At 32.8% G+C, this 57671-nt stretch carries 50 protein-coding genes and 1 other RNA gene (1 of these 51 running past the window's edge); 23 read left to right on the top strand and 28 right to left on the bottom strand.

Going from position 1 to position 57671, the window contains the following annotated elements; all coding sequences use genetic code 11:
- Window positions 1-57: 57 nt before the first annotated feature.
- The 3 genes from PMI10_RS22290 to PMI10_RS04965 all read left to right on the top strand — a co-directional run bounded on the left by PMI10_RS22290 (window position 58) and on the right by PMI10_RS04965 (window position 4357).
- Window positions 58-1401 carry a gliding motility-associated C-terminal domain-containing protein gene (locus tag PMI10_RS22290; protein WP_238539445.1) on the top strand — a complete coding sequence of 448 codons (1344 nt, stop codon included), beginning with the start codon at window positions 58-60 and terminating at the stop codon, window positions 1399-1401.
- Window positions 1402-1499: 98 nt separating this feature from the next.
- Window positions 1500-2417: a PorP/SprF family type IX secretion system membrane protein gene (locus PMI10_RS04960; RefSeq protein ID WP_007805215.1), complete on the top strand. Its 918-nt coding sequence runs from the start codon at window positions 1500-1502 to the stop codon at window positions 2415-2417.
- Window positions 2418-2428: 11 nt separating this feature from the next.
- Window positions 2429-4357 (top strand): OmpA family protein, encoded by a 1929-nt coding sequence (locus PMI10_RS04965; RefSeq protein WP_007805217.1) that lies wholly within the window; start codon window positions 2429-2431, stop codon window positions 4355-4357.
- 113 nt (window positions 4358-4470) lie between these two features.
- Here the strand turns inward: PMI10_RS04965 and PMI10_RS04970 are convergent, their stop codons facing one another.
- From PMI10_RS04970 to pyrR, 6 genes are all read right to left on the bottom strand, one after another.
- Window positions 4471-4974: a CAP domain-containing protein gene (locus tag PMI10_RS04970; protein ID WP_007805219.1), complete on the bottom strand. Its 504-nt coding sequence runs from the start codon at window positions 4972-4974 to the stop codon at window positions 4471-4473.
- Between the two features lie 158 nt (window positions 4975-5132).
- Window positions 5133-5777 (bottom strand): pyridoxamine 5'-phosphate oxidase, encoded by a 645-nt coding sequence (gene pdxH, locus PMI10_RS04975; protein ID WP_007805222.1) that lies wholly within the window; start codon window positions 5775-5777, stop codon window positions 5133-5135.
- Between the two features lie 71 nt (window positions 5778-5848).
- Window positions 5849-6754 carry a ribonuclease Z gene (locus PMI10_RS04980; RefSeq protein WP_007805224.1) on the bottom strand — a complete coding sequence of 302 codons (906 nt, stop codon included), beginning with the start codon at window positions 6752-6754 and terminating at the stop codon, window positions 5849-5851.
- A gap of 94 nt (window positions 6755-6848) precedes the next feature.
- Entirely contained in the window at window positions 6849-7181 is a 333-nt protein-coding gene (locus PMI10_RS04985) for a hypothetical protein (protein WP_007805226.1), read from the bottom strand.
- 306 nt (window positions 7182-7487) lie between these two features.
- The gene (locus PMI10_RS04990; RefSeq protein WP_007805228.1) at window positions 7488-8414 is read right to left on the bottom strand and encodes an aspartate carbamoyltransferase catalytic subunit; all 927 of its coding nucleotides are present in this window, start codon (window positions 8412-8414) and stop codon (window positions 7488-7490) included.
- 66 nt (window positions 8415-8480) lie between these two features.
- A complete protein-coding gene (gene pyrR, locus PMI10_RS04995; RefSeq protein ID WP_007805230.1) occupies window positions 8481-9020 on the bottom strand; it encodes a bifunctional pyr operon transcriptional regulator/uracil phosphoribosyltransferase PyrR in 540 nt (179 codons plus the stop codon).
- Window positions 9021-9274: 254 nt separating this feature from the next.
- On the opposite strand from pyrR, the gene PMI10_RS21550 reads away from it, so the two are divergent.
- From PMI10_RS21550 to PMI10_RS22185, 5 genes are all read left to right on the top strand, one after another.
- Complete coding sequence (locus PMI10_RS21550; RefSeq protein ID WP_007805233.1) at window positions 9275-10351, top strand: HNH endonuclease; 1077 nt, start codon at window positions 9275-9277, stop codon at window positions 10349-10351.
- Between the two features lie 464 nt (window positions 10352-10815).
- Window positions 10816-11409 carry a dihydrofolate reductase family protein gene (locus PMI10_RS05005; RefSeq protein WP_035631401.1) on the top strand — a complete coding sequence of 198 codons (594 nt, stop codon included), beginning with the start codon at window positions 10816-10818 and terminating at the stop codon, window positions 11407-11409.
- Window positions 11410-11551: 142 nt separating this feature from the next.
- Entirely contained in the window at window positions 11552-12091 is a 540-nt protein-coding gene (locus PMI10_RS05010) for a DUF6934 family protein (RefSeq protein WP_007805237.1), read from the top strand.
- Window positions 12092-12151: 60 nt separating this feature from the next.
- A complete protein-coding gene (locus PMI10_RS22005) occupies window positions 12152-12319 on the top strand; it encodes a hypothetical protein (protein WP_007805240.1) in 168 nt (55 codons plus the stop codon).
- A gap of 219 nt (window positions 12320-12538) precedes the next feature.
- Window positions 12539-12712 (top strand): hypothetical protein, encoded by a 174-nt coding sequence (locus tag PMI10_RS22185; protein WP_007805242.1) that lies wholly within the window; start codon window positions 12539-12541, stop codon window positions 12710-12712.
- 163 nt (window positions 12713-12875) lie between these two features.
- Here PMI10_RS22185 and PMI10_RS05015 read toward each other — a convergent pair whose 3' ends face one another.
- Window positions 12876-14495 (bottom strand): ABC-F family ATP-binding cassette domain-containing protein, encoded by a 1620-nt coding sequence (locus PMI10_RS05015; RefSeq protein ID WP_007805244.1) that lies wholly within the window; start codon window positions 14493-14495, stop codon window positions 12876-12878.
- A gap of 269 nt (window positions 14496-14764) precedes the next feature.
- Between PMI10_RS05015 and PMI10_RS05020 the strand changes: the two genes are divergently transcribed.
- The gene (locus PMI10_RS05020; RefSeq protein ID WP_007805247.1) at window positions 14765-15757 is read left to right on the top strand and encodes a virulence RhuM family protein; all 993 of its coding nucleotides are present in this window, start codon (window positions 14765-14767) and stop codon (window positions 15755-15757) included.
- Window positions 15758-15761: 4 nt separating this feature from the next.
- Here PMI10_RS05020 and PMI10_RS05025 read toward each other — a convergent pair whose 3' ends face one another.
- Window positions 15762-16535, bottom strand: coding sequence for a TlpA family protein disulfide reductase (locus tag PMI10_RS05025; RefSeq protein ID WP_007805249.1), 774 nt, complete (start codon window positions 16533-16535; stop codon window positions 15762-15764).
- A gap of 97 nt (window positions 16536-16632) precedes the next feature.
- On the opposite strand from PMI10_RS05025, the gene PMI10_RS05030 reads away from it, so the two are divergent.
- The 4 genes from PMI10_RS05030 to PMI10_RS05045 all read left to right on the top strand — a co-directional run bounded on the left by PMI10_RS05030 (window position 16633) and on the right by PMI10_RS05045 (window position 19247).
- Entirely contained in the window at window positions 16633-17373 is a 741-nt protein-coding gene (locus tag PMI10_RS05030; RefSeq protein ID WP_007805251.1) for a prolipoprotein diacylglyceryl transferase, read from the top strand.
- 30 nt (window positions 17374-17403) lie between these two features.
- Window positions 17404-18792: a radical SAM protein gene (locus PMI10_RS05035; RefSeq protein WP_007805253.1), complete on the top strand. Its 1389-nt coding sequence runs from the start codon at window positions 17404-17406 to the stop codon at window positions 18790-18792.
- A gap of 19 nt (window positions 18793-18811) precedes the next feature.
- On the top strand, window positions 18812-18985 hold the full coding sequence (locus PMI10_RS22010) for a hypothetical protein (RefSeq protein WP_157489717.1): 174 nt from the start codon (window positions 18812-18814) through the stop codon (window positions 18983-18985).
- A 64-nt stretch (window positions 18986-19049) separates the two neighbouring features.
- Entirely contained in the window at window positions 19050-19247 is a 198-nt protein-coding gene (locus PMI10_RS05045; RefSeq protein ID WP_007805259.1) for a hypothetical protein, read from the top strand.
- Window positions 19248-19527: 280 nt separating this feature from the next.
- Here PMI10_RS05045 and PMI10_RS05050 read toward each other — a convergent pair whose 3' ends face one another.
- From PMI10_RS05050 to PMI10_RS05065, 4 genes are all read right to left on the bottom strand, one after another.
- Window positions 19528-21594 (bottom strand): beta-N-acetylhexosaminidase, encoded by a 2067-nt coding sequence (locus tag PMI10_RS05050; RefSeq protein WP_007805260.1) that lies wholly within the window; start codon window positions 21592-21594, stop codon window positions 19528-19530.
- A gap of 150 nt (window positions 21595-21744) precedes the next feature.
- Window positions 21745-23682 (bottom strand): glucosamine-6-phosphate deaminase, encoded by a 1938-nt coding sequence (gene nagB, locus PMI10_RS05055; protein WP_007805262.1) that lies wholly within the window; start codon window positions 23680-23682, stop codon window positions 21745-21747.
- Window positions 23683-23799: 117 nt separating this feature from the next.
- Complete coding sequence (locus PMI10_RS05060) at window positions 23800-25416, bottom strand: RagB/SusD family nutrient uptake outer membrane protein (protein ID WP_007805264.1); 1617 nt, start codon at window positions 25414-25416, stop codon at window positions 23800-23802.
- Window positions 25417-25426: 10 nt separating this feature from the next.
- Complete coding sequence (locus tag PMI10_RS05065; RefSeq protein ID WP_007805266.1) at window positions 25427-28459, bottom strand: SusC/RagA family TonB-linked outer membrane protein; 3033 nt, start codon at window positions 28457-28459, stop codon at window positions 25427-25429.
- A 265-nt stretch (window positions 28460-28724) separates the two neighbouring features.
- Between PMI10_RS05065 and PMI10_RS05070 the strand changes: the two genes are divergently transcribed.
- The 3 genes from PMI10_RS05070 (at window position 28725) to PMI10_RS05080 (ending at window position 32118) form a co-directional block, all read left to right on the top strand.
- Window positions 28725-29777, top strand: a complete 1053-nt coding sequence (locus PMI10_RS05070; RefSeq protein WP_007805268.1) for a sensor histidine kinase — start codon at window positions 28725-28727, stop codon at window positions 29775-29777.
- Window positions 29767-30468 carry a LytR/AlgR family response regulator transcription factor gene (locus tag PMI10_RS05075; RefSeq protein ID WP_007805270.1) on the top strand — a complete coding sequence of 234 codons (702 nt, stop codon included), beginning with the start codon at window positions 29767-29769 and terminating at the stop codon, window positions 30466-30468. The genes PMI10_RS05070 and PMI10_RS05075 overlap by 11 nt, the downstream gene beginning before the upstream one ends.
- Window positions 30469-30642: 174 nt before the next feature.
- A complete protein-coding gene (locus tag PMI10_RS05080; protein WP_007805272.1) occupies window positions 30643-32118 on the top strand; it encodes an MFS transporter in 1476 nt (491 codons plus the stop codon).
- 123 nt (window positions 32119-32241) lie between these two features.
- Here PMI10_RS05080 and fsa read toward each other — a convergent pair whose 3' ends face one another.
- The 3 genes from fsa to ffs all read right to left on the bottom strand — a co-directional run bounded on the left by fsa (window position 32242) and on the right by ffs (window position 34101).
- Window positions 32242-32898, bottom strand: a complete 657-nt coding sequence (fsa, locus tag PMI10_RS05085) for a fructose-6-phosphate aldolase (protein ID WP_007805275.1) — start codon at window positions 32896-32898, stop codon at window positions 32242-32244.
- Between the two features lie 193 nt (window positions 32899-33091).
- Window positions 33092-33895, bottom strand: coding sequence for an SDR family oxidoreductase (locus PMI10_RS05090; RefSeq protein WP_007805277.1), 804 nt, complete (start codon window positions 33893-33895; stop codon window positions 33092-33094).
- A 108-nt stretch (window positions 33896-34003) separates the two neighbouring features.
- Window positions 34004-34101, bottom strand: an RNA gene (gene ffs, locus PMI10_RS21570) — signal recognition particle sRNA small type.
- An 88-nt stretch (window positions 34102-34189) separates the two neighbouring features.
- On the opposite strand from ffs, the gene PMI10_RS05095 reads away from it, so the two are divergent.
- Window positions 34190-35239: a glutaminyl-peptide cyclotransferase gene (locus PMI10_RS05095; protein ID WP_007805280.1), complete on the top strand. Its 1050-nt coding sequence runs from the start codon at window positions 34190-34192 to the stop codon at window positions 35237-35239.
- A 104-nt stretch (window positions 35240-35343) separates the two neighbouring features.
- Window positions 35344-36582 (top strand): imidazolonepropionase, encoded by a 1239-nt coding sequence (gene hutI / locus PMI10_RS05100; protein WP_007805282.1) that lies wholly within the window; start codon window positions 35344-35346, stop codon window positions 36580-36582.
- A 49-nt stretch (window positions 36583-36631) separates the two neighbouring features.
- Here the strand turns inward: hutI and PMI10_RS05105 are convergent, their stop codons facing one another.
- Window positions 36632-37510 carry a hypothetical protein gene (locus PMI10_RS05105; RefSeq protein ID WP_007805284.1) on the bottom strand — a complete coding sequence of 293 codons (879 nt, stop codon included), beginning with the start codon at window positions 37508-37510 and terminating at the stop codon, window positions 36632-36634.
- 97 nt (window positions 37511-37607) lie between these two features.
- Here PMI10_RS05105 and PMI10_RS05110 point away from each other — a divergent pair, with 97 nt between their 5' ends.
- Both PMI10_RS05110 and PMI10_RS05115 read left to right on the top strand, forming a co-directional pair.
- Window positions 37608-38645: a formimidoylglutamase gene (locus PMI10_RS05110; RefSeq protein WP_007805286.1), complete on the top strand. Its 1038-nt coding sequence runs from the start codon at window positions 37608-37610 to the stop codon at window positions 38643-38645.
- 133 nt (window positions 38646-38778) lie between these two features.
- Window positions 38779-40035, top strand: a complete 1257-nt coding sequence (locus tag PMI10_RS05115) for a DEAD/DEAH box helicase (RefSeq protein WP_007805288.1) — start codon at window positions 38779-38781, stop codon at window positions 40033-40035.
- On the opposite strand, the gene PMI10_RS05120 is transcribed toward PMI10_RS05115, so the two are convergent.
- The 3 genes from PMI10_RS05120 to aroC form a co-directional block, all read right to left on the bottom strand.
- On the bottom strand, window positions 40032-42212 hold the full coding sequence (locus tag PMI10_RS05120) for a response regulator (protein WP_007805290.1): 2181 nt from the start codon (window positions 42210-42212) through the stop codon (window positions 40032-40034). The genes PMI10_RS05115 and PMI10_RS05120 overlap by 4 nt on opposite strands.
- Window positions 42213-42334: 122 nt before the next feature.
- The gene (locus PMI10_RS05125; protein ID WP_007805292.1) at window positions 42335-43621 is read right to left on the bottom strand and encodes a dicarboxylate/amino acid:cation symporter; all 1287 of its coding nucleotides are present in this window, start codon (window positions 43619-43621) and stop codon (window positions 42335-42337) included.
- A 48-nt stretch (window positions 43622-43669) separates the two neighbouring features.
- Window positions 43670-44728, bottom strand: coding sequence for a chorismate synthase (aroC, locus tag PMI10_RS05130; RefSeq protein ID WP_007805294.1), 1059 nt, complete (start codon window positions 44726-44728; stop codon window positions 43670-43672).
- A gap of 187 nt (window positions 44729-44915) precedes the next feature.
- On the opposite strand from aroC, the gene PMI10_RS05135 reads away from it, so the two are divergent.
- Both PMI10_RS05135 and PMI10_RS05140 read left to right on the top strand, forming a co-directional pair.
- On the top strand, window positions 44916-45734 hold the full coding sequence (locus PMI10_RS05135; protein ID WP_007805296.1) for a UDP-2,3-diacylglucosamine diphosphatase: 819 nt from the start codon (window positions 44916-44918) through the stop codon (window positions 45732-45734).
- A 155-nt stretch (window positions 45735-45889) separates the two neighbouring features.
- Window positions 45890-46387 (top strand): hypothetical protein, encoded by a 498-nt coding sequence (locus PMI10_RS05140; RefSeq protein WP_007805299.1) that lies wholly within the window; start codon window positions 45890-45892, stop codon window positions 46385-46387.
- Between the two features lie 61 nt (window positions 46388-46448).
- Here the strand turns inward: PMI10_RS05140 and PMI10_RS05145 are convergent, their stop codons facing one another.
- The 9 genes from PMI10_RS05145 to PMI10_RS05185 all read right to left on the bottom strand — a co-directional run bounded on the left by PMI10_RS05145 (window position 46449) and on the right by PMI10_RS05185 (window position 54916).
- On the bottom strand, window positions 46449-46874 hold the full coding sequence (locus tag PMI10_RS05145) for a protease complex subunit PrcB family protein (RefSeq protein WP_007805302.1): 426 nt from the start codon (window positions 46872-46874) through the stop codon (window positions 46449-46451).
- Between the two features lie 27 nt (window positions 46875-46901).
- The gene (bshA, locus tag PMI10_RS05150) at window positions 46902-48038 is read right to left on the bottom strand and encodes an N-acetyl-alpha-D-glucosaminyl L-malate synthase BshA (protein WP_007805304.1); all 1137 of its coding nucleotides are present in this window, start codon (window positions 48036-48038) and stop codon (window positions 46902-46904) included.
- 320 nt (window positions 48039-48358) lie between these two features.
- The gene (locus PMI10_RS05155; protein WP_007805306.1) at window positions 48359-49264 is read right to left on the bottom strand and encodes a hypothetical protein; all 906 of its coding nucleotides are present in this window, start codon (window positions 49262-49264) and stop codon (window positions 48359-48361) included.
- Window positions 49265-49364: 100 nt separating this feature from the next.
- Window positions 49365-49847, bottom strand: a complete 483-nt coding sequence (locus PMI10_RS05160; RefSeq protein WP_007805308.1) for a hypothetical protein — start codon at window positions 49845-49847, stop codon at window positions 49365-49367.
- Window positions 49848-49942: 95 nt separating this feature from the next.
- The gene (locus tag PMI10_RS05165) at window positions 49943-50545 is read right to left on the bottom strand and encodes a hypothetical protein (RefSeq protein WP_007805310.1); all 603 of its coding nucleotides are present in this window, start codon (window positions 50543-50545) and stop codon (window positions 49943-49945) included.
- Window positions 50545-51336, bottom strand: coding sequence for a (Fe-S)-binding protein (locus PMI10_RS05170; RefSeq protein WP_007805311.1), 792 nt, complete (start codon window positions 51334-51336; stop codon window positions 50545-50547). Before PMI10_RS05170 ends, PMI10_RS05165 begins: the two co-directional genes overlap by 1 nt.
- A gap of 93 nt (window positions 51337-51429) precedes the next feature.
- Window positions 51430-52767 carry a (Fe-S)-binding protein gene (locus PMI10_RS05175; RefSeq protein WP_007805313.1) on the bottom strand — a complete coding sequence of 446 codons (1338 nt, stop codon included), beginning with the start codon at window positions 52765-52767 and terminating at the stop codon, window positions 51430-51432.
- A 5-nt stretch (window positions 52768-52772) separates the two neighbouring features.
- Complete coding sequence (locus PMI10_RS05180) at window positions 52773-53738, bottom strand: MlaD family protein (RefSeq protein ID WP_007805315.1); 966 nt, start codon at window positions 53736-53738, stop codon at window positions 52773-52775.
- A 50-nt stretch (window positions 53739-53788) separates the two neighbouring features.
- Window positions 53789-54916, bottom strand: coding sequence for an N-acetylmuramoyl-L-alanine amidase family protein (locus PMI10_RS05185; RefSeq protein ID WP_007805317.1), 1128 nt, complete (start codon window positions 54914-54916; stop codon window positions 53789-53791).
- A gap of 82 nt (window positions 54917-54998) precedes the next feature.
- On the opposite strand from PMI10_RS05185, the gene PMI10_RS05190 reads away from it, so the two are divergent.
- On the top strand, window positions 54999-57671 hold the 5' portion of the coding sequence (locus PMI10_RS05190) for a putative LPS assembly protein LptD (protein WP_035631420.1). It continues 66 nt past the right edge of the window; only the first 2673 of its 2739 coding nucleotides appear in the window; it begins with the start codon at window positions 54999-55001; its stop codon lies beyond the right edge, outside the window.

Below are 57671 nucleotides of genomic sequence, written 5' to 3' on the forward strand. Positions count from 1 at the left end.
ACCAATACCTGGACAGTTAAAGATGATTGTGGCAATACCTCCGATACTTTCACTCAAGTGATTACTATTGAGGATACTACCAAGCCAATATTTACAGGAAATCTTCCTACAGATATTACAGTTTCTTGTGATGCAGTTCCTGAACCTGCAATTGTTGAAACTTCTGATAATTGTAACAGCAATTTATCGATAGTTTTCTCAGAAATCAAAAGTGATATTCAAAACGAATGCGCAACAAATTACACATTAACACGTACATGGACTATTACTGATTGCAGTGGAAATACCTCTTCCTATTCTCAAATTATAACAGTAAGAGATACAACACCGCCTACAGGAACAGCTCCTTCTAATATTGCTAATTTACAAAGTATTGCAGACATTCCTGTTGGAAGTCCGACAGACATAAAAGATGCTTTAGATAATTGCAGCGAAAACGTAAACATTAAGATAATTGATTCTAATAATGGAGGAAGTGGCTGTGAAGGAAATGCATATGTCTTAACCAGAACTTATACTTTAACAGATTGTGCCGGTAATAAAACAGAATTAGTACAAACGTTTACTGTTGAAAATAAAGTTTCAGTAACTGCAATAGCATCAAATGCAACTTGTTTTGAAGCAAATAACGGTTCTATTTTAGTAACTAATAGTCCAGGCTCTATTGTAACTATAACAAATGGAAATAATGAAGTTGTTGGAAATACCAATTTACCAGCCGGAATGTACACAATTACAGCAACATCATCTGTAAATAATAACAATCAGGGCTGTACAGCGACAACAACAGTGACCATAACACAACCTCCGTATGGTGTAACCAATGTAACCGGAGAAGCTTGTACTTATGATTCAACACCTGTTAACTTATTAAGTTTATTACCGGAAAATACTCCGGCAACAGGAATCTGGATTGATACAAATGGTACGAATGCCTTGCAGGGAAATATTCTTAATGCATTAGGTCTGGCACTGGGCAGTTATACATTTGAATATCAAATAACAGATGAAAATTGTCGAAGAAGTATTATGCTTAATTTGACAATAAATGATGATTGCAGGGTATTAGCATGTGAAAATATTATAATCCATAATGCTTTTTCTCCTAACGGAGACGGAATAAATGATGTTTTCAAAATTGATAATATTGATCAGACAATCTGTTATCCTGAAAATACTGTAGAAATTTATAATCGTTGGGGAATACTGGTATTCGAAACTGCTAATTACAACAATACTACCAATGCATTTGACGGGACTTCCAGAGGCAGAACAACTATTAAACAGTCTGACGGGCTGCCAACAGGAACATACTTTTATATTATTAATTACACCTTTCTGGATGGTAACGATGTAATTCAATTTAATAAAAAAGCGGGCTATCTCTATTTATCAAAATAATATAAAAATGTAATTCACTATAAAACAAAACCTTATAGTGAATTACATAATAATTGATAAAAAATCATTAGTAATAATTGAAATAATAAATATCTACTATGAGAACAAAATTATTTTCCCTCGTCATTATGTTTGTAACCGTTGCAAGTTTTGCACAGCAAGATGCTCAGTTTACGCAATATATGTACAATACTATAAATATTAATCCTGCCTATGCGGGCTCTCGTGGAGCTTTGAGCGTTTTCGGGTTACATCGTACCCAATGGGTTGGACTGGATGGTGCACCCGAAACGAGTTGTCTATCTGTAAATACTCCTATAAACAACAGTAATTTAGGAGTAGGAGTTTCATTAATCAATGATAAAATAGGACCAACGAATGAGAATAATTTCTCTGTCGATCTCTCCTATACAGTTCAGACATCAGCAAATTTCAAACTTTCCTTTGGTATTAAAGGAACAGCAAATTTATTCAATCTCGACATCAATAAACTGAACCCGGAAAATCAGGGAGACCCCCAATTTCAGGATTTTAACAGTAAATTTTCTCCAAATGTCGGAGCCGGGGTTTACTGGCATTCTGATAAAGCATATATAGGTTTATCGGTACCAAATTTTATTGAAACCAATCGTTATAATGACAATAATGTTGCCATTTATAAAGATAAAATCAATTATTATTTAATGGCGGGTTATGTATTAGACCTGGATCATTATCAATATGTAAAATTCAAACCGGCTGTACTCACCAAAATGGTTGAAGGGGCACCATTACAAGTAGATGTTTCAGCAAACTTTATGTTCATCGATAAATTTGTTGTCGGTGTTGCTTACAGATGGAGCGCTTCATTAAGTGCTATGGTTGGATTTCAGATCACAGAAGGCCTTTATCTGGGATACGGTTATGATCGTGAAACTACCAACTTAAACAATTATAATTCAGGATCGCATGAAATATTCCTGCGTTATGAATTCTTCAGAAAAAATGATAAAATGACAACTCCACGTTTCTTCTAAAAATATTTATTATGAAAAATTTTATACTCCTTTGCCTAACAATGGTAAGTGTTTTTTCATTCAATAGTTATTCTCAACAATCGAAAGTAAATGCTGCTGATAAAAAATACGATGGCTATGCCTATGTTGATGCCATAAAGACCTATGAAAGAGTAGCCAAGAAAGGATACAAGTCTGAAGATATGTTTAAAAAACTGGGAAACTCTTATTATTTCAATTCTGAATTTGAAGGTGCTGCAAAATGGTACGGTGAATTATTTGCCATGAATAATACAACCATTGAACCTGAATTTTATTACAGATATGCCCAGTCTTTAAAATCAATAGGACAACCTGAAAAGGCAAATAATATCCTGGAAGAATTTAACTCTAAATATAAAGATGACAACAGAGGTAAACTTTATAAACAAAATGTAAATTATCTGGATCTGATTAAGGAAAATTCAGGACGTTATAAAATTGAAGATGCCGGTATCAACTCTAAATATTCTGATTACAGCACCTTTGTATCCAATAACAAAATATATTTTGCTTCAGCCAGGGATACCGGTAATTTTTCACAGCGTAAACATAAATGGACAGGAGAATATTTTACAAATCTGTATGTTGTTGATATAGATTCAGTAAAAGTAAAAAGATTCAGAACCGCTTTAAATACCAAATTTCATGAATCTTCTCCTGTTCTTTCGAAAGATGGCAAAACAATCTATTTTACAAGAAACAATTATATTGATGGAAAAAAAGGAAAAAATGAAGAGAAAATTACTTTAGTTAAAATATACAAAGCAACTCTTGAAAATAACAATTGGACCAAAATAAAAGAACTTCCATTTAATAGCAATAATTACAGCGTTGCCCATCCTGCACTTAGTCCGGATGAAAAAACTTTATATTTTGCGTCAGATATGCCAGGAAGTTTCGGCCAATCTGATTTGTATAAAGTCAGTATCAATGAAGATGGAAGTTACGGTACTCCTGTGAATTTAGGAAAAACTATTAACACGGAAGGCAAAGAAACATTTCCTTTTGTAACCAGCGAAAATGAAATTTATTTTGCTTCTGATGGTCATCCGGGACTTGGAGGTTTAGATGTTTTTGCAGGCCAGATCGATCCTGACGGAGGCATAAGTGATATCCAAAATGTTGGTGCTGATATCAATTCACCAAAAGATGATTTTGCTTATACAATTGATCCGGTTTCAAGAAAGGGGTATTTCAGTTCTAACAAAGATGGCGGAAAAGGTTCTGATGATATCTATAAGTTTTTAGAAACCAGAAGATTAAAATGCGCACAGGAACTTTACGGACTTATTACTGATGCTGAAACTGGTGCAATCTTACCCGGAGCAAAAGTAAGTTTATACGATAGAAATTTAAATCTGAAAACCTCAACCATTGCCGATGCAACAGGAAATTATACTTTTCCGGTTGAATGTTCAGAAGTATATAATGTAAGAGCCGAAAAGACTGATTACACTACTAAAGAAGTAAATATTGAAATTCCTCGTAAAAATGGCCGGACTAATCTTCCAATTGCTTTAGATAATTCAAAATGCAAAGTAGCAATTGGTGATGATTTAGGAAAATGTTTCGGTATCAAAATGATTTATTTCGATCTTGACAAATCTAATATCAGAGAAGAAGCAGCTCTTGATTTAGAAAAAATATTAGATGTATTAAATGAAAATCCGACTATGAAACTTGATATTCGTTCTCATACCGATAGCAGGGCAACACATAAATATAACGAAGCTTTATCTGACAGAAGAGCAAAATCGACCATAGGCTGGCTCATCAAAAACGGAGTGGCAAAAAATCGCTTAACTGGCAGGGGCTACGGAGAAACCCAGCTTGTAAATGAATGTTCAGATGATGTAAAATGCACCGAAGAACAACATCAGGCCAACAGACGAAGCGAATTTATTATTACGGCTTTGTAAAGAATAATTTAGTTATCGACACACACATTCGCTTTTTTATAAAAAATAAGCCGTTGTAAATTCATAATAATCTACAACGGCTTATTAACTAAACAATGAATACTAACTATCTTTTAAATTTTTGCAAATATATTGGTATAGTATTTTTTACCTGTTTCTGCATCAATTTTTACAGCAATACCAAAATGAGTATAATCACCTTCTATGTTTTGTTTATGTGACGGACTTTCTAACCAGGCCTTCAGAACAGCATCAGCTGTTTGATAATTATATGCTATATTTTCACCTACTTTTGTTGCTCCCAGAACAGCAATAATATTCTCTGAGCGGGCTACAAAATCATTATGGTTAACAACATTATTTTCAATCATGTAGACATCATGTTCTTCTGATTTAAAAGAAATATGATTCACTCTTTGTAAAGTATTGAGACCAATACTTACACGATATTTATTAATTAACTGCAATACCTCTAATTCTGTATCATTATAGGTATAATCTGTTACAAGTTTCGCAGATGTAGTTTCATTAGTATTCGCCTCAGCAGAATCCGATGAACAGGAATTAAAAATAACAACAACAAAAAAAAGTACAATTGTACAAAGCAATTTCCTCATAAAATTAAATAGATTTATATATAAAGTAGATGGGGGGCCAAACTATTTTAGATAAATGATTATTATAGGGTTTAAAAATAATCAATTTACAATCGAACTACCAAAATTAATCGATAAACTGCACGTTTTAAGTGTTTTACAAAATAAAATTCTTACGACTAAGGGGCTAATCTTTGAATTAACCAACTGTAATCAGACTGATTTGTATAACGAATTCTGTCATGAAGTCTGTTAGCTCTTCCCTGCCAAAATTCTACTTCTGAAGGAACTACTAAAAATCCTCCCCAATGTTCCGGTCTCGGAATTGGTTTTCCTTCAAAATCATTTTCCAGCTGTTTTAAATTCTCTTCTAAAAAAGTTCTTGACGGAATTATTTCGCTTTGGTTCGAAACAACAGCTCCTAATTTGCTGCCGTCCGGACGGGAATCAAAATAATTATCAGATATATTTCCTGATGTTTTTTGGGCTATTCCTTTTATAATTACCTGACGCTCCATATTTGGCCAGAAAAAAGACAAACAAACATGTGGATTTTGAGCAATTGCCCTACCCTTTTCGGAATTATAATTCGTATAAAAAATGAATCCTTCTTCAGAATATTTCTTTAATAAAACAACTCTTGACTTAGGGAAACCATCCAAACCAATAGTCGAAACTGTCATAGCATTTACTTCTCCGGTCCCTCCAAAATCTTCCACTTCATGAAACCATCTGTTAAAAAGATTAATCGGATCTTCAGGAATTGTAGTTTCCAGCAATTCGCTTTTTTCGTATGACTTCCTATAATTACTTAAATCACTCATGATTTATTATTTTAGATTATTGATTTTAGATTTCAAAAAACTTAGCAACTTAGAATCTTAGTACCTTAAATTTACCACTCAAAACTTCTACCGTCATCTGCTAATAATATATGTGGAAAAACTGTTTGTGCTTCTTCTTTAAAAATATTGATATCGCCGTAACGTGTAGAATAATGTCCTAAAACAAGATTTTTCGCATTGGCTTTAAGAGCAATAGTTGCAGCTTCTTTTGCTGTTGAATGCAATGTTTTTTGGGCCAAAGCCTCTTCAGAATCTAAAAAAGTAGATTCATGATACAAAACATCTACATTCTCTATGATCGGAATTATTGCTTCATTATAAACCGTATCTGAACAAAAAGCATAACTCATTGCGGGAATAGGATCAAACGACAATTTGTCGTTCTCAATAACAGTTCCATCATCAAGCGTAACATTTCCGCCTCCTTTTATTTTTTGGTAATAGCATTTATCAATATTGTAGTTCTGAACAGCATCGACATTTAATTTTCTGTCTCCTGGTTTTTCCTGAAATAAAAATCCATTAGTATATACACGATGTTTTAGCGGAATCGTTTTTACGATTACTTTTTGGTCCTCAAATATAACTTCACTTTCTTTTGATTCCAATTCATGAAAAAACAAATCATAAGTTGTCCATGAATTCGATAATTTCAATTGTAAAGTAATGATTTCCTTAACGCCTTTTGGACCATAAATATGCAAATCGGTTGTACGCCCTAAAAGTGCAAAAGTCGAAATAGTACCAATTAACCCAAAAAAATGATCGCCATGCAAATGCGAAATAAAAATGTGATTGATTTTTGAAAATTTGATCTTGTTTTTACGCAATTGTACCTGGGTTCCCTCTCCACAATCTATTAAAAACATTCTGTTTTTTATTTCTAAAACCTGCGAAGTCGGATTGGTGATCGTTCTTGGTGTTGCGGCATAACAGCCGAGTATAGTTAATTTCATTTTAGATATTAGATTGTTGATTTTAGATTGAGGAACTTAAAATTTTCAGATTTAGTATTAAAAAATCTAATATCTAAAATCAGAACTCTAAAATCTAAAATCCAAGGTCTCTTTCAATTTCTTCCATTTCGATAATATCATGAGCTTCCAAAAGTGAAGGCACTACCGTTAATTTATCAGAGACTGCATTAAAATCAAGTTCGGAAACTACAATTACAAATGATTTTTTAGCTTTTTTTTGTTGCTTGGAAAGCGGTAAAAACAGCTTTAAATCTTTTTCAGACAATCTGGAATCTAATGATAAATCAATTATAATATTTTGTTTTTCAAAGGTTTTAAACTGCTGCGTTACTTTTTCCAGGAAAGCATTAAAATCTCCCTGAGTATCTTTAATAGTAACGGTATGTCCTTTTTGATCTACTTTCATCTTATAATTTATTGGGGCTTACATAAAATTAATAATTCGAGAGCTAAGGTACAAAGTTTTTTTCTAGTTTTCAGTACCCGTTTTCAGTCTCAGTGTTCACTTTTGTCAGACTGAGGTGGAGTCAAAGCCCTTTTAAACTAACAAACCTTCGACTTCGCTCAGGGTGACACCTCTTAAAAGCTCTGTTGTCTGGCTGAGCGTAGTTGAAGCCCCTTTTAACTAACTAGCCTTTGACTTCGCTCAGGGTAACACCTCGTTAGAGACAAAGTTAGACCTGGAAACTGTGACTGCGACTGGAAACCAGAACTATTGAATTTTAGAAGCCAAAAGATAAATTACAGCCATTCTAATCGCTACACCATTTTCTACCTGATTTAAAATCACGGAATGATCTGAGTCAGCTACTTCCGAAGTAATTTCTACTCCTCTGTTGATCGGTCCCGGGTGCATAATTACGATTTCTTTTCCAAGAGAATCTAATAATGGTTTATCGACTCCGTATTGCTGCGCATATTCACGTGTTGAAGGGAAAAAGTTCACATCCATACGTTCGTTCTGAACACGAAGCATATTGGCTACGTCACACCATTCCAGGGCTTTGCGTAAATTTGGTTCAACCGTAACACCAAGTGATTCAATATATCTCGGAATCAAGGTTTTTGGTCCGCAGACTTTTACTTCGGCTCCTTGCATCTTCAAAGCATAAATATTGGACAAGGCAACTCTTGAGTGCAGAATATCGCCTACAATAACTACTTTTTTTCCGGCAACATCTCCCAGTTTTTCTCTGATCGAATAACTGTCCAGTAAAGCCTGAGTCGGGTGTTCGTGTGCACCGTCGCCTGCATTTACAATACTTGCTTTGACATTTTTGGATAAAAAATAAGCCGCTCCGGGATTGGAGTGGCGCATTACGACCATGTCAACTTTCATGGAAAGGATATTATTTACAGTATCAATCAGGGTTTCTCCTTTTTTAACCGATGACTGGGCTGCCGAAAAACTAATAACATCTGCCGATAATCGTTTTTGGGCTAATTCGAAAGAAAGTTTCGTTCTGGTACTGTTTTCGAAGAAAATATTGGCAATGGTAATATCTCGTAATGAAGGAACTTTTTTAATGGGTCTGTTAATGACTTCTTTAAAATGATCTGCCGTTTCAAAAATTAGGTTAATATCATTCTCGTTGATGTATTTAATTCCTAATAAATGATTTACGCTTAATTCTTTCATTTTTGTTTGTTTAATTGTTTAATCGCTGAACTGTTTAACTGATTTTGAATTTATTAACTGTTCAACTTAATTTGTAACGAGGTAAACGACATCTTCGCCTTCATTTTCCTTCCAGCTTACCTTTACTTTTTCATTATTTATGGCATCTACCTGACGGCCGCGATAATCGGGCTGAATTGGCAGATTTCTACTAAAACGTCTGTCGATTAACACTAACAATTCAATTTCTGAAGGTCTCCCGAAAGACTGAATTGCAGTCAATGCAGAACGAATGCTTCGTCCGGTAAACAAAACGTCATCGATAAAAATGACTTTTTTGTTTTCGACTATAAAGTTTATCTGAGTTTTATTGGCTTCCAGCGGTTTGTCCGTTCTACGGAAATCATCCCTAAAGAAAGTGATGTCTAAATATCCCAAAGAAATTTCCGGAGTCTGGTATTCGTTTTCTAGTATTTGTTTTAAACGTTCCGCTAAAAAAACGCCTCTTGGCTGGATTCCGACTAAAATAGTATCAGAGAAATCAAGATGTTTTTCGATTAACTGACAAGCCAAACGATGGAGTATGATAGTAACTTCTTTTGAATTAAGTAATACTTTTTGGCTCATAATTAAGTGTGATGTTTGGTTGGGCAAATATACGAAATCAGAATTTATTTGTTGGGGTGTTAAGCATGGAAATATTTTTTTTGAAATTGGTAGGGATTTTGAGAATGGAAATTTGACTTTTTTAATTCTTAAATTATAGTCTTGGAAAATAAAATCTTATTTATAATGATAGTTTTAGATTAAAATTATAGTTTAGCTAATTAACTATAAATTCACATTTCTTATCAAATAAATCAACATAATAAAAATATTCTGTGAATCCTGATTTTAACAAAAACACAATTGACACTTTAGCAAAAAGAGCTGCTTTTATGTGCTCCAATCCTGATTGCAGAGTACTTACTGTTGGTCCAAATTCTGATCCAGAGAAATCTACGAAAATAGGAGAAGCAGCCCACATTTATGGAGCAAGGATTGGTTCTAAAAGATATATCCATACAATGACAGATCCAGCGAGAGCAGAGATTACCAATTCAATTTGGTTATGTCGAAATTGTCACAAACTTATTGACACCGATGAACAAAAATATTCTGCTAATATTTTATTTGCTTGGAGAGAAAAGCATGAAGAATTCATTTCTACTTCTTTAGGAAATAATACAGACCATATTATTTATAACGAACAAATTTCTATTCTTAAAGACTTTAATAATTATTCACCTATTATAAAACGAATTATCATTGACAAACCTGACGGATGGGAATATCGTTTAACAGCTGAATTAATGAGATTTCTAAATGACCCTCTTTTTAGAAAACTTAATGATTTAAAAGATGGATTATATTTAAAACCACCAGAAAATATCGATTCCGGAAAGGCTTTCAATTGGATTCAGGATAGGCTGAATGAATTGTCAAGAATTGTACCTCCTGCTGTCGGCTTACTAGACCGGCTAACAAAGAGTTGGGGAAAACCAGGGGAACCGGGAGATATAAAAGAAATTCATCATGTCACTAAATTGATTAAAGAATATCTTGAACATATTATAGAATTTGAAGAGAGAATTCAATTTGTAAATGTTCCTCCAGAATATCAAAAAGCAGTTCATCTACTTAAAAATTTAATTGGTTCGCAAATTGCAAAATTATCTTCTATTCCTGCCGATCTTGATGAAATTCTTTTATTTGCAGAGAATCAACAAAAAGGAAATGAAAATCCTAAAGAAATTAGAAAAGAATTTATAATTGAGATACCTGATTCTTGGCAAAAAGAATTTAATAAAGAAATCAATAAATTACAAAATAAGCAAGATTATAACACCAGTAGTTCATCTGGATGTTTTACTGCCTTGATAATTATGATAGGAATTATAATGTTTTTATTATTCTAAATCCGACCGCTCAGATATGCTCAACGATAGCGCGGAAATCCTTTCCGTGCCCGCAAAGTATATCAATTATTAAAATATTCTCCCCGATATTAAAAAACAAGGACCTTGGACTTTAAATTCCGGAGGAATGAACAATATTGTAGCAACGGATTTTAATCCGTTGTAAAATTAAAGATGACCAACAGAGTTCCATCGGAACGATTCATATTAAATACCGTATCAATATGTACCGAACCTACGGCTCTTTTCATCTTGCATATCTATATAATAAACTGGATTAAAATCCAGCCCTACAATATTGGTCGAGCTGATGGCTCTTTTTTCTGCTCTTTTAAATTAAAATTAATATTTTCGATCGATATTAGAAATGTTTTCTTTACCCAAAACATACAATATCAACGAATTGTATCAATATTTTTTTATATTTTCTTAAATTTGAGAAAAAACAAAAAACACCAAACATCATGAGAAAAATAATCGTCGTAACCATGATTACAATCGATGGCGTAATGCAGGCACCTGGTGGCCCTGAAGAAGATACTTCGGGCGGATTTGAATATGGAGGTTGGGTGGCGCCTTTTGGAGATGAAGAATATGGCAATGTCATGCAGGAACAAATGAAACCTGCAGATATTCTTTTGGGCAGAAAGACATTTGACATTTTTGAAGAATACTGGCCAAAACATGCAGAGGGGTGGCCGGGAATTAATGAAGTTACCAAATATGTTTTGTCCTCTACCAGAAAAAACTCTTATTGGGAAAACACAGAATTTCTCTCAGCTGTAGAAGACATCAAAAAACTCAAAAATTCAGAAGGCGGAGACATTAAAGTTTGGGGAAGTGCAACACTTGTTCAGCTTTTGCTTCAACATGATTTAGTTGATGAACTTGGGCTCTTAATTTATCCTATAATTCTGGGTAAAGGGAAAAAATTATTTGATGATAGTGCTACTCCGGCAGGGTTTACGTTAATTGAAAGTACGGTTACCTCAAGTGGTGTAATTGCAGTCAGTTATAAACGAGCCGGAGAAGTGAAGACTGGTACTATTGGAGAGTAAGGTTTTTGAAATATTCTGCTACAAAACAGTATTATCAAATTGTAAGAAAATAACACTTAAATTGTTAATAACTTTGAAAACAAATAAGTACTTAAATTCATTTTTAAACTATTTTAGCTGACTTATTTTAAAATTCAGGTATTTGAAAACTCTTCCAATTTATGATACTGAACAAACTCAGGATGAAATCAAAATTCAGTATTTGTTTGCCAGTGTCGGTCAAAAAACAATAATTAAAGTTATTGAATATTCACCTGTAACAACTATTGGCACCAGAACTGTTTATAATCTTGGATTTGGAGATTATGATGAAACAAATAGTGCTATTATTGATGATAGTAACAGTAATAATGGAGACATTTATATTGTTTTTAATACGGTATTAAGCACAGTACCCATATTTTTTGAAACTAATCCTGATGCTGTAATTATTGTAAGCGGAAGTGATAGTCATGATGATTTTATAAATAATTGTCTTCCAAATTGTAGAAAGAAATGTATCGAAAAATGCAAAAATCACCAAAGAAGAATAAAAACGTATCGATATTATGTAGATAAAAACTTTGATGAACTGTGTAAAGATTTCATTTTTTTTGGACGTAATAAAAACAAACAAAGCTCCTTCGTACAATATATTCCAAACCAAGATTATGATGATATTTTGGTTTACAAGAAAAAATAACTAACTTTGTTGATAATTAAGTGTTTATTATCAATCGAATACTAAATAATAGTCATAATTATGAAAACAATTAAACCAACTTTAAAAGCTAAGGTAATTGCTACATCAGCTGTAGCCAAAGAAAAAATGACTACTGTTGCTAATAACCTTAAAGGGAAAGAATTGTTTACTGACAAGATAGAATTAGCAAAAAAGAGTTTAAGTGATTTAAAATCATTACCTATTTAATTCATAATATAAAATATAAAAAAGTCGATTTGGTTCATTCTAAATCGACTTTTTTTATGCAATGCATCTAAATACAGTCTTAAATTGTAATTTATAACACTACAAATCATAGAACTTTTCACTAAAATTATATAAAACATTTTTTTGTTGTTTAAAGTAATTTTATTCCACGAGAATTAGAATACAAATTCTTTTTAAAACATTTAAAACAGCAAAATCATGCAAAAAAACATTACACGTTTGTTAATGGTATTCGTAATACTATTTTCATTTACAAGCTGCGAACTTATTGGAGATATTTTTAAAGCCGGAATGGGATTCGGAATATTTATTGTAATTGTTGTGGTTGCGGTAATTATTTTTGCTTTCGCTAAGCTCTTCGGCAGGAAATAAAAAACATAAAAATCCCGTTATTTTTAAAGTAACGGAATTTCTTTTTATATGTTGGCTGTAATTAATTTAAACACATAGAAAATATAGATTTGCTGTACTTAAAAAAGGCGTTTCACTAATTTAAAACACACAGAGCTAATCATTTAAGTTAAAAATTACAATATTACAAATTATACATTTTCTTTCTTAATTCCTGAATCTTTTCATCATCAAGATATTCATCAAATGTCATGTAACGATCGATTGCTCCGTTTGGTGTAAGCTCCACTACTCTATTACCTACAGTTTGTGCAAACTCATGGTCATGTGTAGTAAAAATCACAGAACCTTTAAAATTCTTCAATGAGTTGTTGAAAGCGGTAATCGACTCCAAATCCAAGTGATTTGTTGGTTCGTCAAGCATCAAAATATTAGCACGCTCCATCATCATTCTGGACAACATACAACGTACTTTTTCTCCTCCTGATAATACACGACTTGTTTTTAAAGCTTCTTCTCCGGAGAAAATCATTTTTCCTAAGAATCCTCTAATGAAAACCTCATCACGCTCTTCTTCTGTTTTTGCGTATTGGCGTAACCAATCTACCAAAGTCAAATCATTTTCAAAGAAAGAATGATTTTCTGCCGGCAAATATGCCTGGTTGGTTGTAATTCCCCAATCAAAAGTTCCGGCATCTGCTTTTTGGCTGTTGTTCAAAATTTCGTAGAAAGCGGTTGTAGCACGTGAATCTTTAGAGAAAAGAACAATTTTATCGCCTTTTGCCATATTCAAATCAACATCTTTAAACAAAAGATCTCCCTCTACAGAAGCTGCCAAACCTTCTACATTCAAAATCTGGTCTCCTGCTTCGCGATCCTGATCAAAAATAATCGCAGGATAACGACGGCTTGAAGGTTTGATTTCAGAAATATTCAGTTTAGAAATCATTTTTTTACGAGAAGTAGCTTGTTTAGACTTTGCAACGTTCGCACTAAAACGACGAATAAATTCTTCAAGTTCTTGTTTCTTCTCTTCTGCTTTTTTGTTTTGCTGTGCACGCTGTTTCGCCGCTAATTGGCTGGACTCGTACCAGAAAGTATAGTTTCCTGAATAGTGATTAATTTTTCCAAAATCGATATCAGAAATATGTGTACAAACCGCATCTAAAAAGTGACGGTCGTGAGATACTACAATTACGGTATTTTCATAGTTTGCCAAAAAGTTTTCTAACCAGGCGATTGTCTCGAAATCCAAATCGTTGGTAGGCTCATCCATAATAAGCAAATCAGGGTTTCCGAAAAGTGCCTGCGCCAAAAGCACACGAACTTTAATTTTTCCTTCCAAATCGCCCATTAAAGTATAATGATGTTCTTCGTTGATTCCTAAGTTAGACAACATCGCAGCGGCATCAGAATCGGCATTCCATCCGTTCATTTCTTCAAACTGAACCTGAAGTTCCCCTATTCGGTCAGCGTTTTTGTCGTTGTAGTCTAAATAAAGTTCATCCATTTCTTTTTTAACAGCGTACAAAACTTTATTTCCCATCAAAACGGTTTCCAAAACAGTATGCTCATCAAACATGTTGTGATTTTGGTTTAAAACCGACATACGTTTTCCCGGCTCTAAATGAATATGTCCGGAAGTTGGGTCGATATCGCCCGAAATGATTTTTAGAAAAGTAGATTTTCCAGCACCATTGGCTCCAATAACGCCGTAAATATTTCCGTGTGTGAATGTAGTATTTACTTCGTCAAACAAAATTCGTTTGCCAAATTGAACTGATAAATTATTGACTGTTAACATGAATGTCTTTTTAATTAATTTGGTGCAAAAGTATGAAAAAAGGTTCTAAGATGCAAAGGTACTAAGATGCTAAGTTTTTATGTTGTAAGTGTATGTTTTCCCGTCATATAAGTGATATAAGTTCATTTAAACTAAACTCATACTCTACTGTTATGGTTTAAATTGTGAAAAAAATGCTTTGAACTTTTGAAACTAAAACTTACATTCACTTATATAACTTATATGGTTTAAAACTACAATTTGCTTACCTTCACTTTTTATTCAAAAATATGCAGGCACCCATTTTATTATATCAAACATCTGAAACTAACGTTAATGTTGAAGTTACTTTTTTGGATGAAAATTTCTGGCTATCTCAAAAAGCAATGGCTCAATTGTTTGCTGTCGATACAAGAACTATAAATGAACATCTTCAGAATATATTTAATTCATTAGAATTAGATAAAAATTCAACTAACCGGAAAATCCGGATAGTTCAAACAGAAGGAAAAAGAGAAGTTAACCGAGAAATTGATTTTTATAATCTGGATGCAATTATCGCTGTTGGTTACAGGGTAAACTCAAAACAAGCTTCGCAATTTAGAATCTGGGCAACAAAAACACTTAAAGAATTCATTATTAAAGGATTTGTCCTGAATGATGACATGCTAAAAAACGGCAAAGCTTTTAGCAAAGATTATTTTGAAGAATTACTGGAACGTATTCGGGAAATCCGCTCTTCTGAAAGAAGATTTTATCAAAAAATAACCGATATCTATTCTCTTTCTGCAGATTATGAAAAAGACAGTATAGAAACAAAAACATTTTTTGCAACAGTTCAAAACAAACTGCATTGGGCGATAAGTGGAAAAACCGCAGCTGAGATTATTTATTCAGAAGCCGATGCTGCCAAAATTCATATGGGACTTTCGACATGGAAAGATGCACCGGATGGAAAAATTCAAAAATCAGATGTAAGTATTGCTAAAAATTATTTGAATGATGCACACCTGCAAGAATTGAACAGAATTGTTTCTGCCTATTTAGATTTAGCCGAAAATTATGCTAAAAGACAAATTGTGATGAAAATGGACGACTGGACTGTTTTTCTGAACAATTTTCTTCAACTTTCAAGTTATCCGATATTAAATGACAAAGGAAAGATAACGCATTTAGAAGCTAAAATTAAAGCAGAAATGGAATTTGATAAATTTCGAATTATCCAGGACAGAGAATATCTTTCTGACTTTGATAAAGAAATATTAAAGCTAAATAAAAAATAAAAAATCACAATTTACTTTCTTTCTCCAAAGCAACGTCTAAACTTTCAAAATCATTGACTACTTTGGTTATTATGCCTTCTTTATTCAGGATAAAATGCGTTGGAAAAGCATTCAAATCTAAAGTCTCGTTCATATACACTTTCAGGTTTGGAATCACTGAATATGACAATGGTTTTCTAATTAAAAATGCTTTTAATTGTTCGGGAGTATCTTCGGCGAGACTTATGAAAAGAATATCTTTTCGATCTTTATATTCTTCCACTAAATGATTTACCTGCGGAAATTCTTTGATACAAGCGGCACAGTGAATATACCAGCATTTTACAACAATGATTTTGCCTTTCATTGTTTCGTTTGAAACTACATTTCCATTCAAATCTTTAAAGGAAAATTTAGGAAAAACCGTGCCTTCCATTTTATAGTTTTTAAGGGCGTCAAAAGCAATTTGATTGATTGTGGCTTTTATACTGGTATCTGATTTGGGCTGGATTTTAAACAGCTTGTAACAGTAAATTGAATCAGCTGATTTTAATCGGATTGGAATAAAATTTCCGTTAACCAATTGATCCAAAAATGATTCTTTTGAAATTTCTTTTGAAAGAAGATCAAGCGCTGTAAAATCTCTTGAAAGCATAATATTTTTGCTTTGATACGTCCACCAGTCCATAAATTTATTTTGAATCTGAATCGGGTCAACTTCCGGATTTCCAAATTTTGTTTGACCTGAGCAAGAAGTAAAAATTAAGACTAAAACTATAAGACTGATTAGTTTTTTCATGAAATTTAATAGAATAATTTAGAATTCAAAAGTACTTAAAAATTAGTTTAGAAATCTTTAAATAGATTTACCTATATTCGTTAAAAATCCTAATTAAATGACATTTCCTTTTCAATTTGAAATCTTTGAAAAAACCTTTTACTGGCATTTTATATTTGAAACTTTAGCTTTTTTTGTTGGCATAAGAATCTATTATTTTCTAAAAAAAAGAACAGACGATCCTATATCGGACACTAATCGTTTAATTATTATGATTGGCGCCATGATTGGTGCTTTGATTGGATCGAGAGTAATTGCTTTATTAGAAAACCCTTCACAAATTGCCAATCAGACTTTTCTAACTTTCTATCAAAATAAAACCGTAGCAGGAGGATTTCTGGGAGGATTATTTGGTGTTGAAATCATTAAAAAAATCATTGGCGTAAAAATAGCCTCCGGGGATTTATATGTGATTCCAATTATTGCAGCTTTATTTATTGGTCGAATTGGGTGTTTTTCCATGGGAATTGCTGAACCAACTTATGGTAACGAAACTACCTTTTTTACCGGAATGAATTTAGGTGATGGACTGCTAAGACATCCTATTGCGCTGTATGAAATGCTATTTATGATCTTACTTTTTATCTTTTTTCAAAGCATAAAAAATAAAACGCTGATTAATGGCGATCGATTTAAACTCTTTATGGTTTTATATTTTTTATTTCGCTTTTTAGTCGAATTTATAAAACCTTACGAACCTTTATTTCTTAATTTAAGCAGTATACAATGGAGTTCGATTTTTATTTTTGGTTATTACTGGAAATTTCTTTTCAGAATGTTTGCCTTTAAAAATAAATAAATTCTTAATTTACACCATAAATTAATTCTAATGAAAACCCGCGATTATATATTTTACGATTACACTAAAAGTTTATGCCATCACTGTCTGGCACTTGTAGATACTAAAATTGTATTTCAGGATGACAAGGTCTGGATGCTGAAACATTGTAAAACACATGGCGAAACAAAGTCTATGATTGCTGATGACGTCAATTATTATAAGCAATTGCGTAATTACAATAAACAATCTGAAATGCCTTTAAAATTCAATACAAAAGTGCATTACGGCTGTCCTTATGACTGTGGATTGTGTACAGATCACGAACAGCATTCGTGTTTAACCATTGTAGAAGTTACGGATCGCTGCAATTTAGCCTGTCCAACCTGTTATGCCAATTCAGCTCCCAACTACGGAAGACATCGTACTCTTGAAGAAATTGAAAAAATGTTTGACACAGTTGTGGCGAATGAAGGCGAGCCGGATGTGGTTCAGATTTCGGGAGGCGAACCAACAGTACATCCTGAGTTTTTTAAAATTCTGGATATTGCCAAAAGTAAGCCTATCAAGCATTTAATGTTAAATACAAACGGTATCCGAATTGCAAAAGACATCAAATTTGTAGAAACACTGGCCACATACATGCCTGACTTTGAAATTTATCTGCAATTTGACAGTTTTAAACCCGAAGTGTTACAAAAACTCCGCGGTGAGGATTTAACGGAAGTTCGCAAAAAAGCAATCGAACATCTTAATCAGTTTAATATTTCGACTACATTAGTGATTACGCTCCAGAAAGGAGAAAATGATGATGAAATTGGAAAAATAATTGAATATGCCTTACAGCAAAAATGTGTTCGCGGTGTTACGTTTCAGCCTACACAAGTTGCCGGAAGAAATGACAATTACGATGATTTTTCAGGAAGAATAACCCTGACTGAAGTACGCAGAAAAATTTATGAGCAATATCCTCTTTTTACACCACAGGATTTAATTCCGGTTCCTTGTAATCCGGATGCTTTGTGTATGGCTTATGCATTGAAAATTGATGGGGAAGTTTTCCCGATGACGCATTTGATAAACCCTGAAGATTTATTGAATAACTCTAAAAACACCATTGTTTTTGAGCATGATGAAAAACTAAAAACCCATATGCTGAATTTATTCAGTACCGGCATTTCTGTTGATTGTGCAGAAGGTGAATTTAATGAATTAATGTGCTGTTTGCCAAGGGTTCAATCAGATACATTAAATTATAACAACTTGTTTCGAATTTTGATTATGAATTTTATGGATGCTCATGATTTTGATGTCAGGGCGGTAAAAAAATCATGTGTTCATATTGTAAGTGATAAAATGAAAATCATTCCTTTTGAAACAATGAACCTATTTTACAGAGATCATAAAATTGATCAAATACGAGAAGAATTGAATGTTTAATTTTTAAAACGATTAAATCATGGGCTTTTTAATATTTCTTGGATTCATTCTTGCGGTAATGTTTTTTATTGGTCTGATTGGCTTAATTTCGGGTAAAGGAAATAAAAAAGTTTTTTTAACACTTCTATTGGTTCCAATAGTCATTGCTGTAATAGGATTTGGAACATGTGTAGTGATTTTAAATAATCTGTAATTCAAAAACATAATTAAAATCATTCTTAAAAAACATTATAAATCAATATATTAAATTCAAAATAATGGGAGAGTTTTTAGTTTTTGCGGGGGCAATAATTGCTTTTATGAGCGTAATCGCTTTTTTATTTGGTATTGTGCGTTTAATATTTATATCCGATGATAAAAAATTATCCTTGAAAATTATTTTATATGCTGTGATTGCCTTTGTAATTGGTTTTGGAACTTGTGCTGCAAATTTTTCATTGGGCGGCATGCATTAATTAAAAAAACCTGACAATTTCTTGCCAGGTTCATAATGCTCTCCTTTAAGCAAAAACCAAATAACAAATTACCTAAAATCGATACATTTAGGAAATATAAATCAGATTAAAACATAAATAACCAAACTCAATTTTAACCGTCCCAATTTTTTATTTCCTTATTTTTAAAACATTTTTAACGGACTTAATTTGGTCTTAATTATCCCTGCCAGATTAATTCTCCGGCAGAGATAAAACCACTTCTAATAATCACAATTTAACTTAAACTACACTTACTCAACTATATTAATTTCTTTAAGCTTGCATAAACCGCCAGCTCAACATCGGCATGGTCTTTTGTATTGCATTGTTCAATCAGACTTTTTAAATCGGTTGTTTTTAAAGTTGATTTATTATCTAAAACAAGCAATAACTCTTGCGATACATTGCTTAATTTTTTAGCCAAAGGCAAAATGGGCTGTACTAAAGGCGCATTGGCACTTAGCGCAATCAAACCTTTATTTATGACAATCCATTTGTTGAAAAATGCGGCAACTTTTTCCTTATTTTCAAGAGTTTTATTCGCTAAATATTGATTTACGGCGTCATCAAAAGCCAATGCATCTTTGGCGTCCGGAGTACAGGCATCTGCAAAAAGTGTGAGCGGAGAATACATCTGATATTCGGTTCCGTCCTTATTTCGTGAATATCCTTTTAAGGGTTCGCAAATATTAGAGAAATCATTAATGTCCTCAATATTTTGATTATTTACAATATTTCTAAGGATTACCGCTTTGTTACTAATATGTGTCAAACCTAATTCTTCTAATCTAAAAGAAACGGTTTCAAGACGTTTACGCATATTAGCCACATCTGTAATATTTTCTGCAGACCAAAGCCTTTCAGCAATTGCAGCTGTTCTTGGCCAAAGTCTTGAATCTATTGTCGTTGATGATACAAGTTCTGTCCACATTGTTGCTTCTCCACCCAGGATTCTTGCCTTTTCTTCCGTTGTTAAATTAGCGCCTTTTGGCATTGGATCATTCAGATAATGGCTTTCAACCGGATACATCAAATCAAGATAATATCCGTTTGACAATACTGTTTTATAACCTTTTTTAACTGCGTCTAATAATGACTTACCTGCAGCCACTCCTTCGTTTGGTCCTCTCCAGGAATGAATAATAGCTTCTTTTGACATATTTTTTGTCAAAATTTCTTCCCAACCCATTAATTGCTTACCATGTTTTTTAAGCATTGGAATCAACTGCATGGTAAAATAAGTTTGCAGTTCATGATTTGTAGCTAACTTATTTTTCTTTTTAAACTCCTGAATTTTAGGATTGGCATCCCAGTCTTTTCCTTCGTTTTCATCTCCCCCGATATGAAAATATGCACCCGGAAACAAAGGACAAACCTCATCAAAAAGCTCACTCAATAATTGGTATGTTTTAGGATTTGAAGGATCTAATGTTGGTGAAAAAATACCGGCATTTCTTTCAACTCCATAGGTCGCAATTGCCGTTCCCTGAATATTTTTTTCAGAAGTTCCACCTGTCAGTGTAATCACTTTACTTCCAATTTCAGGATAAGCTGTTAAAATAGCAGATCCGTGACCGGGAACATCTATTTCCGGAACAATTAAAATTCCGCGCTCATCAGCGTATTTTACGATATTTTTAATTTCCTCTTGTGTGTAATATTGTCCATCTGAAGCTAATTCAATTAGTTTTGGATGTTTTTTCATTTCGATTCTCCAACCCTGATCATCAACCAAATGCCAGTGAAAAACATTCATTTTCATAGCAGCCAATCCGTCAATATTCCTTTTAATCACATCTACAGGCTGAAAATGTCTTGAAGCATCTATCATTAATCCTCTCCAGGTAAATCTTGGAAAATCTGAAATTTGTGAGTTCGGAAAATAAAATGACGTACTATTATTTTGCAGCATTTGCAATAAGGTTTCAAGACCATGCAAAGCGCCTAAATCGCTGGTAGCATTTATTGTAATTTGCTTTTGTTTAATATCTAAATGATAGCTTTCATCTTCATACAAACCAATCTTTCCACTTTTTGTACAGTTTATTTGAAGTACAGCATCCGGAACTTCGTTTAGTTTTGTAATAAAACCCTGTTCGAAAAAAATACCGGTTCTACCATCTAATCGTCTTAAAAAACGAGTGACACCTCCAAAAATTCTCGGATTTGGATTTCCTGTAATATTTACTTTAAAATTTTTAGTCAAAGCAAAGCTCCCATCGTTTAAAACAATATTCTGAGGCCATGGCATAAGATTTAATTGCTCTTTTTGAATTTGAGCATTAGATGTTAAACCTGCTAATAGTAGGACTAATATATATTTCATTTTATGTTGGTTGATAAAATGTTATCCTGAAATAACATTAATAATATAAATAAAATCCAGAAAGATCTCTATTGACTCCCCACTATCGTTATGGATCAATCTGAATTTTGAAATTTGATCGGTTTCTAAACCGAATCTTAATAAATAATCTTAATAATCAAAACGTTTAAAAGCCTCAATCGCTTCGTATTCTGCCAAACCTAAATCATCATATAAAATGGCTGTATTTTTATTACGGTCTTCTGCCCTAACCCAGAATTCCCTTGAATCATTGCCCTGAAACATAACCCTGTCTTTTTGAGATTGATGGTACAAAATTGCATGGCGTTTCAGTAATACTTCTGATGGACTTAACGGAACAGCCATATCAATTTCGTGAATGTCCCATTCGTGCCACGCTCCTCGGTACAACCATAACCAGCAATCATTCATATAAGACTGTGGCTTAAGTTCTTTCATTGCAGCAAATATTGCATTGAGACAAACTTCATGCGTTCCGTGCGGATCGGCAAGATCTCCTGCAGCAAATACCTGATGTGGTTTTATTTTGGCGATAATATCCTTTACGATAGCAATATCTTCGGGACCTAACGGATTTTTCTTAACTTGTCCTGTTTCATAAAAAGGAAGATCTAAAAAATGAGTATTTTCATCTTTTAATCCAATATATCTTGTAGCGGCATACGATTCCCTTCTTCTGATAAGTCCTTTTAATTTTCGGACTTCCAAAGAATCTACCTGATCTTCTGATTTGTTATTCAGAAATTTAATTACAGATTTAAAATTTATTTTGCTCTCTACATCACCAACAAAATCGTTACCTACTTCGGCAAATTTTAATGCTTCATCATCAGTAACAGCAATATTTCCGGAGGTTTGGTATACAACGTGTACATCATGCCCTTGTTTTATCAATTTTGAAAAAGTTCCTCCCATAGAAATCACGTCATCATCAGGGTGTGGACTAAAAAGAATCACTCTTTTTTTAGCAGGATTGGCTCTTTCCGGACGGAATGAATCGTCAGTATTTGGTTTTCCGCCTGGCCATCCTGTAATCGTATGCTGCAATACATTGAACATATTGATATTCAAGTCATAAGCAGAACCTTCCAGTGCCAATAGATCTGACATTCCGTTATTATTGTAATCACGGTCTGTTAATTTTAATATTGATTGTTTTGTCTTTTGGCATAACCAAACAATTGCTTTGCTTTTTAATTCCTGTGTCCAGATACATTCTCCAACTAACCAGGGCGTTTTAAAACGGGTTAATTCAGAAGCGGCAGACTGATCTAAAACGAAAGTTGCATTTGGGTGATTTTGTAAAAATGTAGCAGGAACTTCAGAACTGATATCACCCTGAATGGTTCTTTTGATGATATCGGCTTTGTTTTGCCCCCAGGCCATTAATACAATTCTCTTAGATCTCATAATGGTCGAAACTCCCATGGTAATTGCTCTTTTGGGAACGTTATCTATACCATTAAAATCTGAAGAAGCATCTACTCTTGTAATGTGATCCAGTGTAATAATACGTGTACCGGAATTAATATGCGATCCTGGTTCGTTGAAACCTACGTGACCTGTACGACCAATTCCTAATAATTGAAAATCAAGGCCTCCAGCGTTTTTAATATTCATTTCGTAATCAATGCAATATTGATTCAATTCATCAATAGCTATTGTACCATCCGGAATATTTATATTTTCAGGGTTGATATCAATATGATTAAAAAGATGCTGGTGCATGAAATAGTGGTAGCTCTGATTGTTCTCTTTGGTCATTGGATAATATTCATCCAGATTAAAAGTGATTACATTACTAAAACTCAGTCCTTCTTCTCTGTGCATTCTAACCAATTCCTCATATACTTTTACAGGAGAAGAACCTGTTGCCAAACCTAATACACAAGATTTATTTTTTTCTTGTTTAGATCTAATTAACTGAGCAATTTCATGAGCTACAATTACTGAAGCTTCTGCCGAATTTTTGAAGATTTCATTGTGAATTTTTTCGAACCTGGTTTCTTCAAATTTCCCTGCACTTTTATAGCTGATATCAGGTTTTATTTCTAAAGCACTTTTCATTTTTTTCTTTTTATAGTATTATAAAGATAAGTTTTTTAAGTAATGGCATAGGCAATTTGCACCGCCTATACCATTTACAAACCACACTTATATTGTTTTTAATCTTTGCTTATTTTATTAGAAGTTAGCTCCGGTAGTATCCCACCAAACTCTGGTTCCACCATTATCCGGGCCACCTAATTTTGCAACTCCTGTAGCTACACCACCGGAATTTCCAGCTTTTTCTGATTGTACAAAATTTATTCTTCGTACACCAAATTGAGTAGTAATTGTTCCGCCACTGTAATTTTTAAGTACAGGGAATAATTTAGGGTATCCTGTTCTTCTGTAATCAGACCATGCTTCCTGGCCTTCCGGGAAACCGGCAATCCATTTTTGAGTAATAATTTTTTGCAATTTAACTTCATTAGTTGCAGCTGCATCCCAGGCAACTGTTACATTATTAACGGCAACTGCATTATTTTGTGCTCCATCATAAGTCACATCTCCTTTATCATCTATTATTAAAACAGGATCTACATAATTCTTTGGAGTTTTTACATTATCCGCTATATATCCAGATGCCCCTGAAACACCACGCTGATCAAATGAAGCTTTAATACCAGCTTCATATAATTCCTGAGCTGTACCATTCATATTCCATCCTCTTAATGCTCCTTCAGCTCTTAAAAAGTAGGCTTCAGCAGTAGTCATTAAGACAATTTCTTTGGATCTGACAACAGCCCCAATTCCTGAAAAATCCTGATGATCTGATTTTGCCGCAATATTGATACCTGTACGAACACCTTTGTATTCTCCTGGAAATTGAGCAGAAGTATCAAAATAAGTTGATAATCTTGGATCTTGATATCCACCCAAAATTGATTCCATATCAGCTGACATACGAATATCTAACCAGGAATCACTAATTGTTGCAATTGGGTTTGTATAAACCGGAGATACAATTTTAAATAAATCGGCATTTGTAGTAAAGACACCAAACTTTTGTGCAACAGCTTTTTCAGCTTCTGTTTTTGCCAGTGCCGGATTAACTTTAACGATACGCATAGCTAATCTTAAACGCAGTGTATTGGCAAATTTAACCCAGGCCTTGTAATCTCCTTTGTATCCGGACATATCTGTTGAAACAAAAGTTGATGGCTCAGCTGCATCTACTCTTTTTGTTAATTCGGTTACAGCAATATCTAATTCACTAAACATCAGGTTGTACACTTCTTCCTGAGAATCATAACCAATAGTTGCATCTGATGTACCAAATTGAGAATATATTATTGGTCCAAAAGTATCAGTCATTCTGTGCATGCCTTCAACTTTCAAAATCAATGATAAAGCATAGAATTGATCATATTTACCTTTAGATTTATTTGCAATATCGTATGCATTAAACATTACATTTTTATATCCATAATCCCAAATAAATCCATTCCAACCATCAACTAATGAATAAGTTGTATTATTTATACCTCCGGCAAAACCTGTCGGAGTAGCCATATACCCGGACCAGATATCACAATTTAGTCCTTGTTGTAATTGATAAACCCATTCCGGAGTTAAGACCTGAATATTATTAAACATTGGAGCAAATCCTCCTTTAATGTGATTAAAATCCTGTTCAAATAATTCTGGTGTGATACCATTTGGATTGGTATTAATTTCCTCAAAATTATCTGTACAACCTACTGCAGCAAGTAATGACATGCAGATAGCCGCTTTTGTTATTTTATATAGTTTCATGTTTTTAGTATTAGAAAGTTACGTTTAAATTAAGACCGATACTTCTGGTAGATGGTAAACCATAAATATCTACTCCTTGTAAACCTTGCCCGGTACTTAATGCAATATTTGGATCAAAAGGGGCATCTTTGTAGATAAAGAATAAGTTTCTGGCAATTAACGAAACACTTGCTGTTTGAATAAATGGCAATAATTTAGGATTAAAAGTATACCCAACAGAAACTTCTCTCACACTTACGTTTGTCGCTTTATAAACATATTCTCCAGTAATTCCAGCTCTTCCGCCAACCTGAGAATAATAAGATTGAGCATCCATAGTAGTAACTGTCGTTCCATCCGGTTTAACAGCATTTATTTTAACTCCTCCTGCATTTCTTGCGTCGCCTGTTGCTTTAGATACTCCAAACGAATCATTCTGTGCTTCTGTTAAACTCATTACATCACCACCGAAACGGCCATCAATTAATACATTGGCAAAGAAAGAACCAAATTTGAAAGAGTTAGAAAAACCTAACATAAAATCCGGATTTGAATTCCCTACTTCTTCAAAATCTGTTCTTTGAATTGTACCGTCATCATTTAATAAAATTCTTCCTTGTGCATCTTTTTTAAAGTTGATCCCTTCAATTACACCATATGGCTTGCCTTCAACCAAAGCATATCTGTAACTATTTACACCTGCTTCAGTTAAATTAACTCTTCCTCCTAATTCAGTAGGGATTTCTTTTACTTTATTCTTATTTTGTGAAAAGTTAACAGCTGAATCCCATGAAAATTTATCTCCTCTGATAATTCCGGCATTTAACACAACTTCAAAACCTTTATTTTCAATACTTCCTGCATTAATACTATAAAAATCAACACCTTCCTTATTTCCAACCGGTGCTACAACTTGCAAATATTGATTTTTGGTTTCTGAATTATAATAAGATACCTCAAAACTTAATCTGTTATTAAACATTCTCCATTCTGTACCGAATTCATATTCTGATTTAAGTTCTGGTTTCAAAGTTGTTCCCTCTTTTGGACCTGCAACAGGATTATATTTTGTTCCGGTTCCCGGAAGGTAATAATTAGACGGAATACTTATATAAGGATAAATATCATTACCTACTTGTGCGTAAGTAGCACGAACTTTACCATAATTAATCCACTCAGGCAAAGTTGCCATTTCACTAATAAGTGCTGTTACACCAACTGAAGGATAAAAGTAACTTGGCGTACCTGTATTTACTAATGTAGACGACCAGTCATTTCTTCCTGCAAGATCTAAGAATAGCATATCTTTATAACCAAATGTTGTAGCAGCAAATACAGATTGAATTTCTCTTTGAGAATCAATAGTTTGATAATTACCATCGTTATTATTAAAATTATGCAATGTAAACCAGTTTGCATATTTTAATCCACCTCCAATACCTGAATCTAAAATTGTTTTTTGATTTATTAGTGTATTGTTAATACTAGTACCAATGTTAGCATTAAAACTAAAATCAGAACCAAATTTTGTATTTATGGTAGCAATTAAATCTCCATAACGTTGTGTGCTTAGAGAGTTCTCATTGATATATCTACCATTAATATTTGAAAGAGTACCTTGAGTTGTAGCATATATTTTTTTATCAAAATTACTTGTTACCCTATTATAACTATATCTGGAAGCAATACTTAACCAATTATTCACTTTATAAGTAAGTGACAAAGCTCCATTGAAAAAATCATTTTTATCTTCTGATTTATTTCTGTTGATTGCCCAGTATGGATTTTGCATAATATCTCTATTAGTCATCCAGTTTTGAGCCATTAAATTTCTTGAAGAATCAAAAACCTCAAAATTATTTTTGTAATAATCAAAATCGTTTCCTCTTGGCATTAAATAAACTCCTGTTAATGGATTAAAATAAAATCCGTTTACCGGTTTATTTGCAATTGTTTGTGAAGTATAATTTGCATTGGCGGCAAAAGTCAATTTATCATCAAAGAATTTAGCTGCTTGTCTAATCCCAAAGTTATTTTTCTTTAAACTGTTCCCTGGAATAATTCCTGTAGCAGATGTATTGGCATAAGAGAATCCTGTAGAAGAATTTTCAGAACCAATTGAATATCCAACTGAAGTAATCTGAGTAGTTCCTGTATTAAAGAAATCTTTTACGTGATCTGTTGATTTTTGTTTAGCTCCCCAGGACTCATCAGCGCCTGGAGCAGCAATGTAATCTGTTTGAAATTTAGGCATGTAAGCCGCTTCCTCGAAAGTAGTAACTGAAGAAGCCGAAATATTTGCTTTTCCGCTTTTTGCTTTTTTGGAAGAAAGTAAAATTACACCATTAGCTCCCTGAGATCCATATAATACTGAAGCTGCTGCTCCTTTAAGAACCGTCATTCCTTCGTAATCGTCAGGATTTATTAAAGATACAACATCTCCACCATCACGATTACCCCCAGACAAACTACCAAATGAGTCATTCGGTTGACCTGAACCTGAATTCAGCATCGGGATACCATCAATTACATATAATGGCTGGCTGTTTGAAACTGATGAATTACCCCTAATAATCACTTTTGTAGAACCTCCGGTACCTCCTGCACTTTTCGTTACAGCAACACCTGCAATTTTACCAGCGATAGTATTAATAACGTTAGCATCTTTTACACGGGTTAACTCTTCTCCTTTAAGCTCTTGAGCTGCATAAGTCAAAGACTTTCTTGTTTTCTTGATACCTAATGAAGTTACCACAACTTCGTTCAATGCATTTGATGCTGCCTGTATCATTTTAACATTAATTGTAGCAGCATCCCCTACAACTATTGATTGTGTTTCAAGACCTACATAAGTAAAAACTAAAGTTTGTCCTTTTTGCACTTCAATTGCATACAAGCCGTCAAAATCGGTAGTCGTACCTCTTTGACCTCCTTGTACAGCAACAGATGCCCCTGGTAACGGCATCCCATCAGAATCTGTAATCACTCCCTTGACACTTTTTACCTGGGCAAGCGAAACCTGCGCCGTAAAAACAATCATAAAGATTAAGAAAAATTTTTTCATGTTTATTTATTTTTGTTAGTTATGGTGTAAATTTATTCTTAAGGTATTGTTAAAAAAAATAATTTATACAAACTGCTTTAAATTTTAAACCAACGACATAAAACAATCAATAATACGTTTTACGAAAACGTTTTTTAAATAAAAAAATATATCAAATGTTCTTTTATTTAAAATTTTATTCAAAAAAATTGTGTTTTACCAACTAATTGTTTAAAGTTGCATATAAATTTAAACCTTCCATTAATACGTCTAAAACGTAACTAAATTGAGCGAAATTCAAAAACTGAACTTTGACATTAAACTTCAAAATCATATTTGGTTCTGGGGAGGTTATTTTACATTGAACTTTTTAAGATGGGGCGCTTACTTCAATGATTACCCGTATTCATTCAAATCCAACTTAATTGAATTTTCATTGCACATCCCTTTAGTATATTTTAATCTTTTTATTCTGGTACCTCGTTATGTCCTGAAACAAAAATATATTCAGTATACTATTGCTTTGCTTATAAGTCTTTTTGGAATCTATTTATTAAAAACAGCTCTGACTTATTATCTTATATCCGAGAATATCTGGCCGGAAGCCAATCGGGAATATCATCCGTTTGAAATTAATCATATTGTAGCAGTTTGCATTGGTGAATTATATGTCTTAGCTATGGCATCGTCTGTTTATCTTACTTTAACATGGTTGCGTGAGCGCGAAAGAAACAGATCATTGAGGGAAAATCAATTTAAAATCAAATTAAAATATCTTGAAAATCAAATTCAGCCTCACTTTTTCTTCAATACATTAAATAATTTATACGCATTATCACTAGAATCTTCCGATAAGGTTCCGGATGTAATTATTAAGTTATCAAACCTGATGGAATATGTACTATACGATATAAAAGGAACCAAATTTGTACCTCTGATAAAAGAAATTGATTACATTCAGAATTATATTGAAATTGAAAAACTTCGCTTTGAGAATGTGGAAGTTACCATTAACTTAGAATCAAATATTGAAGATATCAAAGTGCCTCCTTTAATATTTATTTCATTAGTTGAAAACACTTTTAAGCATGGAGGATTAAATAATAAAAATTTAAAAATTAAAATCAATTGTAAGGTTATTGATAATAAATTCCTGCATTTTGAAATCCTGAATAATTTTGTAATTTCACAAAACCTTAATCCAAAAAGTGGAATTGGCCTGGTCAATACCAAGAAAAGATTAAAATTAATTTACAGAAATAATTTTAGTCTGGAACACAAAACAAAGCTAAATTACTATATAATCCGTTTGCAAATACCTATTCATAATGAAGATTAAATGCGTGTTGATTGATGATGAGCCTCTGGCTATCAAAGTCTTGCAGAATTATTTCACCAATTTCACTGACTTTGAAGTTATTGCCACATTCAATAATTCTTTAGAGGCGCTTGATTTTATAAACAGCACACCTGTTGATGCAGTCTTTTTAGACATCAATATGCCTATGATGACAGGATTTGAATTAATTAGTTTAATCGAAAACAAAACTAAAGTCATCATAACAACCGCCTTTAGGGAATTTGCTGCCGAAAGCTATGATCTTGATGTTTTAGATTATTTGGTAAAGCCTATTCCCTTACCAAGATTCATTAAATGCATTAACAAAATTACAACCGAATACAATTTAAAAAACAATATTAAAACAGAAGCTTCCAAGGGTGATTCACATATTTTTATTAAAGTAGATAAAAAAATGATGAAGATTAATATTGAAGAAATCTTATTTGTCGAAGGAATGAAAGAATATATAAAAGTAGTTACCCCGGACAAAACATACATTACCCACAAATCGCTTACCTCATTATCGGAAGAATTGCCTAATGATAAGTTTTTACGCATTCACAAATCGTATGTAATCGCTCTTAACAAAGTAAAATCAATTGAAGGAAACAGAATTCAAATTCTAAATCATATCATTCCTATTGGAAGAAATTACAGCAAAGAGGTAAAAAATAAAATTTTAGAGTAGCTTATTTGCCCCTGAAAGCTTCATAATTATAAAAAAAAACGACACTTTGTTGAAAAATTTGTGTTGTTTGTTTAATTTTAAAATTATTTGTGTTCTTTTATTTTTTTTTGAAAAATGTAACAAATATATTTACGCACTTCAAAAAAACAATAAACAAAAAAATTAACCTTAATTATGAATTCAGAAAATGTTCAAACCAAATGGGGACAATTTATCTCTTTGATAATAGTCTTCTTCTTTTGGGGTTTTGTTGGCTCAGCCAATGACATCCTTATTCCGGTGTTCAAAAAAGTATTTACATTATCTCAGGTACAGTCACAATTAGTTGCATGGGCCTTTTATGCAGCTTACTTTGTAGGATCAATTATCTTTTTTTTAGTATCACTAAAATCAGATGTTTTACAAAAATTCGGATATAAAAAAACACTATCAGCAGGATTAATTCTTTCTGCAGTTGGCTCATTTTTATTCGTTCCTGCAGCAACAATGGAAAGCTTTCCTTTCTTTCTAACAGCTTTATTTACTGTAGGTTTAGGATTTTCTATTCAGCAGATTGTTGCTAATCCGCTTGCTATCAAAATGGGAAGTCCAACAACCGGAGCCCACCGTTTAACTTTGGCAGGAGGTGTTAACTCTTTCGGAACAACAATTGGCGCAATCTTACTTGGAATTGCCCTGTTCGGAATGGGAGACAACAAAAAAACCAGTCTTTCTCTGGAAGATATCAAATTACCATTTATCATTTTAGGACTTGCTTTTATACTTGTTGCAGTTTTCATGTACTTTTCTAAAATTGAAGACCCGGCAAAAATAGATGAAGAAGAAGCTAAAATTGAACATAAACATGCAAAATTCAATATTCTGGACTATCCACAGTTATATTTAGGAATGTTAGGAATCTTTATTTATGTTGGAACAGAAGTTACTATCATCAGTAATTTACCGGCATTACTAAAAACAAAAGAATTTGGCAGTATCCTCGAAGACGCGATTTCTCCATTTATTGCACTTTATTGGGGAAGTTTAATGATTGGTCGCTGGAATGGCGGAGTGAATGTTTTCAATACATCAAACTTAGTAAACACTGCTCTTAAATTTATTGTTCCGGCTTTAGCTTTTGGAGTAATTATTGGAGCTAACATTTTTGCTGCACACGACGTTTCTTCATTTTACATCTACCCATTTTGGATCTTACTGTTTATAGCAATTAGTTTCATTGGTGGAAAAAATGCAGGAAAAACATTAATGCTTTTCGGAGTATCCGGTTTATTAATGATGGTAATGGGATTAGTATGTCCAGACACAGAAATTGCTAAATTCTTCTTTATTTCAGGTGGATTGTTCTTATCGATCATGTGGCCATCAATTTTCGATTTAGCGATTGCCGGTTTAGGTAAAAATACAGGAAAAGCTTCCTCTTTCTTAATTATGATGATTCTTGGTGGTGGTGTAATTCCGCTTGTCCAGGGGAGTATCTGTGATTTAGACGCCACAGATCCAAACGGAATATTAGGCATCACTTATACACACTTCTCATACATTGTACCGCTTCTTGGTTTTGCATATTTAGCATTTTATGGTTTCTACTGTCCTAAAATATTAAAAAGACAAGGTGTAAGCCATGTAATAAGCGAAGGCGGAGGGCATTAAAAATCTTCCGAAAAACAAAAAGTCACCTATTTCAAAAAATGTAATAGGGGACTTTTTTTATTCAAAAAAACGCTGTTTCTCATTATAGAAAAACAGCGTTTTTAAATCATTATTCAGTAAAAATTACTTATTACCTTTCTCAAAATCAGCAACAAATTGTGCCAATCCAATATCTGTTAATGGGTGCTTTAATAAACCGTAAATAGCAGAAAGAGGTCCTGTCATAACATCAGCACCAATTTTAGCGCAATTTACAATATGCATTGTATGACGTACAGAAGCAGCTAAAATTTGAGTCTCATAACCATAGTTATCATAGATTTCTCTAATCTCCTGGATCAGGTTCAAACCATCAGTAGAAACATCATCCAGACGACCAATAAACGGAGAAACATAAGTTGCACCCGCTTTTGCAGCCAATAAAGCCTGTCCAGCAGAAAACACAAGAGTTACATTCGTTTTAATTCCTTTATCAGAAAAATATTTAGCAGCCATAACACCTTCTTTCGTCATTGGCAATTTCACCACGATTTGATCGTGCAAGTCAGCCAGCTCCTCACCTTCTTTAATCATTCCGTCATAATCCAGCGCATTAACTTCAGCACTCACATCACCTTCAACAAGATTACAAATGTCAACGTAATGCTTCAAAATATTATTTTTTCCGGTAATACCTTCTTTCGCCATCAATGACGGATTTGTAGTTACACCATCCAAAACACCTAAAGCCTGTGCTTCTTTAATCTGAGCTAAATTAGCTGTGTCAATAAAAAATTTCATATTTATTTAAATTTAATTGTGTTCATAATTTGGGCGTGACCCAAGGGTCGGGCTATTCACTATATCTTTTGTTTTTTAAAGAAAAAACAAAAGGATGCCGTTTTTATCCCTCACGCAAAATCGGTGCAAAATTACAAAATGAATATCAATAACAATTAATAATTTTAAATCAAGTGATTAATTCAGCTTTTCTTTAAAGCTTATAATGATTCATTAACATTTTTTCATATACTGTATCAGGAAGAACCCGCTTTAATACAATCGAAAATTTCTGCATAAAAACACCTACTTTATAATGCACCTTAGTTTTTTTAGCCTGTATGATTTTATAGATCGCTTCAGCCATTTCGTTTGGATTACTTCCGGCATCAACATGTTCATTCATTGTAGAAAGCGTTTCTCCATACACCTTTTCGTAAGCAGAACCGGAAATTACCGGCGCATGATAACGTCCTGCAGCGATATTCGTAGCAAAATCCCCTGGTGCAACATTGGTAATATTTATTCCGAAAGATTTTACTTCCATACGCAATGCTTCAGTAATCAATTCCAGCGCCCCTTTTGAAGCCGAATAAACGCTTCTGTACGGCAACCCCATATAACCTGCGATAGAAGTAATATTGATAATTAAACCCGATTTTTGCTCACGCATTTGTGGCAGAACTGTTTTCATAACCTCAATTGGTCCAAAGAGATTAGTTTCAAAATTATTCTTGATTTCTTCCATCGGAATTTCTTCCAAAGGTCCCGTAATTCCAACACCGGCATTATTGATCACAACATCAAGTCGTCCGGTAGTAGCAATAATTTTTGTCACCGCAGCTTTAATTGACTCCACATTTCGAACATCCAAAGCAACAAGAGGAAAAACAGAATTAAGTACTTTCTCAGGATTTCTGCTGGTTCCATAAACAACGAACCCTTTTTGGTGTAAAAATTCTCCAATAGATTTTCCGATCCCTGATGATCCTCCGGTAATTAAAACGACTTTGCTCATTGTGCAGGTTATAAATTTATATTGTTTTAGTAATGTCCAAAAATAAAAAAATCCTCCCGAAGGAAGACCACTTTTGCATTAATTCTAAAAGAATTTCGATAAAATAAAAAATGGCAAGCGACCTACATCGCACCGCTCAACCACGTACCCTTGCTATGTTCCCATCCTGGGGGAGTCTGCAGGAGCTGGTCGTGTAGGACTTGCCGGTGCAAATATACAATCTTTTTATATTTTTGCAAGAGCTTTGTTGCTATAAAAATATCGTCGTATATTGGCTTATTCAAAATTTTAACTATGAAAAAATATAACTTCCTAGCTGTCATTTTATTAGGAATCACATTAATTGGTTGCAACGGTGCTAAAAAAGGTGAAAATTCTTTATTTACGATCGATGATTCGACTTTTCCTGCACATTTTACATCTAACGAAGCCGTTTCTATAGCAATTTTAAATCCAAATTCTAAAGAAATTGATAGTATTGTATACTTTGTAAACGATAAAAAAGTGGGAAGCACAAAAGGTGCCGAAAAATTCAAGTTTGAGTTAAAAGACCAAAAATTAGGATATCAATACCTAAAAGCGACTGCATATTTTGGTGGAGATTCTTCAGATGCTACTAAACGTGTAGAACTGGTTTCTAACGTTGAACCTAAATTATTAAAATACAAAATTGTAAATAAATACCCTCACGACACAAAATCTTTTACAGAAGGATTAGAATTTTATAATGATACATTATACGAGAATACCGGTCAAAAAGGATCTTCTTATTTAAGAAAGTACAACTATAAAACTGGGAAAATTTTTAAGCAAGTAAATATGGATTCGAAATATTTTGGCGAAGGAATTACTTTCATCAATGGAAAATTATTCCAGTTAACATGGCAGGAAAAAACAGGTTTTATTTATGACGCTAAAACTTTGAAATTGGAAAAAACCTTTACATATGATAAAGATATTGAAGGTTGGGGAATGACAAATGACGGAAAATATATTTATCAAACAGACAAAACAGAAAAAATCTGGAAAATGGACCCGGCAACTCAAAAAATGATAGATTATATCAATGTTTATTCTGGTGAATCAAAAATAAAAGCTATCAATGAATTAGAATGGATTAACGGAAAAATCTATACAAATGTTTGGCAAAAAGACGCTATTGCAGTTGTAAATCCAACTTCTGGAGCAGTTGAAGGAATTTTGAATATGTCCGGATTAAAAAAATTCGTTAAAAATACTGACGCAGATGTTCTAAATGGAATTGCCTACAATCCAAAAACCAAAACCATTTTTGTAACAGGAAAATATTGGGACACATTATTTGAAATAACAGTTTCAGAATAAAAGAATTAATTCAAATTTTTCAAATTCCAATCAACACGAATTTCACAGATTTTCACGAATTAATTAGTGTCAATTTGTGAAATTTGTGTTTTAAATCTATTCAAATGATCACTTTAATTAAAAACATAAAAGAACTGCTTCAGGTACGTGAAACGTCTGTTTCTAAAGTTTCCGGGGCTGAAATGGCAATTCTTCCAACCATACAAAACGCTTTTTTGGTTATAAAAGATAATCTGATTACTGATTTTGGACCGATGAAAAATATTCCCGAAATCAAAGCTGATAAAATTATAGATGCAACTGGCCGAATTATTTTACCTTCCTGGTGTGACAGCCACACCCATATTGTATACGCAGGTAATCGCGAGCAGGAATTTGTAGACCGAATCAACGGATTTTCATACGAAGAAATTGCAAATCGCGGCGGCGGAATTCTAAATTCTGCAAAAAAAATAAACGAAACTTCTGAAGAGGAAATTTATGGGCAGTCAAGGCTTCGCTTAGAGGAAGTAATGAATTTGGGAACCGGAGCAGTTGAAATAAAATCAGGTTACGGATTAACAACAGAAGGAGAATTGAAAATGCTTCGCGTTATTAAAAAACTCGCAAAAAATTATCCAATTACAATAAAAGCTACTTTTTTGGGAGCTCATGCTTTTCCACTGCATTATAAAGAAAATAAAGCGGCGTATATTGATAAGATTATAACCAAAATGCTTCCTGAAATTGCTAAAAACAAACTGGCAGATTATATAGATGTCTTTTGTGAAACAGGCTATTTTTCTGTAGAAGAAACCGAAAAAATCATGGAAGCCGGAATTCAATTTGGTTTAAAACCGAAAATTCATGTGAACCAATTTAATTCTATTGGGGGAATTCAGGCTGGGGTTAAATTTAAAGCCCTTTCCGTCGATCATCTTGAAATCATGAAACCTGAAGATATTGAAGCTTTAAAAAACACAGAAACGATGCCTGTTGCTCTGCCATCGTGTTCCTATTTTTTAAGCATCCCTTACACTCCTGCCCGTGAAATGATAAAAGCAGGTTTACCTTTAGCCTTAGCAACCGATTTCAACCCCGGTTCTACTCCATCCGGAAACATGAATTTTGTTGTTGCCACTGCCTGCATCAAAATGAAAATGACTCCTGAAGAAGCCATAAATGCAGCCACTATAAACGGTGCCTATGCAATGGGAATTTCAGAAACACACGGAAGTATCACAAAAGGTAAAAAAGCCAATTTAATCCTGACTAAACCTATCTCTTCTTATTATCAAATTCCCTATGCTTTTGGGAGTAATTTGATTGAAAATGTTTTTGTAGAAGGAAAAATTTTAGCATAAAAAAGAGGAGTTTTACACTCCTCTTTTTTATTTTTAATAAATGTCTTTCTTATCTTAAAGAAAAACTAGTTTTAGAAACTAATTCGTCATTATCAAAAATGTTAATGAAGTAAGTTCCTTTAGCGAAATCTTTACCAGGTAAATCTTCAGAAACATTTACAGTTTTGTTTTCGTACTGTACAGTTGTTTTAAAACTATAAGTTAAAGAGTTATCTCCAAAACTTTCTGTTTTCTTATCTCCTAAGACATTGTTTTTCGCATCAATAACTTGTACATAATACGTTTTATCACCAGATTTAGCGATTTGATTTTCAGCAATAGTAAAGCTTACTTTTAAAACATCAGCACGACTGGCTTTGTCCGTTTCTACTTGTTTTCCTGAGCTTTTTAATTTGTAAGCAGCAGTTTTTGTATTTAAAATAGATAATTTAGCTCCTTTTTCAACTGTTTTTGATAACTCCTCGTTTTGACCAACTAAAACTTCATTGAATTTTTTAGATTCTCCCAAGACAACAATAGTACTGTCTCTCTGAACTGTTAAAACTCCATTTTGTTTTTTCAATTCGTCATTTTCTGCAACTAAAACTTTCATTTTACCTTGCATTGCCTGCACTTGAGATCTGAATTTAGACACATCTCCTTTGGATTTATTCAAGTCATCCATCAAAGCCACAACTTTGTCTCTTTCCTGAATTAATTCATCAGACATTGAAGTATTTTCAGCAATGGCAGCATCGTAGGTTGCTTTCAATTCCTGAAGATCTTTCAATACGGATTCTTTTTCTGTCAAAGTTGTTGTAAGTTCTGTTTTTACAACATCAGTATCAGAAGAAAGTTTAAAAATGTACACTAAACTACCAATTAGTAGGACTGCTAAAACTGCGATAACTGCCTTTAGGCTTGAGTTGTTTTTGTTTGGGTTTTCCATATTTTAAATAATTTTCTTAATAACAAATTTAATAATTAATATAAGGTAATAACGTAAGTTAACACAATTATATTATTTTTGGAGAATATTTTTTTTTATGGATAAATTAATCCCTTTTACTATTAACGATTTGGCAAAAGTCACTAATCACCGAAGTGGCGAAATAAAATTTGGGGAGAAAATGATTATTATTCCTAAAGGAGCCGATAAAATTAATTTCCTAAAAGAAAGTGATGCTAAATACGTGCTTTTGGGTATTCCGGAAGATATTGGCGTACGGGCTAATTATGGAAGGCCCGGAACTGCTTCTGCCTGGGAATCCGCCATAAAAAGCATTGCAAATATTCAACACAATCGCTTTAGTAAAGGAAGTCAGATTATTGTATTAGGGCATATTAATGTATCTGAAGAAATGCGTGATGTCGAGAATCTTGATTTCAATGATATTGACGATCGGTCAAAATTAAGTCAGCTTGTCGAAAAAATCGATAAAGAAGTTTCGCATATTATTTTCACTATAATCAAAGCGGGAAAAACTCCTATTATAATCGGCGGTGGCCATAATAACGCTTACGGAAACATAAAAGGTTCGGCCCTTGCCCAGGGAAAACCCGTAAATGCTATTAATTTTGATGCCCATTCTGATTTTAGAATTCTGGAAGGACGTCATAGCGGCAATGGTTTCTCCTATGCATATGAAGAAGGTTTCCTGAAAAAATATTTCATTTTTGGCTTACACGAAAATTACACTTCAAAAAGTGTTCTCGATATCATAAAAAAACTCGAAGACCGCGTACGTTATAACACTTATGACAGTATCAATATCCGTAAAGAAAAAGACTTTAATAAAGAAATGGTTGCTGCTTTGGAATTCATAAAAACAGATTCGTTTGGAATTGAAATTGATCTGGACGCCATTCCGAATATTGCCAGCAGTGCCATGACAATCAGTGGTTTTTCAATTGAACAATTACGTCAGTTTATTTCGTTTTTCGGACAACACAGAAACGCTGCTTATTTGCATATTTGCGAGGGAGCACCGGATTTGGACAACTCGCCAAACAATCATTTGATTGGTAAATTAATTGGTTATTTAGTAACTGATTTTATCAAGGCAAATCATGAAAAAATTTAATTATAACTGGTATTAATAATTTGGAATCGGCACTTTTGCCAAATAAACCAAGATTCAATTAAACGATTAACCGAATAAACCTATCTTTGCACAGAATTTTAGTACTTAAAACTAAGTTCTTAATACCTAAGATATGTTATTCGAAGATTTATCACTTTCAAAAAGTATACAAAAAGCCGTATTTGAAGAAGGCTACCTAAATCCAACTCCGATTCAGGAGCAATCAATTCCGATAGTTTTATCCGGCAAAGATTTAATTGGATGTGCTCAGACAGGAACTGGGAAAACGGCAGCATTTGCTATTCCAATTATACATCAATTACACCGCATTGTTGGCTCAACAAAAAAAGCCAAACAAATTCGTGCCTTAATAGTTACACCAACCCGTGAATTAGCAGTTCAAATTGGACAAAATTTTGAAACTTATGGCAAATATACCAACTTAACACAGTTGACTATTTTTGGCGGCGTTTCGCAAAATCCTCAGGTTGACGCCTTAAAAAAGGGGGTTGATATTTTAGTAGCTACACCGGGACGATTGTTAGATTTGCAGAAACAGGGTTTTCTTGACCTGGACCATTTACACACTTTGGTGTTAGATGAAGCTGATCAAATGCTGGACATGGGATTTGTAAACGATGTAAAAAAAATCGTAAAACTGACACCTAAAAACAGACAGACTTTGCTTTTTTCGGCGACTATGCCTATTGCTATTCGTGAATTAGCCGAAATGTTTTTAACAGATCCTGAGACGGTAACAGTATCCCCTGTTTCATCTACAGCTGAAAATGTGGAACAACGTGTTTATTTTGTTGATAAAACCGAAAAAAGAAATTTACTTTATCATTTAATAAAAACAGAAGAGTTATCAAATATATTGGTTTTTTCTAGAACGAAACATGGTGCTGATAATGTTGTAAAAGCGCTTCGCAAAAACAATATCGCTGCCGAAGCAATTCATGGGGATAAATCTCAGAATGCAAGACAACGTGTTTTAGATGCTTTTAAAAATAAAGAAGTCGGCGTATTGGTCGCAACCGATATTGCAGCAAGAGGAATTGATATTGATCAGCTGCCATTTGTTATTAATTTTGACTTACCTAATATTCCTGAAACTTACGTACATAGAATTGGAAGAACGGGACGTGCAGGAAATGGTGGAATTGCTATATCCTTTTGCAGCAAAGATGAACTTCCGTACTGGAAAGACATTCAAAAATTAATAAAAGTAGATGTAAAAACTATTAGTGATCATCAGTACCAATGGCATGCCGGCAGTCCTGAAGCAGGGGCAACTCCTGAAAAACCCAAAAATTCAAACCGAAGCGGAGGTGCTCATAAATCGAGGAAATCAAATGCTTCAAAACAAAATAAAAAACGTTGGTATTAACAACCAACGTTTTTTTCTTCTAAAATAAGATTATTTATAATCTTAAATAATTTTTCAGATTCAAAAGGTTTAATGATAATATCATTCATGCCTGAAGAAATAGCTTCATCTGCAATTTCATCTTTATCAAAAGCAGTAAGAGCTACAATTGGGGTTAAAATTCCAATCGAGCGAATTCGTCTTGTGGTTTCAAATCCATTCATTAAAGGCATATTAATATCCATCAAAACAACATCAAACTCTTCCTTTTTCAATAAATCAATTGCACTAAATCCATCATTAACAACACTGCATTTATAATTATTTTTTTCTATAATTTTTCTGGTAATTAATTGATTGATAATATTGTCTTCTACTATCAGAATTTTGTATAGATTATTTGATTCAAAATCAATTTCGTCAATAATTATTTGAATTTTCTCAGTACTATATTGAAATGGGATTGTGAAAGTAAATAATGTCCCTTCACCTATATCACTTTTTAAGGAAATTGTGCTTCCAAACAGCTGCAAAAGTTTTTTTACAATACTCAGTCCTAAACCTGTACCCTGGTAATCTTCTTCTTTTCTTCCAACCTGTACAAATTTGTCAAAAACCTTACCTTGATCAGCTATTGCTATTCCAACTCCATTATCTTTTATCTGAAATTCTATAAAATAATTATCCTGTTCAATTTTAACCAAACTAGCCATTATTATAACTTCGCCATTTTTGGTGAATTTAAGCGCATTACTTACCAAATTCATCAAAATTTGACCAAATCTAAGTTTATCACCAATTAATTCCTCGGGAATATCTGAATCTATATTTACTAAAACCTGATTATTATTTTTTTTAGATAAAAATGATAATGAATTTTTAATCATATTGATTTCATCCCTCATGTTGAAAGCTGAATTTTCAAGGACAACCCGGTTTTCTTCTATTTTATTAATCTGAAGAAGATCGTTCACCAAAGACAATAAATAACGGGCCGAGAATTTTAATGAACTTAAATACTGGCTTCTGTATAATTCTTTATGTTCATCCAGCAGCATATCGGTAATTCCTACTACCCCGTACAAAGGAGTACGTAATTCATGACTTATGGTCGAAATAAACTGTGTTTTTAACAACGATGCTTCCTCAGCAATTTCTTTAGCTTTTAAAAGCTCTTCATTTGCTTTTTTCTTAATAACAATATTTTTATATAAAGTAAAAATCAGGATTAAAAAAATAAACGATATTAAAATAAATAAAACAACAATTATCTTAGATTTTTTAAGGCTTTGAGATTGTGTTATTTTTTCATTTTCAATTTTATCTATCTCTCTTTTGTATTCATCCAGCTCTAAATTAAATCCTGCAACAGAAGCTTTTTTTAACTTTTCCTGACCATACAACTCTTCAGTAATTTTATTATAAAGAGACAGATTCTCATAAGCTTCTTTATATTTTCGGTTTTTAAGCAAAAAATTGGAGTATTCTAAATACGCATAGGACAAGTTGGATTGTTCATCACCTTTTTTTCCTGATTCAATTGCTTTTTTAAAATAGGTATCTGCCCCTTTATAATCATTTTTATAGCTGTAAAACATACCATTAAGCATATTCACAATAATTGGTGATGATTTATCCCCATCCCTTTTTTGATATGAATTTATAAATTTCAAAAAAGGAGCTCCTTCATTAAAATGCCCAATATCAAAATAAACCCAGGCAATATTCATGTTTGTAAAATACACGTGTTTAAAATTATTGACTTTTAAACCGTAAGCAATTGATTTTTTGTAATAACGGATACCTTTATCTAACTGTTTTTTTTCAAAACAATAGATATTTCCCAAATTATTATAAATACCATACCTTATTGAGTCATTATTTGTTTCATTAGCATAGGACAAGGTTTTGTTGTAGAAAAAAATAGCTTTATCAAATTCTGACAATTCATTATAATTATCGGCTATAATTCTATAGCATTTGGCAATTAAATAATCATCTTTTTTTAAAAAAGCATAATTTAAAGCTGCCCTGGAATTAATTAATGATTTTTCAAAATTTGATTTATTTAAATGTAAACATGCCTGATTAATTAATTCATCAATTTTAGCGTCTGAAATTTCTTCAGATTGTGCAATCGCCGAATTACAAAAGCAATTCAGTAATAATAAGAGTAAAAAAATCCGTATTCGGGGCATATTCGGCTAATTTTTTCAAATATACACTTTAAAATAAAAAGAGTTGCATTTGATAAACAAATTGCAACTCTTTTTTTTATATAAACTATCTGTAAAAAACTAAACCTAAAGTATTTAAACAATTAAATATCGTTTTGTATAGTAGTTTTTAATTCTTTATCAGCTTCCCATTGCCCAACTACCGAAGTTGCTAAAGCATTTCCTAAAACATTTGTTGCACTCCTGAACATATCGCAAAAATGGTCAATTGGCAGAATTAAAGCGATTCCTTCAACAGGAATATCAAACATACCACATGTTGCTGCAACAACAACCAGACTTGCCCTTGGAACACCTGCAATACCCTTACTGGTTAACATTAAAACCAAAAGCATCACCATTTGTGTACCTATATCTAAATGCACTCCATAGGCTTGTGCGATAAAAATACTGGCAAATGTCATATACATCATGCTTCCGTCCAGATTAAAAGAATATCCCAGCGGTAACATAAACGATACTATTCTGTCTTTTACACCAAATTCTTCTAACTGTTCTGTTAATTTAGGAAAAACAGCTTCACTGCTTGTTGTCCCAAAAGCAATAACCAGAGGGCCAACAATACGTTTTAGTAATTCGTTCATTCTTCCTTTCAGAAAAATATAACCTATAACAATCAAAATAACCCATAATGAGCTGATTCCAATTAAAAATGAGCCAAAAAATTTGAAATATGTAATCGCCAGTTCCTGAAAATCCCTAACAGCAAACACACCTGCAATGGCTCCAAAAACTCCAATTGGAGCGAAGTTCATTACATAGTTTACCATTTTCAAAACAATATGTGATGTTTTATCTAAAGCATTTATAACCGGCTTCACAGTATTGCCTAATGAAGCAGCTGCCAATCCAAAAAAGATAGAAAATATTACAATTTGTAAAATTTCATTGGTTGCCATAGCTTCAATAATACTCTTAGGAACAATATGCTCTACAAAGTTTTCAAAAGAAATTGATTTTGTTTTAGCTGTAACCTCAGAAGCTGTTGCTAAATCAACATGTCCTAATTTTAGTCCTACTCCGGGTTCTAATATGTTTACATAAAACAATCCAATCAATAATGATATAAAAGAAGCCGTAAAAAACCACGCTAAAGCTTTACCTCCAATTCTTCCTACTGCTTTAATATCTCCTAATTTTGCAATTCCTACTACCAAAGTGGTAAAAACCAGCGGTGAAATAATCATTTGAACCAGACGAATAAAAATAGTCGCCAACATTTTTATTTTATTGCTAAACGATTGTGCCGCTTCAGACGAAATCGAATTATGCAAAATGATGCCTAAAATAGCACCCAGAACCATTGCAATTAAAATTTGACCTGTCAGTCCGGAAATAAATGATTTCTTTTGGTTTTGAATTGTATTCATTAATTGTTTATTTAATTAAAATTAAGACCCTCACTGCCTGCTTTTAAATTAATATGTTTTGTTGATTAAATAAAAATCAGCCAAAACAATTGCTGCCATTGCCTCAACAATAGGCACAGCACGCGGAACCACACACGGGTCATGACGGCCTTTTCCGGTCATTGGAGTAATGTTTCCTTTATTATCTAATGAATCCTGAGTTTGCATAATAGTAGCAACCGGTTTAAAAGCTACCCTGAAATAAATATCCATACCATTACTGATTCCACCCTGAATTCCTCCTGAAAGATTCGTTTTTGTAGTTCCGTCAGGATTGTATAAATCATTATGCTCACTTCCTTTCATTTCTGAACCTGAAAAACCGCTCCCGTATTCAAAACCTTTAACAGCATTAATAGAAAGCATTGCTTTACCTAATTCTGCGTGTAATTTATCAAAAACAGGTTCGCCTAAACCAACCGGAACATTTTGAATTACACAAGATACAATACCTCCAACGGTATCTCCCTGTTTGCGAATATCACGAATATATTCTTCCATAATTGCTGCCGATTTTTCATCAGGACAGCGAACAGGATTACTTTCTGTTTTTGAAAAATCCAATTCCTGATATGGCGTTTCTAAATGAATAGGTCCAACAGACGAAACGTAGGCATTAATTTTAATTTCAGGCAGCATTTGTTTTGCAATTGCACCTGCTACTACTCTGCTTGCAGTTTCTCTCGCTGAGCTTCTTCCGCCTCCGCGATAATCACGAAAACCATATTTTTGATCATATACATAATCAGCATGACTTGGTCTGTAATTATCTTTTATATGCGAGTAATCATCTGATTTTTGATTGGTGTTTGGAATAATAAACCCTATTGGAGTCCCTGTAGTTTTTCCTTCAAAAATACCGGATAAAAACTGAACTGCATCCGGTTCTTTTCTTTGGGTTACAATTGCTGACTGCCCTGGTTTTCTTCTGGACATTTCAACTTCAATTGCTTCAAAATCAAGCTGAATTCCAGATGGACAACCATCAATTATTCCGCCTAAAGCTTCCCCATGAGATTCTCCAAATGTGGTAACTTTATATAGTGTGCCGTAGCTATTTCCTGCCATTATAATTAGTTTTGAGCAAATGTAAGTTTTATGAATTAAATTAAAAAATTTAAAATTAGTATTATTAACTAAAGATTAACTTGTTTAAAATCACAATTTATTAAAATCAAAGCCAAATTGATAACCTTTTGATAAAGCAAAACCAATTTGAGTTTACTTTATTTGTTTAACTTCAAATTAAGAAAAATTGAAAAAAAGAAATGTCGAATTGGTCATCATTTCCGATGTGCATTTAGGTACATATGGCAGTCATGCCAAAGAGTTAAACAACTACCTTTCAAGCATTAAACCAAAAACATTAGTTTTAAATGGTGACATTATTGATGCCTGGCAATTTAGAAAATCATACTTCCCTAAATCACATTTAAAAGTCATTCAACGAATAATTGGAATGGCTACTAAAGGCACAAAAGTGTATTATATTACCGGAAATCACGATGAGATTCTAAGAAAATTTAGCGACATGAACATGGGTAATTTTGCCTTGGTTGATAAATTGATACTGGAATTAGACGACAAAAAAGCATGGATTTTTCACGGAGATGTTTTTGATGCATCTGTACAACACTCTAAATGGATAGCAAAATTAGGCGGTTTAGGTTATGATTATTTAATTTTAACAAACCGATTGGTAAATTGGTTTTTATCCAAATTAGGAAGAGAACCGTATTCATTTTCTAAAAAAATAAAAGCCAGTGTAAAAAAGGCTGTCAAATTTATTTCTGATTTCGAAACTACAGCTACTGATTTAGCAATCGAAAAAAAATATGATTATGTGATTTGCGGACATATTCATGAACCAAAAATTATTACAAAAGAAAACAAACATGGCTCCACTTTATACTTAAATTCCGGAGACTGGGTTGAAAACCTAACCGCTTTGGAATATCATAAAAAACGATGGAAGTTAGTTTCATATTCAGAAATGAACATTACCGAAGAAGAAAATCTTTTTGAAATGGAAGATATTTTAACTTCACAATTAATTACTTCAATTATTAAATAAATGACAACACATTAATTATAAATACATTATAATTAGTTTAGTCTTCCTTCATTTATAAAATTATATTTTAGTGTAAATTATATAACAATTTTAAATAATATTATACGTTTATACATAACAGTAATTGTAATTTTGAAAAAATTAATAACCATTTTATGAAAAAAATTATTTTATCAGCCTTTATGCTACTAGGCTTAGCATTTTCGGCACAATCACAAGAAATTGCTAAAAATGCTCTGGGTTTACGTTTAGGAGACAACAACGGATTTGGAGGAGAAATATCTTACCAAAGAGGTCTGTCTCAAAAGAACAGACTAGAGTTTGATTTAGGATGGAGAGACAGCAGGGATATAGACGCTATTAAAGGCGTTGTACTTTATCAATGGGTTTGGAACATTGATGGTGGTTTCAACTGGTACGCTGGTGTTGGTGGTGGTTTAGCTGCTTGGGATGACAATCATTATTACGACAATAATGATTATGACCATAATGGTGTGTATGTTTTTGCCGCTGGTGATATTGGTATAGAATATGGTTTTGACAAAGTGCCTATTTTATTATCATTAGACGCAAGACCAGAGATTGGATCAGGATATTATAATGATGATAACTTTGGATTTGACGTTGGTTTAGGAGTTAAATTTAAATTCTAAAATTCAAAATCATCTTACTTTATAAAAAAAATCCTGTCACTTCAAAAACGACAGGATTTTTTTATTTAATTACGATTTCTTTTTTCGAATGTATCCTTACAACTGTATAAGGATAAGAGATCACCTGAGTTACCATAGCATCCGGCGAAGGATTATTTTCTTTTATAGTAATTATAATATTCTTATCAGTCTCTTCCACCTTTTCAACTCCTATCGAATATCCTCCTGAATTCTTCTCTCCCATATTCAAAATTACATAATTTGAATTACTGATATCTGACTGCTTCATTTTATCTTTTAAAAGCGGGTCATTTTCCAGCATTTTAATTTCATTGGGTTCACTCAGGATTTCAAAAAATTTAATATTTCCGCCTCCGTCAGATTGCTCCGTTAAAATTTCATATAATCCTTTTGAATCTGATGTTTTTTTTGTCCCGCTACAGGAAGCCAGAACTATGACTATTAAAACCAAAATTATTTTTTTCATTTCCTTCTATTTTAAAGTTAAAAACTTCTAATTTTTATAATCATCTATTGCTCTCTGATATAACGCTTCATATATTGGTAATATGTTTTTAATATCGAATTTTTTTGCAACTTCTAAAGCATTGTTTTTAAACTCATTTAAAACTGCATCATCTTTAAGGATTTTAATCGCATTTGAAGCCATTTCATCAACATCTCCAACATTACTTAAATATCCTGAAAAACCATCAAAATTTACTTCCGGCAAACCACCGGAATTACTCGAAATTACCGGAACCCCACAGGCCATAGCTTCTAAGGCTGCCAAACCAAAACTTTCTGTTTCTGATGGGAGTAAAAATAAATCGGTCAAAAGTAAAATTTTATCAATTTCATTACTGTTTCCAAAGAAAATTACCTTATCATGAATTCCTAATTCCTGGCATAAAATTTCAGCTTTTTCTTTTTCAGGACCATCACCGACCATCATTAATTTTGCCGGCATTGCTTTTTGGATATTATAGAAAATCTTAATAATATCCGAAATGCGTTTCACTTTTCTAAAGTTACTTATATGCGTAACAATACGTTCATTTTCTTTTGCCATCACAGAGCGGTGACAAGGTGCTAACGGATCTTTTTTAACTTTATCCAGCTCGATAAAATTTGGAATTACCTTTATTTTATTCTTGATTTTAAATAATTTCAATGTATCATCTTTCAAACTCTGTGAAACCGAAGTTACATAATCTGATTTATTGATACTAAAAGTCACAGCAGGTTTATAAAACGGGTGATTTCCAACCAGAGTAATATCCGTTCCGTGAAGCGTAGTAATCATTGGCAGATTAATTCCTTCATTTTTCAGCATTTGTTTCGCCATATAACCTGCATAAGCGTGTGGAATTGCATAATGCACATGAAGAACTTCAATCTTGTATAATTTCACCATATCAACCAATTTACTGGATAATGCCAATTCGTAAGGCTGATAATGAAAAAGAGGATATTCCGGAACGTTTACTTCGTGATAGTGTACATTCGGATTTAAAAGTGCCAACCGTACAGGCTGACTATAAGTAATAAAATGGATTTCGTGTCCGCGTCTGGCTAATTCAAGGCCTAATTCTGTGGCTACTACCCCACTACCGCCAAAAGTCGGATAACAAACTATTGCTATTTTCATGTATTAAATTTAGTACTACGAAAGTACTCAAAAATAGCGTTTAATTAAAGCTTTGGATTGTTAGATTTTTTGTAAATCTTTAGATTTATCTGACTATTAAAATCTGATTATATCTGTAATATTAATCGAGTTAAAGCAATTACAACTCCTGATTCATAACTTATATTGATACTTTTTATAAGGAGCAGAAACAATAATTTTCAAAAGAACCACCTGTCCCGCTGTCCGCTGTATCTTTTATGGCAAACCCCGCCATAAAAGGATATCACTCCCATCGAGGCTAGATTAGAGGTTTTCGCTTTTTAAAGTAAAAAAAAGTATTACTTATATAGTTCATAAAAGTTCATATAAATATTACCTGTCTCACTAGCTTTTCTCCTTTTTTTCAATAACAGATCTGGAAACGAAACTCTATTGTCCAAAATTGCCATAATATCAACACCATCCATAATTATTATAGATTGAAAGTGAGGAGAAATTGCCTCTGTAGTTACACCGTCCATTGTAATGAGCAAACCTGCTGCAGTTTTAAACTTAGATTCAACTTTGTAACAAAAAGTTGCCAAATCAGTTCGACTAACTTCAACTTTCCATTTTGCTTCCAAAAGAAAATCAGTATTTTGAAAAGTAAAAGCCCCATCAATTTGCTCGCCATGAATTTTAAAAGAACCTTTAGGATCTAAGTCATAAAGCATAAATAGATCATATAGAAATTTTTCAAATTGAAATCCACGTTGTTGAAAATTTGTATTCGTTGCAATTTTATTAAACGCTTCTTTTAAAATAACTAATTCACTATCTAGAGAAATGACTTTTTTTAGTTCTTGATTAGTTTTAGCTTTTCTTATTTTTGCTTCTTCTTGCTCTTTAGTTATTTCAATATATCCTTTAGTATGAGTTCTTAAATTTCTTACCGCTTCTTTGGCTTTTCTTGTTTTTGAACCATCATCATCCCAAAATTTTAAATTATCAAAATCGGTAAAATCGGTTACAGCTAACAATAAATTCATTAAATCTTGTTCATAAATATCCAAACGATTAGTCATTCTTGATATTAATTCCTTAATACTTTCCCTCTTAGTACCTTGCCAATTTATTGTACTAACAATCGTAGAATTATCAAGAACTAACTTCAAATAATCTTGTAAATTCTCTTTTTTCCAATATATTACTGCCAAAGCTTCTTTTAAAGAAAGGATAGCTTGCGGAGAAATTTTCTTTTTCATTTAAAAAATATCAATTATAATTTTATACTAATTAGAGCTTATCAAAAAAAAAGGCATAAAATCTAAATTTCATGCCTATCAAATATAATATAAATTTCTCTTAGAAAAACCTGCTATGCCAGCTATCAGCCGCAGGAACTTCCCATGATTCGTTAAACTCTTCAATATTATTTACCAGATTATTAAAAACAATCGTATTCTCCGATACTGATTTATCTTTAACCATTTTCTTAAAATCTATTAATGGTTTGTGTGCGATATGTTCACCAAGTTTAAAAGTAACATTCATTTTATCCAACAAATCAACGTTGTATTTTTTCTCTAAACTCTGGATAAATTCAACCGAACTATCAATAGAACAACCCGTCGCTGCCTGCACATCCTGATTTACAGCCAAAATAATAAATCGGTTGTATTTTAATAAATATGAAGCTTCTAAACTTGTTCCGTGTGCAGCCCAGCCTTCAATAAAAGATTTTAGATCAGACTCTATTTCAGAAAATTCTTCCTCAGAAAATTTTCTGTTCGATTGGTAAATCCAGATTCTGGATTCACCAGGTAAATTTTCAAAAGGTACGTACATTTTAATTTTAGATTATAGATTGTTGATTTTAGATTGCAGGATTTAAAAGTTTCTGGTTTCAGGCTAAAAAACCTTTACACCTTAAGATCTTTTAATTATTGCTTTTCTAATTTTGTAAGAATTTTAAAATATCTGAATTCTTTAGCTTTTGAATCAAATAATTCAATTTCAGTATAACTTATTTTAAGTTTATCTTTTTTCTTTATATCATTGTTAGTCAACAAAGGAGCCGTGTCAAAGTAGGTTAATAAAAGAAAGCTGTACTTCCTTCCGTTTTGATCTTTCACCTGCAAAGTAATGAACTGTTCTGATTGAATGTCAATTACTTCACCTAAAATAAAAGCATCTTCTTTATCATCTGCAATTTCATCTTTAGAATTTTTCCCTAGTTCCATAATCATATTAGGACAAAAGGCAAGCATTTTTAAAGCTACGGTTTCTCCCAATTTTCCCATTCCATCAGTATCGTTAAATTTTTCTTTTTCCTCACTATTCAATTCAGACTTATGATCGGAATAACTTTTAATTATACATATACCAACATTCCTTTTTAGTTCATCACCTGATAAATTTGGTTCTTTAACTTTTTTGGCATCTAAACATTCACAGGTTTCTTTTGCGATAAGATCTAAACCACCACTTTGAGAATAGGTGTTAGCAAAACACATTAAAATAAAGAACAAAAATATTTTTTTCATTATAAATCCTGTGCGTTTGCGATTAATTCAGCAATGTCCATCACTTTAACCTGTCCTTCTTTTTCCTGATGTTTAATACCATCTGTCAACATTGTATTACAGAAAGGACAACCTGCGGCAATAATGTCCGGTTTAGTTTCAAGAGCATCTTCAGTTCTTTCAACATTCACCTCTTTGTTTCCTGGCTCAGCATCTTTAAACATTTGTGCACCACCGGCACCACAACATAATCCATTTGCTTTAGAACGCTTCATTTCGACTAACTCAACATCCAATTTTTGAATTAGATCCCTTGGTGCTTCATAAACTTTATTAGCTCTTCCTAAATAACAAGGGTCGTGAAAAGTGATACGTTTTCCTTTAAATTGTCCGCCTTCAACGGTTAATCTGCCATCATCAATTAATGATTTTAAAAATTCCGTATGATGAATTACATCATATTTACCTCCCAATTCAGGATATTCATTTTTCAAAGTATTAAAACAATGCGGACATGCAGTAACTATCTTTTTTGCTTCATATGCATTCAGGACCTCAATATTCATCATAGCCTGCATTTGAAACAAAAACTCATTTCCTGCACGTTTTGCAGGATCACCAGTACAACTTTCTTCGGTACCAAGAACAGCAAAAGAAACGTTTGTACGATTTAAAATACGTACAAATGCTTTTGTAATTTTCTTCGCTCTATCATCAAAACTTCCTGCACAACCCACCCAGAATAAAACTTCCGGCTGTTTTCCTTCGGCAAGCATTTCGGCCATTGTTGGTACTACTAAACTTTCTGACATTTTCTCTCTATTTCGTTTAAAGTTTAAAGTTCAAAGTCTCATGTTTTTAATCTGAAATCTGAATCTTAATTTATTCCTGAGAATTTTTAATTATTAATTCTCATTCTTCCAATTCAATCTGTCCTGTTGATTGTATTGCCAAGGTGCTCCATTATTTTCGATATTAGTCATCATCGCATTTAATGACATAGGTGCCGCACTTTGTTCCATTACTAAATAACGGCGCATATCCATAATAATAGACAACGGACTAATATTTACCGGGCATTCTTCTACACAGGCATTACATGACGTACATGCCCATAATTCTTCAGGCGTAATGTAATTGTTCAGTAATGTTTTATTATCCGGAACAAAAACACCTTTATTTACATCTATATTTTTTCCTACTTCCTCCAAACGGTCTCTTGTATCCATCATAATCTTACGGGGAGACAGTTTTTTACCTGTTTGATTTGCGGGACACGATGATGTGCAACGCCCACATTCTGTACACGTATAAGCGTTTAATAATTGTACCCAGTTTAAATCCTGAACATCACTTGCCCCAAATTTTGCAGGAGCAGCATTTTCATCAACCGGAGCAGCAGCAAACGGATCAGCGTTAGGATCCATCATTAATTTTACTTCTTTGGTAACTGAGTCTAAATTATCAAATTGTCCCTGTGGTTTCAAATTGGCAAAATAGGTATTTGGAAAAGCCAAAAGAATATGCAGATGTTTTGAAAAATACAGGTAATTCATAAAAATCAAAATCCCCGTAATATGCAGCCACCAAAAAGCTTCTGATAATAACATAACCAACTCATTTGACATTCCGTTAAAAATCGGTGCAATGAATTGACTCACTGGAAAACTCCCTGCTTTTATAAAATGTGAAAATCCTCCGGGAACATTTTGCAAATGCAAGTCTGAAGCATTCATCAATAAAAACAAAGTCATTAAAACCATCTCAAAATACAAGATGTAATTGGCATCACTTTTAGGAAATCCATCCAGATCACGATTAATAAACCTTTTTAATCTGACAATATTTCTTCTTATCCAGAAAGTAGTTACAGCTGCCAGAACCAAAAGTGCCAAAATCTCAAAAGAAGCAATCAGAACATTATAAACTACTCCTAAGTAAGGTGCAAAAACTCTGTGTGTTCCAAATAAACCATCGATAATAATTTCCAGTAATTCAATATTAATGATAATAAAACCCAGGTAAACGACAATATGCAAAATTCCGGCAACAGGACGTTTTACCATTTTTGACTGCCCAAGAGCAATCATAGCCATGTTTTTCCAACGTGCTTTAGGGTTATCTTTTCTATCAACATCCACTCCTAAATTGATGTTTCGAATGATTTTTTTAACACTGGATGCAAAAAAACCGAAACCTGCTATCAGAAGTATAGCGAATAAAATATTATCTAAATAATTCATTCCTTTTATTTTTTAGTAGATGAGTTCTCATCTTCAGTTGGTGCTGTATAAGGTTTATTTTTCTTTCCAAAAACCGAAACATTTACGTAACGGGTCGGATGAAGACGTACATCCTGCAATAATAACTCTAACTCTTTTGAAGTTTTAGACAAATTATTATACAAAGCGTCATCGTTTAATAATTTTCCGGCTGTACCTTTTCCTGAGTTTAAATTACTCATCATACCGTCCACTTTAGCTAATGTCTGATTAAGATTTCTAACTGTTTTACCTAAACCAGCTTTATTTAGGGAATCAGATATTTTATTGAAATTACCCGACATTTTATTAAAGTTAGTCACTACTCCATTAATCTGAGCTTTATTTGTATCTAAAATAGAATTGAGACTTCCTGAAGCTTTATGAAACTGCTCCATTGTCTGACTCAATTGTGTCAATGTTTTCTTGATGTCCTCTTGCCCTTTTTTATCTAAAACGTTGTTTAATCCGGTAACCAGGGCATCAATATTTACAAGCATTTTTTCCAGCTTTTGCTGAATTGGTTCAATTTTGCCTCCTAATGATTCTGTCAGACCCAATTGTACATTAGATTCTAAAGTCTGTCCTTCTTTTGCGGGATCTTTATCTGCTAAATTAGGCAGAATTGCAATTTGTTTTCCGCCAATTAAACCTGGAGAGTATAAAGATGCTTTACTCGTTTTGGAAATTGGAAAATCAGTTTTTAATTGTAATTCAACTAATAATTTTCCTGTTGTTTCATTAATTGTAATTTTATTTACTTTACCAATCACGAGTCCGTTTAAAGTAACCGGAGCAGAAGCTGCTAAGTCCTCAACATTATCATATTCAACATATAATGTTTTATAATTTGTAAAAAGGTCTTTGCCTTTTAAAAAACTGTAGCCCCAAATAAATAATAAAATTGACGCAATGACTAAAATAGCCGTTTTAATTTCTCTTGTTAGTTTCAAAATTGTAAGTGTTTGTACAAAATTAATATAAATATTCGAACTTCCCAGTATTATTTGACAGCGTCCTGAATACTGATTTTTTCACCATCTTTAGTTGCAACTAAAAATGAAGCTCCATATCCTTTACTTTTAGCTTCTTGCAAATATTTTTTAGCACTTTCGTAATCTGTAGTTTCCTGATAGAAATATTTATAAATATTATTTTCATATATCATGGTTACATTTTTTAGGCCTTTAAAATTTTTAGGTTCCAATGGTGTCTTTTTTATGCTGGCGATAAGCTGTACCTTAAAAAAAGTTCCTTTTGGAGCAGTTTTAACGACTGTAACAGGCACTGTTGTTTTTGGTTTTACCGGTGTTGATGTATCCTTTACGGGTTTAACATCATCAGCATCAGAGTTACCATTTCCAAAATACTCTCTTTTATAACTCAAAATAGCCTGGGCAATGGCTTCTGCAATATCATTTTGTCCCGCCTCAGAGTTCAGGAGATCTCCTTCTGTAGGATTTGAAACAAATCCTGTCTCAACTAAAACCCTTGGCATATATGCTTTATGAAGTACCATAAATGGAGCTTGTTTTACGCCTCCGTGACGAAGTTTTTTTCCTAGCTTGTCAAAATTAGCTTCAATTTTATCAGCAAGTGAAATACTATTATCAAGATATTCTTCCTGCATTAAGGTCAAACCAACCATTGATTCGGGAGAATTTGGATCGTAACCTTCATATTTACGCTTATAATCTTTTTCCAGGGTAATAACCGAGTTCTCTTTCTTTGCCGCTTCAAGATTTGATGACGTTTTACTCAAACCCATTACATAAGTTTCGGTTCCGTCTGCCGCAGTATTTTTATTGGCATTACAATGTATAGAAACAAAAATATTAGAATTTGCCCTGTTAGCAATATTTGCCCTTTCAGCTAAATCAATAAAAACATCTGTTTTACGTGTATATATAACATCTACATTTGGATTAAGCTCTAAAATTTTCCCAACTTTTAAAACAATTGCCAAAGCTATATTTTTTTCAATACGACCACTATAGACCGCTCCAAAGTCATGATCTCCATGTCCGGCATCAAGTGTCACTTTAAAAACATTGGATTGACTGTATGCACAAAAAGACATTATATTTAGAAATAAAATAAATATAAGTTTAGTTTTGTTATATATGTTCATAAATATAAAAGTTAATTTTAATAAACCACAAATGCTATAATTTTTATAATTGTTTATTTTTGCCAAAAAATTATATGTAAGTTTGACATGTCAAAAAACAAGCCATACTTTTACAAAAATAGCATTTAAACCTTTGCATACAAACTTATTTAATATCGTTTTAATATCATTTTTCCTAAGCTTAGGATATGGTAATTTATATTCACAAGATATAAAAACTAAAAAGACTTCGTTACCAACTGTAAAACAAACAGATAAACCTAAACTGACTACAGCAGATACCGTAAAGGCTGATAGTATTAAACCTAAACTAACTGTAGTTGATACTGTAAAAGTAGACAGTATTAAACCTAAAAAGGCTTTTCTTGATGGGAAAGTAAAATACAAAGCAAAAGATTATGCTAAGATTGATCAAAAAAAGAAAATAATTACGCTTTATAACGAAGCCGAATTATACTATAAGGATGTAGAACTTAAATCGGGAATAATTGTCCTGAATTATGAGAAAGACGAAGTATATGCCGGCCGAATAAAAGATTCAACAGGAACTTTATATCAATATCCAAATTTCAAGCAGGGTCAAAGCGAAGTTCAGCCGGATTCTATTCGTTTTAATTTTAAAACAAAAAAGGCTTTAATTTATAATTCAAGGACAGAACAAGGAGAATTTAAAATAAAGGCTCCTATTACCAAAAAAGAAAATGATTCTGTATACTTTTTAAAAGGTGCACGTTTTACAACCTCTACTGATGTTGACAATCCTGAGTATTATTTCAGGGCCAGTAAAGTAAAGTTCGTTCCCGGAAAAAAAGTAATTACAGGTTTGACCAATATGGTTATTGCTGATGTTCCAACGCCCATAGCTTTACCTTTTGCTTATTTCCCGATGAGTCAGGAAAAAAGTGTTTCAGGAATCATTATACCAAGTTATAATGACTCAAACACTCGTGGATTTTCACTCCAGAACATGGGGTATTATTTTGCTTTAACCGATAATTATGACTTAACCGTATTAGGAGATTATTATACCAATGGTAGTTACGCCATGCGTTTCGAGTCTTCTTATGCTGAAAGATACAAATACAGAGGGAATGTTAATATCCGTTTTGAGAATTTAATTTCAAGTGAAAGAGGGTATCCGGATTACTCAAAACAAAACATTTACAACATTCAGTGGTCTCACTCACGGGATTCTAAAGCAAATCCTAATTCAAGTTTTTCTGCTTCTGTAAATATGGGTAGCAGTAAATATTTTAAACAGTCTATTAATCAGGCAAATATTGGATCAAGCTTAAACAATACGCTTAGCTCTTCTATTTCATATAACAAAACATTTAATACTATTCCGCAAGCCAGGATAGCATTAACTGCAACCCATTCTCAAAATACACAAACAGAAGAAATCAACATGACATTGCCCTCATTGCAGGCAAGTATTGATCGTATTTATCCTTTTGTCGGGAAAGATGGTGTTAAAAAAGGAATAATAAAAAATATCAATTTACAATATAGCCTGAGTGGAAAAAATAGTTTTGTAACTAACGATTCTTTATTTTTCAAACCTCAAATGTTCGATAATGCAAAAATAGGTATGCAACACAGTATTCCTATCAGTACCAACTTTAAAATATTCAAATATTTTAGTGCTAGTGCGTCTACAAATTATCAGGAAACATGGGTAACAAAAACCATTAACAGATCTTATGATCAGGATTTGAATAAAGTTGTTGATAAAACAGTCGGCGGTTTTGATGCCTTTAGAACATACAACTTTAGTTCTAGTCTGGGAACTACTATTTATGGTACTTTTAAATTTGGTGATGATAAAAAAATACAGGCCATACGCCATGTCATGCGTCCATCTCTATCATACTCTTACACTCCCAGTTTCGAGAAATATTACGATACTTATGCTATAGATGCTACAGGTACAACCATGAAGGAATATACGCGATTTGAAAATGGAGTTTACGGACAGCCGGGACTATCAAATTCAAATATAGTAGGATTTGATTTAAGCAATACTTTTGAAGCAAAAGTAAGAGACAGTGACAGTACTAAAACCGAGCCTAAAAAAATGATGCTGCTAAACAATTTAAACTTTAGCACGAGTTACAATTTTAATGCTGACGGTAAAACAACATTCGCTTTGGAACCGGTTCGTGTCAGTGGAGGAACTCAGTTATTTGACAATAAAATGAATGTCAATTTTGCAGCTACATTAAACCCTTATGCCATTGATAATTCAGGACAGCAAATTAATGTCTTCAATATCAATAATGGAGGAAGTTTATTTAGAATGACCAGTGCTAATATGACTTTGAATTATTCTTTTACAAACAAAAACGAGAAAAAGGATGAAAATAAACAAAGCCAGCGAAACGGAGGACGTAGCGATGATTTGTTTGGTACAAATACAGATTTGAATGATCCCAGAAAAAGCCAATTTTCAGAAGAAGATAAAGAAAATGTTATTACTGAGTTCTTTAACTCCAAACTCCCGTGGGATATGACTATGGCCTATTCATTAACTTATTCAAATACAAACAGGGAAAATAAAATTACAGGAAATTCTGTGATGGTTTCTGCAAATATGGATATCACCCCTAAATGGAAAGGCGGAATTTCAACAGGTTATGATTTTGTTCAACAAGGAGTTACTTTTACCCAGTTACGTTTTGAAAGGGATTTGTTAAGCTGGAGGATGTCTTTTAACTGGACACCACTTGGAGCATATTCTAACTGGAATTTCTTT

Source organism: Flavobacterium sp. CF136 (assembly GCF_000282055.1).
Classification (GTDB): Bacteria; Bacteroidota; Bacteroidia; order Flavobacteriales; family Flavobacteriaceae; genus Flavobacterium.

Excerpts from the sequence above, each read along its gene's own strand:
- pdxH (WP_007805222.1), bottom strand. The coding sequence starts at position 5,777 with ATGAGTGATTTAAGTAATTATAGGAAGTCATACGAAAAAAGCGAATTG.
- PMI10_RS05030 (WP_007805251.1), top strand. The coding sequence starts at position 16,633 with ATGACATTTCCTTTTCAATTTGAAATCTTTGAAAAAACCTTTTACTGG.
- PMI10_RS05005 (WP_035631401.1), top strand. The coding sequence starts at position 10,816 with ATGAGAAAAATAATCGTCGTAACCATGATTACAATCGATGGCGTAATG.
- PMI10_RS04980 (WP_007805224.1), bottom strand. The coding sequence starts at position 6,754 with ATGAAATTAACTATACTCGGCTGTTATGCCGCAACACCAAGAACGATC.
- PMI10_RS05120 (WP_007805290.1), bottom strand. The coding sequence starts at position 42,212 with ATGCCCCGAATACGGATTTTTTTACTCTTATTATTACTGAATTGCTTT.
- PMI10_RS22010 (WP_157489717.1), top strand. The coding sequence starts at position 18,812 with ATGGGCTTTTTAATATTTCTTGGATTCATTCTTGCGGTAATGTTTTTT.
- PMI10_RS04965 (WP_007805217.1), top strand. The coding sequence starts at position 2,429 with ATGAAAAATTTTATACTCCTTTGCCTAACAATGGTAAGTGTTTTTTCA.
- PMI10_RS05025 (WP_007805249.1), bottom strand. The coding sequence starts at position 16,535 with ATGAAAAAACTAATCAGTCTTATAGTTTTAGTCTTAATTTTTACTTCT.
- PMI10_RS22185 (WP_007805242.1), top strand. The coding sequence starts at position 12,539 with ATGCAAAAAAACATTACACGTTTGTTAATGGTATTCGTAATACTATTT.
- aroC (WP_007805294.1), bottom strand. The coding sequence starts at position 44,728 with ATGGCAGGAAATAGCTACGGCACACTATATAAAGTTACCACATTTGGA.
- PMI10_RS05050 (WP_007805260.1), bottom strand. The coding sequence starts at position 21,594 with ATGAAATATATATTAGTCCTACTATTAGCAGGTTTAACATCTAATGCT.
- PMI10_RS05090 (WP_007805277.1), bottom strand. The coding sequence starts at position 33,895 with ATGAGCAAAGTCGTTTTAATTACCGGAGGATCATCAGGGATCGGAAAA.
- hutI (WP_007805282.1), top strand. The coding sequence starts at position 35,344 with ATGATCACTTTAATTAAAAACATAAAAGAACTGCTTCAGGTACGTGAA.
- PMI10_RS05105 (WP_007805284.1), bottom strand. The coding sequence starts at position 37,510 with ATGGAAAACCCAAACAAAAACAACTCAAGCCTAAAGGCAGTTATCGCA.
- PMI10_RS05160 (WP_007805308.1), bottom strand. The coding sequence starts at position 49,847 with ATGTACGTACCTTTTGAAAATTTACCTGGTGAATCCAGAATCTGGATT.
- PMI10_RS05170 (WP_007805311.1), bottom strand. The coding sequence starts at position 51,336 with ATGTCAGAAAGTTTAGTAGTACCAACAATGGCCGAAATGCTTGCCGAA.
- fsa (WP_007805275.1), bottom strand. The coding sequence starts at position 32,898 with ATGAAATTTTTTATTGACACAGCTAATTTAGCTCAGATTAAAGAAGCA.
- nagB (WP_007805262.1), bottom strand. The coding sequence starts at position 23,682 with ATGAAAAGTGCTTTAGAAATAAAACCTGATATCAGCTATAAAAGTGCA.
- pyrR (WP_007805230.1), bottom strand. The coding sequence starts at position 9,020 with ATGAGCCAAAAAGTATTACTTAATTCAAAAGAAGTTACTATCATACTC.
- PMI10_RS05115 (WP_007805288.1), top strand. The coding sequence starts at position 38,779 with ATGTTATTCGAAGATTTATCACTTTCAAAAAGTATACAAAAAGCCGTA.
- PMI10_RS05185 (WP_007805317.1), bottom strand. The coding sequence starts at position 54,916 with ATGAACATATATAACAAAACTAAACTTATATTTATTTTATTTCTAAAT.
- PMI10_RS05125 (WP_007805292.1), bottom strand. The coding sequence starts at position 43,621 with ATGAATACAATTCAAAACCAAAAGAAATCATTTATTTCCGGACTGACA.
- PMI10_RS22005 (WP_007805240.1), top strand. The coding sequence starts at position 12,152 with ATGAAAACAATTAAACCAACTTTAAAAGCTAAGGTAATTGCTACATCA.
- PMI10_RS05080 (WP_007805272.1), top strand. The coding sequence starts at position 30,643 with ATGAATTCAGAAAATGTTCAAACCAAATGGGGACAATTTATCTCTTTG.
- PMI10_RS05060 (WP_007805264.1), bottom strand. The coding sequence starts at position 25,416 with ATGAAACTATATAAAATAACAAAAGCGGCTATCTGCATGTCATTACTT.
- PMI10_RS05045 (WP_007805259.1), top strand. The coding sequence starts at position 19,050 with ATGGGAGAGTTTTTAGTTTTTGCGGGGGCAATAATTGCTTTTATGAGC.
- PMI10_RS05145 (WP_007805302.1), bottom strand. The coding sequence starts at position 46,874 with ATGAAAAAAATAATTTTGGTTTTAATAGTCATAGTTCTGGCTTCCTGT.
- PMI10_RS05095 (WP_007805280.1), top strand. The coding sequence starts at position 34,190 with ATGAAAAAATATAACTTCCTAGCTGTCATTTTATTAGGAATCACATTA.
- PMI10_RS05020 (WP_007805247.1), top strand. The coding sequence starts at position 14,765 with ATGCAGGCACCCATTTTATTATATCAAACATCTGAAACTAACGTTAAT.
- PMI10_RS05065 (WP_007805266.1), bottom strand. The coding sequence starts at position 28,459 with ATGAAAAAATTTTTCTTAATCTTTATGATTGTTTTTACGGCGCAGGTT.
- PMI10_RS05110 (WP_007805286.1), top strand. The coding sequence starts at position 37,608 with ATGGATAAATTAATCCCTTTTACTATTAACGATTTGGCAAAAGTCACT.
- PMI10_RS05015 (WP_007805244.1), bottom strand. The coding sequence starts at position 14,495 with ATGTTAACAGTCAATAATTTATCAGTTCAATTTGGCAAACGAATTTTG.
- PMI10_RS04990 (WP_007805228.1), bottom strand. The coding sequence starts at position 8,414 with ATGAAAGAATTAAGCGTAAATCATTTATTAGGAATTAAATACATCAAC.
- PMI10_RS04985 (WP_007805226.1), bottom strand. The coding sequence starts at position 7,181 with ATGAAAGTAGATCAAAAAGGACATACCGTTACTATTAAAGATACTCAG.
- PMI10_RS04970 (WP_007805219.1), bottom strand. The coding sequence starts at position 4,974 with ATGAGGAAATTGCTTTGTACAATTGTACTTTTTTTTGTTGTTGTTATT.
- PMI10_RS05165 (WP_007805310.1), bottom strand. The coding sequence starts at position 50,545 with ATGAAAAAAATATTTTTGTTCTTTATTTTAATGTGTTTTGCTAACACC.
- PMI10_RS05075 (WP_007805270.1), top strand. The coding sequence starts at position 29,767 with ATGAAGATTAAATGCGTGTTGATTGATGATGAGCCTCTGGCTATCAAA.
- bshA (WP_007805304.1), bottom strand. The coding sequence starts at position 48,038 with ATGAAAATAGCAATAGTTTGTTATCCGACTTTTGGCGGTAGTGGGGTA.
- PMI10_RS05155 (WP_007805306.1), bottom strand. The coding sequence starts at position 49,264 with ATGAAAAAGAAAATTTCTCCGCAAGCTATCCTTTCTTTAAAAGAAGCT.
- PMI10_RS05140 (WP_007805299.1), top strand. The coding sequence starts at position 45,890 with ATGAAAAAAATTATTTTATCAGCCTTTATGCTACTAGGCTTAGCATTT.
- PMI10_RS05035 (WP_007805253.1), top strand. The coding sequence starts at position 17,404 with ATGAAAACCCGCGATTATATATTTTACGATTACACTAAAAGTTTATGC.
- PMI10_RS04960 (WP_007805215.1), top strand. The coding sequence starts at position 1,500 with ATGAGAACAAAATTATTTTCCCTCGTCATTATGTTTGTAACCGTTGCA.
- PMI10_RS05175 (WP_007805313.1), bottom strand. The coding sequence starts at position 52,767 with ATGAATTATTTAGATAATATTTTATTCGCTATACTTCTGATAGCAGGT.